The organism is Vibrio cincinnatiensis, assembly GCF_022113815.1.
Classification (GTDB): domain Bacteria; phylum Pseudomonadota; class Gammaproteobacteria; order Enterobacterales; family Vibrionaceae; genus Vibrio; species Vibrio cincinnatiensis_A.
In genome coordinates, this window is the sequence record NZ_SGOM01000003.1 from 1 (window position 1) to 57671 (window position 57671).

Annotated in this window: 38 protein-coding genes and 5 pseudogenes (1 of these 43 running past the window's edge); 26 read left to right on the top strand and 17 right to left on the bottom strand. The window is 43.0% G+C overall.

Translation table 11 applies throughout. From position 1 onward, the window contains the following. The first annotated feature begins 366 nt into the window (after positions 1-366). Positions 367-555 (top strand): YegP family protein, encoded by a 189-nt coding sequence (locus EXA13_RS05030; protein WP_238132202.1) that lies wholly within the window; start codon positions 367-369, stop codon positions 553-555. A gap of 114 nt (positions 556-669) precedes the next feature. Further along, a pseudogene (locus EXA13_RS05035) lies at positions 670-786 on the top strand (helix-turn-helix domain-containing protein); the annotation flags it as partial. Between the two features lie 172 nt (positions 787-958). Here the strand turns inward: EXA13_RS05035 and EXA13_RS05045 are convergent. From EXA13_RS05045 to EXA13_RS05060, 4 genes and pseudogenes are all read right to left on the bottom strand, one after another. Continuing rightward, a pseudogene (locus tag EXA13_RS05045) lies at positions 959-2034 on the bottom strand (IS110 family transposase). 272 nt (positions 2035-2306) lie between these two features. Continuing rightward, a pseudogene (locus EXA13_RS05050) lies at positions 2307-3184 on the bottom strand (IS3 family transposase); the annotation flags it as partial. 343 nt (positions 3185-3527) lie between these two features. Continuing rightward, positions 3528-4370 carry an Ig-like domain-containing protein gene (locus EXA13_RS05055; protein ID WP_238132203.1) on the bottom strand — a complete coding sequence of 281 codons (843 nt, stop codon included), beginning with the start codon at positions 4368-4370 and terminating at the stop codon, positions 3528-3530. An 11-nt stretch (positions 4371-4381) separates the two neighbouring features. After that, positions 4382-5380, bottom strand: a complete 999-nt coding sequence (locus tag EXA13_RS05060) for an OmpA family protein (RefSeq protein ID WP_238132204.1) — start codon at positions 5378-5380, stop codon at positions 4382-4384. A 537-nt stretch (positions 5381-5917) separates the two neighbouring features. Between EXA13_RS05060 and EXA13_RS16960 the strand changes: the two are divergent. Together EXA13_RS16960 and EXA13_RS05065 are read left to right on the top strand one after the other, a co-directional pair. Then, positions 5918-6043 (top strand): annotated as a pseudogene (locus EXA13_RS16960) (hypothetical protein); the annotation flags it as partial. Positions 6044-6185: 142 nt separating this feature from the next. After that, positions 6186-6434 (top strand): DUF3297 family protein, encoded by a 249-nt coding sequence (locus EXA13_RS05065; protein ID WP_238132205.1) that lies wholly within the window; start codon positions 6186-6188, stop codon positions 6432-6434. A 229-nt stretch (positions 6435-6663) separates the two neighbouring features. Here the strand turns inward: EXA13_RS05065 and EXA13_RS05070 are convergent, their stop codons facing one another. Both EXA13_RS05070 and EXA13_RS05075 read right to left on the bottom strand, forming a co-directional pair. Continuing rightward, a complete protein-coding gene (locus EXA13_RS05070; RefSeq protein WP_238132206.1) occupies positions 6664-7083 on the bottom strand; it encodes a universal stress protein in 420 nt (139 codons plus the stop codon). Between the two features lie 87 nt (positions 7084-7170). Further along, positions 7171-7941: pseudogene (locus tag EXA13_RS05075) on the bottom strand (PTS transporter subunit IIC); the annotation flags it as partial. Here EXA13_RS05075 and EXA13_RS05080 point away from each other — a divergent pair. Beyond that, a complete protein-coding gene (locus tag EXA13_RS05080; RefSeq protein WP_238132207.1) occupies positions 7880-8857 on the top strand; it encodes a LacI family DNA-binding transcriptional regulator in 978 nt (325 codons plus the stop codon). The pseudogene EXA13_RS05075 and the gene EXA13_RS05080 overlap by 62 nt on opposite strands. Positions 8858-8872: 15 nt before the next feature. Here EXA13_RS05080 and arsB read toward each other — a convergent pair whose 3' ends face one another. After that, complete coding sequence (arsB, locus tag EXA13_RS05085) at positions 8873-9889, bottom strand: ACR3 family arsenite efflux transporter (RefSeq protein ID WP_238132208.1); 1017 nt, start codon at positions 9887-9889, stop codon at positions 8873-8875. 259 nt (positions 9890-10148) lie between these two features. On the opposite strand from arsB, the gene EXA13_RS05090 reads away from it, so the two are divergent. Further along, a complete protein-coding gene (locus EXA13_RS05090) occupies positions 10149-11138 on the top strand; it encodes a bile acid:sodium symporter family protein (RefSeq protein WP_238132209.1) in 990 nt (329 codons plus the stop codon). Positions 11139-11246: 108 nt separating this feature from the next. On the opposite strand, the gene fruA is transcribed toward EXA13_RS05090, so the two are convergent. The 3 genes from fruA to fruB are packed head-to-tail and all read right to left on the bottom strand — an operon-like array spanning position 11247 to position 15112. After that, the gene (gene fruA, locus EXA13_RS05095) at positions 11247-12983 is read right to left on the bottom strand and encodes a PTS fructose transporter subunit IIBC (protein ID WP_238132210.1); all 1737 of its coding nucleotides are present in this window, start codon (positions 12981-12983) and stop codon (positions 11247-11249) included. An 18-nt stretch (positions 12984-13001) separates the two neighbouring features. Next, complete coding sequence (gene pfkB, locus EXA13_RS05100; protein ID WP_238132212.1) at positions 13002-13955, bottom strand: 1-phosphofructokinase; 954 nt, start codon at positions 13953-13955, stop codon at positions 13002-13004. 11 nt (positions 13956-13966) lie between these two features. Next, on the bottom strand, positions 13967-15112 hold the full coding sequence (fruB, locus tag EXA13_RS05105) for a fused PTS fructose transporter subunit IIA/HPr protein (protein WP_238132213.1): 1146 nt from the start codon (positions 15110-15112) through the stop codon (positions 13967-13969). A 313-nt stretch (positions 15113-15425) separates the two neighbouring features. On the opposite strand from fruB, the gene cra reads away from it, so the two are divergent. From cra to EXA13_RS05125, 4 genes are all read left to right on the top strand, one after another. Continuing rightward, positions 15426-16406, top strand: coding sequence for a catabolite repressor/activator (gene cra, locus EXA13_RS05110; protein WP_238132444.1), 981 nt, complete (start codon positions 15426-15428; stop codon positions 16404-16406). A 169-nt stretch (positions 16407-16575) separates the two neighbouring features. Beyond that, positions 16576-17718 carry an exonuclease SbcCD subunit D gene (locus EXA13_RS05115; protein ID WP_238132214.1) on the top strand — a complete coding sequence of 381 codons (1143 nt, stop codon included), beginning with the start codon at positions 16576-16578 and terminating at the stop codon, positions 17716-17718. A 2-nt stretch (positions 17719-17720) separates the two neighbouring features. Beyond that, positions 17721-20765, top strand: a complete 3045-nt coding sequence (locus EXA13_RS05120; RefSeq protein WP_238132215.1) for an AAA family ATPase — start codon at positions 17721-17723, stop codon at positions 20763-20765. Positions 20766-20801: 36 nt separating this feature from the next. Next, positions 20802-22850: an ATP-binding response regulator gene (locus EXA13_RS05125; protein WP_238132216.1), complete on the top strand. Its 2049-nt coding sequence runs from the start codon at positions 20802-20804 to the stop codon at positions 22848-22850. 61 nt (positions 22851-22911) lie between these two features. On the opposite strand, the gene cqsA is transcribed toward EXA13_RS05125, so the two are convergent. The 5 genes from cqsA to clcA form a co-directional block, all read right to left on the bottom strand. Then, the gene (gene cqsA / locus EXA13_RS05130) at positions 22912-24093 is read right to left on the bottom strand and encodes an alpha-hydroxyketone-type quorum-sensing autoinducer synthase (RefSeq protein WP_238132217.1); all 1182 of its coding nucleotides are present in this window, start codon (positions 24091-24093) and stop codon (positions 22912-22914) included. A gap of 328 nt (positions 24094-24421) precedes the next feature. Further along, the gene (locus tag EXA13_RS05135) at positions 24422-27157 is read right to left on the bottom strand and encodes an EAL domain-containing protein (protein ID WP_238132218.1); all 2736 of its coding nucleotides are present in this window, start codon (positions 27155-27157) and stop codon (positions 24422-24424) included. 50 nt (positions 27158-27207) lie between these two features. Continuing rightward, positions 27208-28191, bottom strand: coding sequence for a tripartite tricarboxylate transporter substrate binding protein (locus tag EXA13_RS05140; RefSeq protein ID WP_238132219.1), 984 nt, complete (start codon positions 28189-28191; stop codon positions 27208-27210). A gap of 125 nt (positions 28192-28316) precedes the next feature. Further along, positions 28317-29285 (bottom strand): TDT family transporter, encoded by a 969-nt coding sequence (locus tag EXA13_RS05145; protein WP_238132220.1) that lies wholly within the window; start codon positions 29283-29285, stop codon positions 28317-28319. A 175-nt stretch (positions 29286-29460) separates the two neighbouring features. Next, complete coding sequence (clcA, locus tag EXA13_RS05150; protein ID WP_238132221.1) at positions 29461-30855, bottom strand: H(+)/Cl(-) exchange transporter ClcA; 1395 nt, start codon at positions 30853-30855, stop codon at positions 29461-29463. Between the two features lie 429 nt (positions 30856-31284). Between clcA and EXA13_RS05155 the strand changes: the two genes are divergently transcribed. Next, on the top strand, positions 31285-32271 hold the full coding sequence (locus EXA13_RS05155; protein ID WP_238132222.1) for a CobW family GTP-binding protein: 987 nt from the start codon (positions 31285-31287) through the stop codon (positions 32269-32271). 36 nt (positions 32272-32307) lie between these two features. Here EXA13_RS05155 and ylqF read toward each other — a convergent pair whose 3' ends face one another. Next, positions 32308-33252, bottom strand: coding sequence for a ribosome biogenesis GTPase YlqF (ylqF, locus tag EXA13_RS05160; RefSeq protein ID WP_238132223.1), 945 nt, complete (start codon positions 33250-33252; stop codon positions 32308-32310). Positions 33253-33667: 415 nt separating this feature from the next. Between ylqF and EXA13_RS05165 the strand changes: the two genes are divergently transcribed. The 13 genes from EXA13_RS05165 to EXA13_RS05225 all read left to right on the top strand — a co-directional run bounded on the left by EXA13_RS05165 (position 33668) and on the right by EXA13_RS05225 (position 52549). Then, the gene (locus EXA13_RS05165) at positions 33668-35008 is read left to right on the top strand and encodes an MATE family efflux transporter (protein ID WP_238132224.1); all 1341 of its coding nucleotides are present in this window, start codon (positions 33668-33670) and stop codon (positions 35006-35008) included. Between the two features lie 157 nt (positions 35009-35165). Beyond that, positions 35166-37160, top strand: coding sequence for a peptidase U32 family protein (locus EXA13_RS05170; protein WP_238130793.1), 1995 nt, complete (start codon positions 35166-35168; stop codon positions 37158-37160). Between the two features lie 145 nt (positions 37161-37305). Next, positions 37306-38901: an ABC-F family ATPase gene (locus tag EXA13_RS05175; protein ID WP_238130794.1), complete on the top strand. Its 1596-nt coding sequence runs from the start codon at positions 37306-37308 to the stop codon at positions 38899-38901. Positions 38902-39430: 529 nt separating this feature from the next. Next, positions 39431-40405 carry an autoinducer 2 ABC transporter substrate-binding protein gene (locus EXA13_RS05180; RefSeq protein ID WP_238132225.1) on the top strand — a complete coding sequence of 325 codons (975 nt, stop codon included), beginning with the start codon at positions 39431-39433 and terminating at the stop codon, positions 40403-40405. A 68-nt stretch (positions 40406-40473) separates the two neighbouring features. Then, positions 40474-41967, top strand: a complete 1494-nt coding sequence (locus tag EXA13_RS05185) for a sugar ABC transporter ATP-binding protein (protein WP_238132226.1) — start codon at positions 40474-40476, stop codon at positions 41965-41967. Then, positions 41960-42958 (top strand): ABC transporter permease, encoded by a 999-nt coding sequence (locus EXA13_RS05190; RefSeq protein WP_238132227.1) that lies wholly within the window; start codon positions 41960-41962, stop codon positions 42956-42958. The genes EXA13_RS05185 and EXA13_RS05190 overlap by 8 nt, the downstream gene beginning before the upstream one ends. After that, on the top strand, positions 42958-43917 hold the full coding sequence (locus EXA13_RS05195) for an ABC transporter permease (protein ID WP_238132228.1): 960 nt from the start codon (positions 42958-42960) through the stop codon (positions 43915-43917). Before EXA13_RS05190 ends, EXA13_RS05195 begins: the two co-directional genes overlap by 1 nt. An 11-nt stretch (positions 43918-43928) precedes the next feature. Beyond that, the gene (locus tag EXA13_RS05200) at positions 43929-45563 is read left to right on the top strand and encodes an FGGY-family carbohydrate kinase (protein ID WP_238132229.1); all 1635 of its coding nucleotides are present in this window, start codon (positions 43929-43931) and stop codon (positions 45561-45563) included. A gap of 497 nt (positions 45564-46060) precedes the next feature. Beyond that, positions 46061-47047 (top strand): inositol 2-dehydrogenase, encoded by a 987-nt coding sequence (iolG, locus tag EXA13_RS05205; RefSeq protein WP_238132230.1) that lies wholly within the window; start codon positions 46061-46063, stop codon positions 47045-47047. 98 nt (positions 47048-47145) lie between these two features. Further along, positions 47146-48852, top strand: coding sequence for a solute:sodium symporter family transporter (locus EXA13_RS05210; protein WP_238132231.1), 1707 nt, complete (start codon positions 47146-47148; stop codon positions 48850-48852). A 103-nt stretch (positions 48853-48955) separates the two neighbouring features. Beyond that, entirely contained in the window at positions 48956-50815 is a 1860-nt protein-coding gene (locus EXA13_RS05215) for a DUF294 nucleotidyltransferase-like domain-containing protein (RefSeq protein WP_238132233.1), read from the top strand. Then, positions 50812-51528: an exonuclease domain-containing protein gene (locus EXA13_RS05220; protein WP_238132234.1), complete on the top strand. Its 717-nt coding sequence runs from the start codon at positions 50812-50814 to the stop codon at positions 51526-51528. Before EXA13_RS05215 ends, EXA13_RS05220 begins: the two co-directional genes overlap by 4 nt. 184 nt (positions 51529-51712) lie before the next feature. Next, positions 51713-52549 (top strand): MurR/RpiR family transcriptional regulator, encoded by an 837-nt coding sequence (locus EXA13_RS05225; protein WP_238132235.1) that lies wholly within the window; start codon positions 51713-51715, stop codon positions 52547-52549. 102 nt (positions 52550-52651) lie between these two features. On the opposite strand, the gene iolB is transcribed toward EXA13_RS05225, so the two are convergent. Further along, positions 52652-53476, bottom strand: coding sequence for a 5-deoxy-glucuronate isomerase (gene iolB / locus EXA13_RS05230; protein WP_238132236.1), 825 nt, complete (start codon positions 53474-53476; stop codon positions 52652-52654). 354 nt (positions 53477-53830) lie between these two features. On the opposite strand from iolB, the gene iolD reads away from it, so the two are divergent. Beyond that, positions 53831-55762 carry a 3D-(3,5/4)-trihydroxycyclohexane-1,2-dione acylhydrolase (decyclizing) gene (iolD, locus tag EXA13_RS05235; RefSeq protein ID WP_238132237.1) on the top strand — a complete coding sequence of 644 codons (1932 nt, stop codon included), beginning with the start codon at positions 53831-53833 and terminating at the stop codon, positions 55760-55762. Positions 55763-56115: 353 nt separating this feature from the next. Then, positions 56116-57671 carry the 5' portion of a bifunctional 5-dehydro-2-deoxygluconokinase/5-dehydro-2-deoxyphosphogluconate aldolase gene (locus EXA13_RS05240; protein WP_238132238.1) on the top strand. 382 nt of this gene lie beyond the right edge of the window, so only the first 1556 of its 1938 coding nucleotides appear in the window; its start codon is at positions 56116-56118; its stop codon lies off the right edge, out of view.

Consider the following 57671-nt stretch of genomic DNA (forward strand, 5'->3'; position numbering starts at 1 on the left):
AACCACATTTAAAGGTGGTATTAAACGCAAACGGATGAACTGCGCAATGGATGAAAACTACTTAAGTAAGGTTCTCGAAAGCCTTACAGGGTTGTGATGTTCATGCGGTTTCCGTGATTTAAGTGGGACAGTCAACGCTTGGCAGTTTTGGTTTGGTTGAGTGTTTGAGGTTACGGCTGGTTAATTTGAGCGTAGTGGTTTGCGTTGCCTGCCCCTTGATGCGGCGTTATGTGCACTGAAACTGCGATAAACCATGATTTGCTCACAAAATACGCAAAATGAACTTGAGTTAATATTCAACAACCTAGATATATCCGTGTGAGGAATCATTCTCATAATTTACATTTACACAAAAGGAATAAACAGATGGGCAAGTATGTAATTAAGAAATCTACAAAGGATACTAATCAACCATACTACTTTGTACTTAAAGCAGACAACGGGCAAGTGATTGCGACCAGTGAAATGTACGCTTCAAAGCAAGGGGCAGAAAATGGTATCGCCTCTGTTAAGAGTAACGCAGACTCAATAACTGTTGACGAGTCTTACACTTAAAATGTACTGTATTAGTTCCGACTAGATCTGACACTTCAATTTGAAAAGTTGAGAGTTACCCACTTTGATTAAAGGTGCTAAATCCGTAATCAAAGACAATAAGAGGTAACTCTCATGCTTCATACTAGCAACCCAATCATCAAACACAAAGCTGGCCTTCTCAATATTGCAGAAGAACTCGGCAATGTATCTAGAGCCTGCAAGGTCATGGGCGTCTCCAGAGACACTTTCATAACCCACAGTTGGCACCCATTCCGTTTTCAGACTTCTAAAGAAGCGCTCCATTGGCGCATTATCCCAACAGTTTCCTTGGCGAGATAAACTCTGTTTTATTTGAAAACACCACAGCAATTAACGGTATTTACGGCTGGTATAGTGACTGCCTTGGATGCCCTTCTAAGAGTCAAGTGGGTATTTGTATACTGTTGACTAAGGCGTTTCTATTTTTCAAAAGGTAATAAATTTCACGTGCTATATACCTCTTTAAGCACCGGATAGCTTCCATTTTTGACAGCCCATTAGCGATTCGTTTTTTGACGTAATCTTTTGAACGTTGCTCGGTTCTAAGCCTACCAATCGCAATAATATGGAGTGCACTGTTGGCCGACCTATCACCGCCTCGATTAAGCCTGTGTCGATTGGTTTTTCCTGAGGATGCAGGTATAGGGCTAACTCCACATAAAGCGGCGAAGCTAGATTCAGAGTTTAAGCGTTCAGGGTTATCACCCAGTGTTATCAGTAATTGTGCGGCGGATTCATACCCAACTGCTTTTTGTTCGATTAATTCAGGGGCAAGTGCGTCAACGATAGAAGAAATCATTTTATCCAAATCCGCAATCTCGTCATGAAGCTCGAGGTATCGACGAGCTAGGGATTTAAATACGATTCTATATGCGCTAGAAATGTTTTATACACAGCTAAATCAGGTCGACTTGATGCTAGGGTGCGAATTAAAGTCATATGAGTCATGTGTCTTAATGTATCCCTTATTTCATCGGGGGCAGATACAATGCTCGTTCTAATCATTTGAAGGGCAACAGTGCGAGCTGCCATTGCTGTTTTACGGCAGCCTTTGAGTATTCTTAACGACTCAACCATCCCATCTCGCGTCTTAGGTGTTACCGTACGTAATTTACAATACGCTGCATGAGCAGCATTTTCCGCATCTATTGTGTCATCCTTGCCTCGTTTTCTTCGATCAACTTTATCTGGGACTGTTACCTCTAATACTTCGATGCCATTGCTTTGCATATAACGAAGTAAGCCTAGACCATACGTCCCAGAACACTCAATTCCCACACGTGATACTTTGCCAAATGAGGACATCCACTTTAGCATTTCCTTATATCCATGACGGGTTGTTGGGAAATATTCACTTGATAGTACTTGGTTTGAGTCATTGACGATTGCAGCTACATGGATATCTTTATGAGTATCCACGCCACCAATAACATAAGATGATGTTCTACTTCGCTTCATTGGCAACTCCTTCACTATGTGATTATGGACAAGAGTCGCAAAACCAAATACTTGGACAAGACAGTAATGAGACAGGCGTCAGGCCCTTCTTGAGTCACAAATATCAGCGAGGCAACCCTCACCAAATAATGATACTAAGCAATCGACAGATCCAAGGAAGGACACATAAGGTCGATCGCTATGTGGGTCAGAAAGCTCAGTACATTATTGGTACCATCTTTCAAGCATGAACCAACTTTCTTAAATAGTGCATGAAGAAATCTAGCCAACACATTATTACTATCGCTATGGAACATGACACCTTTTGGCTTTCCGCGAGATTCATAGGCCATAGACAGCGCTTTACCTGTCAACCGACTATCAGGCGACAAAGACATTGACCAACCGATCACTTTGCGGGCAAAAAGATCGATAACGACCGCTAAATACATCCACCTATTACCTGTCCAAATATACGTAACATCGCCAGCCCAGACTTCATTTGGGGCGGTAACAGCAAACTGACGACCTAAGTGATTTGGAATTTCAATATGTTCTTGTGAAGCCTTTCTGTAACGATGCTTTGGTTCTTGGCAGCTCACTAAACCAAGCGTTCTCATTAGCTTTGTTGCTCGGTATCGGCTCAGCTTTACACCCTGATTTGTGACTATATCTGCAATGGTTCTCGCTCCCGCAGAGCCATTGCTTGCGGCGTGAGCCTCGCTAATCAAGCTGCGCAGTTTTATTGTTTCCGCATTAATTAACGCTGGGCGTTTAAGCCAATAGTGATAACTACTTCGATGAACATTGAAGACTTCGCATAATATTTTTACGCTGTGGCTCTGCTTGAGTTTCTTGATTGTCAAGAATTGTTCAGTGAGTCCGACATCAAGAGAGCCGTGGCTTTTTTTAGTATTTCATTATGCTCTTCAAGGCGAGCCAGTTTCTTTTTCAATTCCCGAATTTCTATTTGCTCAGGGGTCATAGGTGAAGCTTTCGGTGTTTTCCCTTGGCGTTCTTCTCTAAGCTGGCGAACCCATTTATCCATCGTGGACTTGCTCACATTCATGGCTTGGGCTGCTTCAGTCACTGAGTAATTTTGGTCTAAGACTAGCTGCGCTGCTTCTAACTTAAATTCTGCGCTAAATAATCGTCTTGTACGTTTTGTCATAATGTCACCTGTTAACTTATGAGGTGATGATATCACCTCTAACTAAGTGACCAAATTCACTATGCCACTACAGTTATCGAAAGCCTTACGGGGCGGTGATGTTCATGCAGTTTCCGTGGTCTGCCGATGAACTGCTGAATGAAATATGTGCAGCAAAGACCAACAGCTCCTAGTCGGCATATAATTTTTTAAAATTGAAAGTACGGAAGCAGAATAATTCGTTTTGATGTGCTAGAGCTCTTTAACTGATCACATTCCAGCCTAGTGGGGGGATAAAAAGTGCCAGATGCAACTCTGGCACTTTAAAACTAAAATTAAAACGTTAAACTCTAAACGCTCAACGTTAAGGATTTGAGACGCAGGATACGTAGTACCAGGCGCTCGGATCGTAGCTGATGATTCGCTCATCGATGAGGTGCACGGTGAAATAGCGTGAACCATCAGCATAAGGATCAGGATTAGGATTAAGAGTCGCCGTCCAATAGGCGTAGAAGGCCGGCCACTCGCGCTCGGTAAACATATTAATGTATACGTCGAACAGTTCCTCTTTTAGCTCGTCTTTTGTCGCTAAACGCCAGTTCTTTCGCCCGCCGAGACTATGGTCGTTGTACATATCGCACAGTGTCTCTGCGTCAGACCAGGTGAATCGGTAAAAAACACCGACTGGGCCGGACTTTCCATCTTCCTTATACGCATAAGTATCATTTGCACTACCGCCAATGCTGTCTAGGTAAGCCTTTGATGGTGAGTTGGTAAATAACTTACCATTACCCGTATCGAAGATATCAATACATGCTTCTGCGAGGTTGTCACACACATTCACATTCACCGTCTTGCTGGTGATGCCACCCTTACTGGCAGTGAGCTCAGTGTTACCTTTAGAGATACCCGTTACTAAACCAGAAGCGGATACCGTTGCAATTTCTGGGTTTCCTACTATTGTCCACGTTGCAGAACCAGCGACATCACTTTCAGTACCATCATCAAATTTAGCCATCGCAACCAACTGCTGTGTGCGATTTATTAACACCGAAATCGGTGAGGGGGTTACTGTAATGTCAAAAACCACAGCGTCTACTGGTGGCTGAGATTCAGAATTGAAAGCCCCTTCTGAATTACAACCAGTTAATAACGTTAGTAGTGGAAAAACCACTATTAGAAATAAGGTTTTAAAACATTTAATCATAATAATACAACCTACTCTTGGAATTTAAAGCTAGGGATGGTGACTTCAACTCTGCGATTCTGTGCTCTTCCCTCTATGGTTACGTTATCTGCAATTGGATTGGATTCCCCCTCACCCCACGATTCAATCTTCTCTGGATTTACACCTAAATCAATAAGCTGGTTCACCACTGCTTGTGCACGGCGTTCAGATAGTGTTTGGTTATAAGCCTCTGCGCCTGTCGAATCTGTGTGTCCTACAATAACCGCCCGAGCTTGAGGATGAATATTTAGTACAGAAGCCACCTCGGTTAATGATTGAATAAGATTATTACTGAGCTTGATGGCATCAAAATCAAAGCCGCCCTCAATAGTTTTTGCAGAAAAGGTCCACGTTTGAAGTAATGATTCACTATCGATAATTTCCTCTCCAGACTCTGAACTATTTTCAATAACAGGAGCCGTTTCGACTAGCGTTGATTGAGTTGTATGCCCAAAGGTATACGCAAGGCTTATCAAAGCCGCATGGCTATCGTATTTTCCTGTGTTTGATTTGCCTATACTATCAATATATTGGTAGCCTGCTGATAACCGAATACTAGGAGTCAAGTTATAATTTATCCCCACTTCACCAAGAGGAGAGAAGCCAGTCGCATCAAGTTTATCTGACGAAAGCTGTTTTTTTTCCATATCCCAATAGGCAACACCAAGTCGACCGTACAGACTTAGGTTATCTTGTAGATACCAATCGTAACGTAAGGCACTTTCAATCAACCAAGTTTTAACATTGACCGATGTGGCATCCGCTTTTAATTCATCATGATATTGATAGCCCATATCCCAACTCCAAACAGAGGAGAGGTGTACACCGCCATAAACCCCCCAGATAGAACCACTAGGTTCGGAGTGATTATAAGTGTCGTCTGAAGCCCATTGGTATCCCCCTTTAGCACCAATAAAAAATTGAGGGGGTTCAGTTTCTGCCAGTACAGGAATACTTAATAAACTAGCAAGCAAAGTTATTTTTTTCATAAATATCAACCAAATAAATAGATGGGTATGAATTCATAGATATGCATGTATGTGTATATTTATATCTATGCGTGGATGGTAGCATTCTCATAACAATTTATGCTGATAATGTTGGGGGATCGTTTCAAGAGTGGAACTAGTCTCACCTTTAGGTTAGAACGAGGCTTTATTTAGTTTGAGGGTGAATGCTAGTGACGGCTGATTTGGGGATTTTTAAGGTCATTCACGTTCTGTATATCTGTTGCGTCAATATTGGTTATTAGTATGTATTTTTTTATAGTTTACTGATATGTAAGGATAAAGTGTAATATCTAGTGTTCCCTTAATTAGGCGTTAGCGTAATCTGTTAGATATTAAATAATTCGAGGAATAAGCTTTTGGAAAACTTAGGTAATTCGAGTTGTATGAAGAATATGCGTTGATCAGTAAGAAATAACCTAATGTCTCAATTTAAGAGACTGTCTGAGCCATACATGAAATCTCGTCCTCAAAGTAGAATTGAATGGCTAGCTAGTAGAGGCGTAACATTATGGTTTAGACACTCCACTGTTGGACTGTAGTACCAGTCCATTAAAAGCGTTATATTTTGCAGTTGAAAATCCTACCTATGACTTAAAAGAGATGGCGCTGTTTACGCTATTCAGCCATACCGTTTCATCTTAGGAAGTGATTCACCATTTATAACTTATTCGATGGACTGAGCTATACATATGGCATCAAAATAGGTTGTCAACGCTAGGCATTGAGCTACAAGCTTGTATTGTCTACAATGGCGCACTTTTCTTACATATTTTAGGTTACGCATATGAGCGATACTAAGACAAAACCCGCTTTACCTGATCACTTGGCGGGGAATCCTCGCAGTCCACATTATGTTGCTGAGTGCTTTGAATATCCTATCGGTATTCGTCTTAATGGCAAAGAAAGAACAGATGTTGAAGAATATTGCATTAGTGAAGGCTGGGTGAAAATTCCATCACCAAGAGCAAAAGATCGTTTTGGCCAACCAATGTTGATTAAGCTAAAAGGCGAAGTAGAAGCTTTTTACAAATAAGCGATTGATTCGGCCTATAGCGACAGTGTTGGGGGAATGAACCTAACCTGTCGTTTTTGATCTGGATGATCTACGCCGTGTTTAGACAAAATCAGCAAAAGAATACAACCGTTTTCTCTTTCTCTGAATAAGGGTACAAACAAACGGAAGAGATTCAGTTGTATCTTCATTATTGTACATGCTGTTCTTTGTATACGGGAACGGTACAAAGAACAGCTTAAGCGAACTCTTACATCGGAATAACCAATATATCAATCGGAGAATGGTTAATTAGGCTACGAGAATAAGAAAGAAGTCGACTAACAAAATCGTGGTGATGTCCACAAATGAGCAGATCAAAACCATTATCATTGATAGTTTTTTCTAGCTTATTACTTAAATCTCCCGTCCCTACATAAAAATGTCTGATGGGAAAATCTGTATAGTTTTGCAGCTCTCGTAAGCGCTTATTGGAATGCTCAGTCAATGGCCGATGGTCTGGGTTGGCCTGAATATCCACTAAATCTGGATAGATTTCGCCAATAGCACCGTCAATATGGATAAACGAAACGTCGGCATGAACTAGCTTGGCAAAAGAAGTCGCTTTATCGATAAGCAATTTACTATCATCAGACAAGTCCAGTGCAACCAAGATATGTTGGTATGTCATCACTACACTCCTATATTGGGATAATTATTCTTATCATAGTGGTCATCATAAAAAATAGTGTCGAAGTGGTTACAAAACCAAAAAATACAGCGGCATTAGGAACACAGGTAAGAAAGTAATTAATAACCCTTGTGCAAATGCGCCAAGAATGGCTCCGCCTCTTCCCCCGGTTGCATTACCAAATACCCCAGCGGCTGCACCAACAAAGAAGTGAGGCACAACGCCTGGAATAATAATGGTTAAGCCCATGGCATATAACAACACCATGCCGACTAACCCAGCGGCAAAACTGGAAAGAAAGCCGACTAAGACCGCATTGGGTGCCTATGGGAATACAACTGGGCAGTCAAGAGCTGGTTTTGCATTTGGAACCAGCTTGTCAGAGATACCTTTAAAAGCTGGAACAATCTCAGCGATAACCATCCGTACCCCTTGTAAAATCACATACACACCACCTGCAAAGGTGATTGATTGCATCAACGCAAACATAAACCAATGTTTTCCGCCACTGACTTCGCGTACAAAATCACCGCCAGCAAATAAGCAAGTAATAATAAAGATAATACCCATGGTAAATGAAATAGCGACAGGGGTATCACGTAGGAAAAGTAAACTTTTTGGCACATTCATCTCTTCGGTCGAGTGGGCTTTATTACCGAATTTACTGCCAATAAATCCCGCTAATACGTAGGATAAAGTTGAGAAATGCCCGATAGCGACATCATCAGAGCCGGTTACTTGTTTCATGTAGCGATGAGCAATCGCTGGGAAGAAGACCATAACTGAACCTACAACCATGGAACCCAACGCAATTAATGGGACACCTTTCATGCCACTGGATGAAAGAATAGCGGAACTTGTTTCAGAAAAACTCAGAGAAAAAATTCAACAAGTGATCGACGAACTCGGTTACATTCCCAATAAAACAGCAGGAGCGCTGGCTTCTGGTGAAAGTCATTCTATTGCTTTGATCTTGCCTTCACTGGTTGAAAAGTCGAGCGCACTTTTTTTACCTCGATTTCAGCAAACACTCAATAAAGCAGGCTATCAACTTTTACTGGGTTACAGTGATTATTCGACGGAACAAGAAGAAAAATTATTGGCGACTTTTCTGGAAAGTCGCCCTACTGGTGTTGTTGTTTTTGGTTCGATTCATTCATCCAGAACTCAGCAGTTGCTTGATGCGGCGAATACTCAAGTGCTTGAAATCTCTGAGCTTAATGCTAACGTCGGCTACTTAACAATGGCCGTTGACCATTTTAAAATGGGGAAGCAAGCCACCGAGCATTTGATTCAACGTGGTTTTAAAAAGATCGGGTTTATCGGAGCGCGTACACAACACTCGACCTTGCAGCAAAAATTACATGGTTGGCAAAGTGCGATGTTGGAAAATTATCTCACTCCGGATCATTTTTTAACAACCCATGAAGGGCCTTCTGCTCAACTAGGTGTTGAAGGAGTGAGTAAATTATTACTACGAGAGGCGGGTTTAGATGCCTTAATTTGTAGTCATGAAGATATAGCCATAGGAGCACTTTTTGAATGCCATCGTCGAGTGATTAAAGTACCGTGGGATATGGCTATTATCTCGTTAGAAGGGACGTCAATGGGAGCTCATGCTTTTCCTAGCTTAACGTGTTTGGAAGTTGATTATGAAAAAATGGGAGCAAAAGCCGCGGAAATGCTTTTGCACGCCATTAAAAATGAGGCCCCTCCATCAAGGGTAGAAGTTAATTTTACTTTGCAAGTGCGAGCGAGTACTTCAATTAATTAACTTCAGCCGGGGGAGTTAATCGAACCAGTGGCGAGTACGGTTTACAAACCATACTAAGCTGAGCATAACAGGGACTTCGACCAGCACTCCAACCACGGTTGCTAATGCGGATCCGGAATGAAGGCCAAATAATGAAATAGCGACGGCAACTGCAAGTTCAAAGAAGTTTGAAGTACCAATCATACAAGCAGGAGCGGCGATATTGTGAGGAAGATTCATCTTCTTCGCTAAAAAATAGGCAATGGCAAAAATACCATAGGTTTGGATTAATAGTGGAATGGCAATGAGTATGATGGCTTGTGGTTTGGATAAAATGGTTTCTGCTTGAAAGCCAAAGAGCAATACAACAGTGGCAAGGAGGCCAACGATAGACCAAGGTTTCATGCGAGTCAGAAAAACATTGAGTCTAGAGTGGTCATCCGCTTTATCGAGTTTTTGGCGCGTAAATGCACCAGCAAGTAGTGGGATAAGAACATAAAGCACCACAGACAGCAGCAGTGTATCCCAAGGAACCGTGATATCGGTAACGCCAAGAAGGAACCCAGCAATCGGGGCAAAGGCAAAAATCATCACAATATCGTTGACTGAAACTTGCACCAGCGTGTAGTTTGCATCACCTTTGGTGAGTTGGCTCCAGACAAAAACCATCGCGGTACAAGGAGCAACGCCGAGTAGAATCATGCCTGCAATGTATTCTGTCGCTGTTTGTGGATCGACCCAATCAGCAAATAATCCTTTGAAAAATAACCAGCCTAAAAAAGCCATCGTAAACGGTTTAATTAACCAGTTGACAACTAAGGTTAAGATTAAACCTTTGGGTTTTTTACCGACATCTTTGATTGAAGAAAAATCAATTTGAACCATCATTGGATAGATCATCAACCAAATCAACGCTGCAATGGCTAAGTTCACCTGTGCATATTCAAATTGAGCAACAACGGCAAACACGTTGGGAGCAAGGATACCCAGTAAAATACCACCGACAATGGCAAGACCAACCCAAACGGATAAATAGCGTTCAAATAACCCCATAATTGTTCTCCTAAAGAACATGGTTTGATGAAAGACTTCTTAGACTTAGCATCAAAAGTGTGATTGAAAAACATATATGAAATTTCGCATATATCTAATGTTGAGTCAATGACACAAGTACTACTCATGGTATTGTGTTCAGAGACTAAGGGCGGGAAAGGGACGATTTTTTATGGCGATAGGGAAGTAACCCGTTTACTATCCACACCTATCCCTCCAACCGTGAAGCCTGTGGGCAGAATAAATAGAAGAACAGCGAATGAATATTGTCGATAAACTCAAAAAAGAATGGTTTTTACTGGGCATGGTCATTGTAATGGCTTTCGCTACCGTTACATCAGAATTAGGACGATCTGGTGGATGGATCCATCTTGATCAATTGACAGGAGTAGGGATTGCCATCGTCTTTTTTTTGCATGGATTAAATTTATCGCCTCGTGCGATTAAGGCCGGAATTACTAACTGGCGGTTACATATTTATATTCAGATGGCGACCTTTGTGGTTTACCCGCTGTTATGGGTGATTTTTGGTGATGCTTTTCTCACTTATATGCCTGCTGCCTTAGCATTTGGTTTTTGTTATCTGCTGGTGTTACCTAGTACGATCTCTTCTTCTGTCGCGATGACCAGTGTTGGGAAGGGGAATGTGCCGGGGGCGATTTTTAATGCTTCTCTCTCTAGTATTATTGGTGTCTTTATCACTCCTTTGCTTATTCAGTTGTTTATGGGTTTTGAAGGGGTTGAACTCAATTTGTTAGAATCAGTTCTCTCTATTTCTAAACTGCTTCTTTTACCGATGCTGATAGGCCAGCTTTTACGACCTTACTTGATCGCTTGGGCTGAACGAAATCAATCTGTTGTGAATAAAGTGGATAAATACGTCATTTTGATGATTGTCTATAATGCTTTCTGTGACTCGATCGTAAATGGCATTTGGCATGAGTTTTCGCTGGGTTTATTAGCGATGGCGATTGTGATTTGTACGCTTGTTCTACTTTTTATGACTCACCTTATTCAGTGGGGGGCAAAGCAGTTGAAATTTGCTCTGGTTGATGAGGTCGCCGCGGTTTTTTGTGGTACTAAGAAAACCTTAGCCGCGGGTATTCCTATGGCTAAAGTTATTTTTGGTGCAGATCCTTCGCTTGGTATGCTTTTGCTTCCGATCATGCTTTACCATCCTATCCAGATCTTTTACTGCGCTTTATTAGCGAATCGATATGCTCGTCAAAGTGAAGCCAAAAGTGCGTAGTTCACTTTTTCAGTAGGAGCAGGATTTGGGCCTAGAAAAAGGAAAAAGCCAGTGAGAGGAGCGCTCACTGGCAAGACTTCATGTTGTTGCTTCTAATAATAGAGGGATTTAAGCGGTCGCTACGTGTTTATCAGCTGCACGTGATTTTAGGAATGCATAACCTGCTCCTGTTACCACGGTTCCGGCAGCAATAGCGACTAAGTACATCAATACCGGGCTAATTGCATTTGGGATCATCAGCACAAACAAACCACCATGTGGAGCCATTAATTTAGCGCCAAATAACATAGACAAAGCACCGGTTAATGCCCCACCCACCATGCAGGCTGGAATCACACGCATTGGATCTTTTGCAGCAAATGGAATGGCACCTTCAGAAATAAAGCAAAGGCCAAGTACGAACGAGGCTTTTCCGGCTTCACGTTCGCCCGCTTCAAATTTGTCTTTCGCAAGGAAAGTGGCTAAGCCCATTCCTAGTGCAGGAACCATACCCGCAGCCATGATTGCAGCCATCGGCGCATAGGTTTGAGAAGCAAGCAGACCGACACCAAAGGTATAGGCCGCTTTATTCACTGGGCCACCCAAGTCAAAGCACATCATTGCGCCAAGAATGATACCGAGCAAAATAGCGTTGGTGGAACCCATGCTATTTAGGAACTCTGTCATGGCAGACATAATGCCAGAAACCGGACCACCTACGATGTAAATCATCACTAAGCCAGTGATTAAGCTGGCAATAAAAGGAATGATAAGTATCGGTTTTAATGCCTCCATCGATTGTGGAAGAGAGACATGATCAGCAATCCATTTTGCAGAATAACCCGCGATAAAACCTGCGGCGATCCCACCTAAGAAACCAGCACCTGTTGAGCTCGCAAGCATACCGCCAATTAAGCCTGGAGCTAAACCAGGGCGGTCAGCAATGGAGAAAGCAATATAACCAGCTAGAACAGGAATCATTAATGCGAACGCTGAACCGCCACCAATGGACATGAGCGCTGCTGCAAGCGTGCCTTCTTCTTTAAACGCTTCAATACCAAAGACGAAAGAAAGGGCAATGATTAGGCCACCAGCCACGACGACTGGTAACATATGAGATACCCCGGTCATAAGGTGTTTATAGACCCCTTTTTTCTCATCCGTAGCATTATCATTTGCATTGCCAGAGTGCTGATAAACCGTAGCTGTTTCAAAAGCTTTATCCATCTCTTCTGCTGTTTTTTTCAATGCAGGGCCCGTTTTGGTACGGTACATTTTTTTACCATTAAAGCGATCCAACGGTACTTCAATATCGGCCGCGATGATCACAAGGTCTGCTTCAGCGATCTCTTGTGCAGTTAACTGATTTTTTGCACCCACAGAGCCACGTGTTTCTACTTTTATCTGATGGCCTCGACGTTTACCTTCTTCCTCTAAGGCTTCTGCGGCCATAAAGGTATGGGCAACCCCTGTTGGGCAAGCAGTAATTGCAACAATTTTCTTCGCGGCATGGCTGGTTGTCGCCGATGTTTGGAAAGCGGTCGCTTCCGCAGCCGAAAGTTCTTTCGCTTGTTCGACCGCCATGGTGAGATACGTTTTGGGATCGTTAGTACAGGCAGAAATATCACTTTGGTAGACTTTTTTACCAACAAAACGAGTGGTATCGACAGGGGTATTAGTGGCAAGAATAACCACGTCAGCCTGTGCGATTTCGGTTTCTGTTAATGTATGCGTCTCCAATACGGAAGAGTGACACTCTACCGCTGCAGTCCAGTTCAGTGATTTGGCCGCCTGCTCAAGGAGACCTGCGGCAATAATACTATTGGCAACCCCGCTGGGGCATGCGGTAATGATGGCAATATTCATAGTTTCGACCTTCTGTCCTTAATGGTTAGTTTGATGACTAACGGGTTGTAGGTGGATATCTTTTTGTAGGGAAGTTAAGTATTCAACACTGGGTACACCCACGCCAACTTGTGTCACCGCAAGAGCGGAGAGTGCTGTGGCGAAAGTGATCAATGATTCTTTTTCCATGGTTTGCATATGTCCCCAGCACAGGCCAGCGACTAAGGTATCGCCCGCACCAACGGTACTGACAACATTCATTTTGGGTGGTTTTGCGTGTAGCCATTGGCCTTGATTGAGCCACATGGTGCCTTCCGCCCCCATTGAGACAACGATATTATCAATACCTTTGTCGGCTAGCTGTTCCGCGGCTAAGCGACAAGCTTCTGGGCTGTGTAATTCACGGCCGACGAATTGGGCTAGCTCTTCATCGTTGGGTTTAATTAACCAAGGTTTGGCATTGATACCAACAGCTAAGGCTTCTCGACTGCTATCAAACAGTACTTTCTTACCTAGCGATCCCAACTTTTCTATCCAAGCGGCACAACGTTGGGGTGAAACACCGGAAGGTAAACTGCCTGCTAGCACAAAATAGTCGTGATCCTCGGCAAGTTGGAACAAAGTCTGTTCAAAGCGAGCGATGTCTTGCTCATTAACATGAATGCCCGGAAAATTGATATCACTGACTTGACCTGATTTTTCGACCAGTTTGACATTAATACGTGTTGCCCCTTGGATACGGACAAATTTATCTTCCGCTCCCATTTGCTCAAAAAGTTGGCAAAACATTTCTTGATTATCTAGGCCAAGAAAACCAGTAACGGTAACCTTAGCTCCGAGATCGCTCAGCACTTTAGCGACATTAACCCCTTTGCCTGCGGCATGCAGAGATCCTTGCTTAACTAAGCTGACCGAGCCGACCTGTAAGCTATCTAAACTACCAGTTAAATCTAAGGCTGGGTTTAAGGTAATCGTAACAACTTTATTACTCATGACGGGGTTCCTTAATGCTCACCAAGGCCAGATTTAATGGCTAATCCGATAGATTCCAGAGCTTGTGCAGCATCTGGACCTTCTGCGGTAAATTGCAATTGATGGCCGTGTTTCACGCCCAATGCAATCACTTTCATTAAGCTTTTGGCATTGACGGCTTTACCGTCACCATCTAAGTTTGAGACTTTAATGTTGGACTCAAATTTTTTCGCTTCAGCCACCAGCATGGCTCCTGGACGGGCGTGCAAACCGTGAGCATTGGTAATTTTAAAGACAGCACTTTCGCCATTGCCGGTTTCACTGTGTGGGGCACTTTCGGTAGTGGCTTCTTGAGTAAAGAATTCGACCAATTGCTGAGCATCGGCTTGTAATAGTTTTTCTTGTTGTTGAGCAAAAACGAGTTGAATTATCTTATCCAACAAAGTGCGGTGAGAGGCATTACAAGCTGCAATCGCGATTAATGCTTTCACTGCCATCCCTTGATATTCGCAGTGGTTGGCGGTTGAAACAAAAGACATACCACTGCGTTTTACGTGTTTATCACTGCTGATCAACCAAAGGCCTTTACCTAAATGGGTTGGCTGTTTGGTCACAAGCTCGGCAACGAACTCGCTTTCAGTACAACCCGTGTTTTTAAGCAATCCACCTGCAACCACGCTCATCTGAATCATATCGCTTGCTGGAAACAGAAGCTGAATTAAAGAAGCATCAAACTCTGCTTCAAACTGAACATCGCCATTGAGTAGGGCAACAATATCTGAAGCTTGTTTTGCCTGCTTGAGCTTCTCCTCGACACCATCAGCAGACAAGACTTTGGTCAGCTGTTTTAAAATGCCTAAATGTTCATCTGATTTTGCTGCAATCCCAATTGCAACATAAACCGTATTACCGTCACCCCAATCCACACCATGAGGAAAATGATGAACCGCCACACCCGTTTCTTGCACTAAGTCGCGGGTATCGGTTGTACCGTGTGGAATCGCAATACCATTACCTAAGAACGTTGAGTTTTGTGCCTCTCGATTTAGCATGCCTTGGACATAGCCGGATTCGACCAGTTTCTTCTCTGTCAGATCCGCCGCGATAGAACGAATGGCCTCTTGCTTGTTGGACGGCGTTTGTTCTAGTCGAATATCTTTAGGTGAAAGTTGCAGCATGTTTGGCCCCTTAGCCCATCAAAGGCTTTTTGACATAACACCAAATCTTGACGACTTGCTGACTGATGTTATGGTGATTTAAATAAGCTGAATCGTTTCAGCTTTAAGTTCAAAAAAATTTAGCAAAACGGTCACTGATAAAAATGAGCCTGTTTTATTAGGTTTATTCTAAAAAACTCGACTTGGCTACCAATTTAGGTTTTTGCTGAATCCTTTCAGCTTTCATACTGAATCGATTCAGCCTATAATTCAACTCAATTTAGGATCGAAGATTTATTTCTATGATCCCACGCACAGAACCAGAGTAATGGATATGACACTTGATGAAATTGCCAAGTTGGCTGGCGTCTCTAAAACCACGGCAAGCTATGTAATTAATGGTAAAGCGACCAAATACCGAATCAGTGAAAAAACGCAACAGAAAGTGATGGCGGTGGTTGAGCTGCATAATTATCGACCGGATTTAGCGGCTTCTTCGCTTCGAGCAGGCAATAGCCGATCATTTGGTTTGATCATCCCTGATCTGGAAAACACCAGTTATGCCAAATTAGCAAAGTTGCTAGAGCAAAATTCACGACAAGCCGGTTATCAAATCTTAATCGGTTGCTCGGATGATGATGCAGATATTGAAAAAAACGTTGCACAGGCTCTGGTTTCTCGTCGAATTGATGCTTTATTTGTGGCCAGTAGTATGCCCGAGGCCAGTGAATTCTATTGGAAAATGCAGCAGGCGGGGACACCTGTGATTGCGATTGACCGTCCTTTAGATGATGAATATTTTCCTTGTGTGATCAGTGAAGATTTTGGCGCGGCTTTTGAGTTAACCCAATCCGTATTGAGTCAATCGGTGACGACGGTTGGGTTGATTGGAGCCTTGCCAGAACTCAGTATCTCTCAAGAACGCCAGCTCGGTTTTGAATCTGCGTTAAAAGCGGAAAATAAACAAGCCTTACTAGGGTATGGCGAGCACTTTAATCGAAAAGAAGGGCGAAGAATTTTTGAACAGTGGCGAAGAGAAGGGATGATGCCCGATGCTATTGTTGCAACATCATATACCTTATTAGAAGGCATTTTGGATGTGCTCTTAGAATACCCATTATTAATGGAGAAGTTGCGTTTAGCCACCTTTGGTGATAATCGGTTGTTGGATTTTTTACCTATAAAAATTAACTCGTTACCCCAGCAATTTGAACTCATTGCTGATAGCGCTTTAGCACTGGCACTGAATGCTTCGGCTAAACGCTACTCAACAGGAATTGAACTGGTACCAAGAAAGCTCAAAGTTCGTCGTTAGTCTATACCTTTATGTGATTGACTCACCACCGCTGCTATCGACGGTTGGTGAGTTTTTGTATCAGAGAAGCGATGAAATCAGCCCATAGCATGGGTTGATTGTTCCTAGCATCTTGAAGTTAGTTAGGTATATCATAGCGTTATTATCCCTATTGGCTTACAGGCTTGGAATGAAGTTTCTGCACACCTCTGATTGGCATTTAGGTCGTCAATTCCACAATGTGTCACTGCTTGATGATCAACGGCACGTCCTTAATCAAATGATTCAGTATATGGAGCACAATCCTGTTGATGCGTTGATTGTCGCTGGTGATGTGTATGATCGCTCTGTACCACCGACCGCTGCCATTGAATTATTGGATGAGGTAGTCAGCAAAGTTTGTGGGCAATTGGGTATTCCGATGATTATGATTCCGGGTAATCATGACGGTGCCAAGCGTTTGGGCTTTGCCGCCAAACAGATGCAATCATCCGGTTTGTATATCATCAGTAACTTTTCTCAAATGCTAACACCTGTGGTGCTGAACTCTGCTCAAGCGGGGGAAGTGGCGTTTTATGGTATGCCTTATAATGACCCTGAATTGGTGCGAGATGCGTTTCAAAATAAAGTCAGTAGCCATGACGAAGCCCATCAATATCTCTGCGAGCGTATTGTTGAGCAGTTTGACTCGTCACAGCGTCACGTATTGATTAGTCACTGTTTTGTCGATGGTGCGATGGAATCTGAATCTGAACGCCCGCTTTCTATTGGTGGGTCAGACCGAGTTAACCATGAACATTTCCTACCCTTTGATTATGTTGCATTAGGGCATTTGCATCAGCCTCAGCAGAAAGGACAAGACTTTATCCGCTACAGTGGATCTTTGATGAAGTACAGCTTTTCTGAGCAGCATCAGAAGAAAGGGATGACACTGGTTGAGCTAAATAAAGACGGATTTGCGTCGGCACAGCACCTTCCTTTGTCATCCCCCCACGATATGCGCATTGTGGAAGGTGAGTTACAAGCATTAATTACACAAGGGCAGTGCGACCCTCATCATGAAGATTACCTGTTAGTACGCCTGATGGATAAGCACGCGATTCTTGACCCCATGGAAAAGTTACGCAAAGTCTACCCGAATGTTTTGCATTTAGAAAAACCGGGGATGTTGATGGATGCCGATCAAGCCATGGGGCGTGCGCGGCTGGCGCGTGGCGAAATGGACATGTTTCGGGATTTCTTTCTGGAAGCCAAACAAGAGCCGTTATCTGCTCAACAAGAACTTGCCATATCTCAAGTTATTCAATCGCTTAAACATGGGGAGTCTTTGTAATTATGCGTCCGATTCAATTGACTCTACAAGCTTTTGGTCCTTTTGCTGCTCAACAAGTGATTGACTTTAGAGCGTTTGGTCATGCGCCCCTTTTTCTGATTAATGGTCCAACAGGGGCTGGGAAAAGCTCCATTCTAGATGCGATTTGTTATGCCTTATATGGGGAAACCACCGGGAGTGAACGCTCTGGCGATCAAATGCGCTGTGACTATGCCCCCGATTCGATGTTGACGGAAGTTCAGTTTATTTTTGAGCTAGACCAACGCCGTTTTATGCTCACTCGCAGCCCTGATCAAGAAGTGGCGAAACAGCGTGGAGAAGGGACAACCAAGAAAAACCATGCGGCAAGTTTAGTTGAACTACTCGAGTCGGGAGAAGAAAAACTGATTGCGCATCGTCCAACTCCGGTCGGTAAAGCGGTGCTGGAGTTGATTGGGCTTGATGTTAAGCAATTTCGGCAAGTGATGGTGATTCCACAAGGAAAGTTTCGTGAATTGTTAATCGCCAACTCCAAAGAGCGCGAACAAATTTTTGGTCAGCTATTTCAAACTCAGATTTACGTGCAAATTGAGCGAGAATTGCTTGAGCGAGCCGCAGGTATTCGTAAACAGAAAGAGCAGTTTGACCATCAGATCAAAGGGGCGTTAGACGTTACTTCACTGAGTAGTGAAGAAGCATTACAAGCCGAAATATTAGCCATTAAGCCGTTAGTGCAACGCAGTGAGCAAGCGTATCAGGCGTCACAAAAGCAACTCGATGCTTTAAAACGACAATGGAACGATGCGCAAGAGCTACAAAAGCAATTTAGCCAACAAGCGCAGCTTGCAGCAGAAAAAACGGCGATGCTTGCTCAGCAACCCGCAATTGAGGCTTTGCGTAAGAGTTTACAACAAGCCCAGAAAGCGGCTCGTCTCGATTTACCTTATCAACAAAACCGCGAAGCTCAGCGTCAACTTGACTTAGCCAAACAAGCTCAAGTGGCTAAGCAACAAGCGTTCGCCTTGGCTGAAAAGCAGCTAGAAGAGGCAACATTTGCCTATCAACAGGCGGCGAAGTCTGCCGAGCAAGTGGAACCACTGAATCAGCAACTTTATCAATTGGAAGGGATTGGAAAAAAATTTGCGGCTTTAGAAGAGCAGAAAAAGCTTCATCACAATGCAAAGCAGCAGTGGCTTACCGCTCAGCAAGGTGTTGAGCAAGCCTTGCTTAAGGTGCAAATGCTCGAAACTCAACTGCAAGCTCAACGCGAAGAAGTCGAAAAGGTTCACCAGCAAAAAAGTCGTCTGGAAGCTAAGCAGCTTACCCAAGCACAAATGAGCGATCACATAACGCTACGTCTTAAACAACAATCACTGGTTAAGAAAGTCACTGAACTTACTGAGCAATTTAAGCAGGTTGATCGCCGTTACCAAACGGCACAAACGGATGCTCAGCAGGCAAGGCAGCAAGCGGATCAATTAGAATTGCGCTGGCACACCAACCAAGCCGCAGAGTTGGCGCAAAGGTTAAGCGAAGGTGAGGCATGTCCGGTCTGTGGGAGCCATACCCACCCCAATATTGCCCAGTTTTCCAGTGACGTTGTCACTAAAGAGCAAGTGAAACAAGCGAGAGAGGGGCAGAAAAAAGCAGAAGCCAGTGAGATTGAATGGTTAAAGCAACACCAGCAAGTAAAAAGTGAATTGAGCTATTTTGAACAAGAGCAGCAGCAAGTCGCTGAGCTGATAGCACAGAAACAGATCGCCGATTTAGCGACACTGCAAGAGCAGGATAAACAGCTCACTCAAGAGATCGAACAGCTTTCACGACTCAACCCTCAGCAACTTGAGGTAAAAATCGCGCAGTTAGAGCAAGAGCTACGCACAACTCAATCGCAAGCTGAGCAGCAAAAGAGTGCGTTAGAACAAGTGAAGCAGCGGGAAATTGAAGCGCAAACCCAAGTCTCTAGTTTGCAGGCAGAGATCAGCAGCGACTTTACTCATGTCGATGAAGTGAGAGAAAGATACTCTGTGGTGCATAAACAAATTAAAGCGCTACAGCAAGCTGAACAATCGGCAAGAACCCATTTAACGCAAGCCCAGAATCATCGCTCAGCGGCTCAATCTTCATTAACCAGTGCCAATGAGCAGTGTGCAACATGGACAAAAGAGTGGCAACGTATGCAGCAGGTGTGGCAGGCGGCGCTGAGTCAAAGTCCTTTCACGGATCAAGAGCACTATTTGCAGGCTCGAGTTGATGAGGCTTCAATCGTTGAAATGGAGGGAAAAATCCGTCAATTTGAGCAGTTGTGGTCCACGCTACAAGGTAAGCTGGATAATTTGCACCAGACGTTAACCGATAAACAGCCGCCACACTTAGCGGAAATTCAAGCCAGTGTGGAGGCTCAGCAAAGCGATCTTAGCGCCAAGCTTAACGATTTTACTCAACAGCGTTCTCGACTTGATAGCTTACAACAAGTGAGTGAGAAACTGATTCGTTTGCATGAGCATAATGCTGCATTGGAAAAAGAGTACCAAATTTATGGAACCCTCAGTGACATTGCCAGTGGCAAAACTGGCGCAAAAGTGAGCTTACACCGCTTTGTGTTGGGCGTGTTACTTGAAGATGTTCTGATACAAGCTTCGCAGCGTCTACAACGAATGAGCAAAGGGCGCTATTGGCTTAAACGTAAAGAGGATCGCGCGAAAGGGAATGCTGGTTCTGGTCTCGACCTGATGGTGGAAGATGCCTACACCGGAAAATGGCGTGATGTTGCAACCTTGTCGGGAGGAGAATCTTTTATGGCGGCGCTATCGCTCGCCTTGGGTCTATCCGATGTCGTGCAATCATATAGCGGCGGTATTCGCTTAGAAACCTTATTTATTGATGAAGGGTTCGGCAGTTTAGATCCCGAATCACTCGATTTGGCGATTCAAACCTTGATCGATCTACAACAAGGGGGGCGATGCATTGGTATTATTTCTCATGTGGCTGAATTGAAAGAGCAAATTGCATTAAGATTGGATGTTGAGACATCCGTTCGCGGCAGTATCATCAAACTTATTGTATAGTGATGACTACTCCGCTCACTCATACTGGTGAATAATATGGATGCAATAAAAAAAATATACCAATATGCAGAGCCAAATCTCACGTTAGTCGGGTGGATGGGGCTGATCGGGTTTCCTGTCTATTATTATGTCTGGGCTTACCTGTTTCCACAGCCATATGAGTCGCTTGAGCTGAGAGGTTTTTGCTCGTTTCTCTTTGCGGGTATTGCTTTTCGCCATTTTTTACCCAAGGTTTTTCACCGTTATTTGCCGTATTACTACCTTTTCTCTATTGGGTTTTGTCTGCCGTTCTTCTTTTTTTATATGATGTTAATGAACAGCTGGTCCACTGAGTGGGCGATGTCTTTTATGGCATCTATCTTTTTACACATCTTGCTGGTGCATGAAACCAAAGTGATGCTAATACAAGCCTTGATTGCTTCACTTATGGCATATTTTACCGCGTATTATGTGATGAAGGCAGAGCCTAGCCAGCTCATTTCATTAACGTATGTGCCTATTTTTATTTTTACCTATGTATTTGGCAACTTATTCTATTTTCGTAACCAGATCTCTCATGAAAGCAAAGTGTCCATTGCAAAGTCTTTTGGTGCAGGGATTGCCCATGAAATGCGTAACCCGCTAAGTGCATTAAAATCTTCGGTAGATGTGCTACGCGCTCTGTTACCTGCGGCTGAATCGACGAGTGTGAGCTACACATTCACGGCTCAAGAATTGGCTCAGATACAAGAGGTGTTAAATAATGCCGATGAGGTGATTCATTCAGGCAATGAGACGATAGATTTACTCCTTACCTCCATTGATCAGAATCGAGTTTCGACGTCAACATTTAAAAAACATTCAGCGAAAGCCATCGTAAATAATGCGATACGTTCATTTTCCTATCCGAAAGCATTGGATAAATCGATGGTAACGGTGACGATTGAGCATGAGTTTGATTTTTTAGGCAGTGATACCTTGCTTAAGTTTGCCTTATATAACTTGCTGAAAAATGCATTTTATTACCAAAATAGTGACTATTTTCAGATTGATATCAAGCTAAAGCGGCAATTTGATAACAATATTATTGTGGTTAGAGATAATGGTGTGGGAATTGCTCCTGATCAACTTGATGAAGTTTTTAAAGATTTTTATACTTTTGGTAAAAATAATAGCTATGGGCTAGGGTTACCTTTCTGCCGAAAAGTAATGCGTTCATTTGGTGGAAGTATTCACTGTCGTTCTGTTTTTGGTGAGTGGACCGAATTTATCCTAACTTTTCCCGATTATTTTTCTGAACGAGTGAAACACATCAAACTGGATTTAATGAAGTCTAAGTCGGTTCTATATATCGGTGAACAGGAAATTATTTATCATCATTTGAATGAACAGGCGTTTTATCAAGGTTTTTCTATGAATAGCGTCAGCCTTGAACAAGCCATTCAACGAGAAGAATTTGAATTTGAGTTCGATGTTATTTTAATTAATCTGGATAAATTATCATCACAATGGGGTAGACTGAGTGTATTAGAAGATAAGCTCCATTTCACTGAAGCAAAAATTGGATACTTATATGATAAAAACCATCATTATCCGGTTAATATTTCACGGTATTTAACTATTTATCCAATTGAAATGCACCAACTATTACTTGATAGTTCATTAATGATGGAGCAACTATTTTTTGAAATGGAGGAAAATTCGGCCAATAGAAATCAGATTAAATCAGCTGAAGTTTGCTATCAACGGCGTATTTTATTAGTGGATGATAATGAATCATTACGTCTCTTTTCTGCCTTATTGTTGGAAAAACAAGGTTATGAAGTTTTTCAAGCCAATAATGGTAAACAGGCATTAGAGATTCTTTCAAATGAAAGTGTGGATTTAATTATTATGGATCTTGATATGCCGGTAATGAATGGTTTCGATACAACTAAGGCTATCCGTAATTTAGATACAAGCTATCATCATATTCCTATTATTGGATATACTGGCGATGATCGATCAGAAACGGTTTCTGAAATTTATAAAATAGGCATGAATGATTATATTGTAAAACCGGCAGATAAAGAAATTCTTTTAAGAAAAATAGCAAATTGGTTATGATTATTTATAAACAAGTGATCAACAATGTTGCTATTGATCACTTGTTTGCTAGGTTTAATCGTTATTTAAAATATAAATTTGTATTATTGATTGCTAAACTACAAACGTGGATAATTTTATCCAATTGCTCTTGCGTTAGTGAGCTGTTTAAAGATAATCGAATAATATTTTTATTTTTTGCGGTTGCGGGGCGACAGAATACTGCACCAAATACACCATTTTCTTCTAAATAGTCTCTGACTTTTTCTGTATTTTCTTCATCTCCGGTTTCTAAAGCGATAATTTGAGATTGGCTACGTATAGTAAAGCCTAGTTTAATTAATGCTGTTCGTAAGGTTTGCGCATGGTGAAACAGTTGTTCTCGCTTTTCATCTGAGGCTTTTATCACCTCTAATGTTGCACTAAGTGCCTCGACTTCATAGGGAAGAATGGTTGAGCTAAAGATAGCAGGGTAGCCAACAAAGGGAAGGCATTTATCGACATTATTGTTTGCCCATATCGCCCCCGCTCGATAAGCAAAGGTTTTTGCTAGACTGACGGTCATAAAGTCGACGTAGTTAGATAATCCTAGCTCACACAGTAGCCCTGCACCTTGTGGTCCACAAACACCGAATGAATGAGATTCATCCACTAAAATAGCACAATGGTATTGTTTTGCTATGGTGACGAGATCCACCAGTGGGGCTAGGGTTCCTATCGTGCTATAGATGGAGTCCACCGCAATAATACCAGGGCCATACCGCTTGATGAGCTTGATCAGATGATCGCAGTTATTATGCATGAATGGGTGTAACTGAGCATTAGCATAGCGTGCGCCTTCCCACATTGACATATGGGCAAAAAAATCAATATAAACCGGAGTTTCAGGTGAGCAAATTGTCTGCAATAACGCTGTATTTGCATTCCATCCAGATTGCGATAATAGACAAGTATCAAACTGAGCAAAATCAGCCAGTTGCTTTTCAAGTGGTGGTTTAGTTTGAGCATCTTGTAAAAAAATACCAGACATAAAAAGGCTATCATGGCTTTCATCAATAGCATGTTTCAATCGATCTTTAATTAAAGGATGATTGGATAAGCTGAGATAGTCATTACTTTGTAAAATAATATCATTATTTTGGGGTCTTTTCCCTAATACAAGATGTTTACCATTGTGATTACTCTCAATGAGGTCATGGACAAATAAATCTAAACGCGTTTGAATAAACTCAGGTAGACGCGTATTTTTGGCATCGTTTTTCATCGATTATATCCTTTTAATATTTAATAAATGCCAGCTGACAATGGATATTTTGGTCGAAAAAAAACAGTTGTCATTAAGGATATATTATTGTTTTGCTGTCGCTAGAAAACTCTATTATAGTGAATTTATTATCTGTTTATCATTCATACACTCAGAGAGTCTAGTTATAAAGGAATATATGAAAATATCTTTTTAATTAAAGGGTTAAATATAAAATTCATGATTACGTTATGAGTTTTTATGGGATATAAGTTTGATAAAAAAAAGAGGATAGGCGGAATGACTTCAATGATATGATCGATTAAAGTCATTTCAGCTTTCGATGCTTTTATATTACTTCAGCATAATTGAATGGAAACTCTTCAATTGGAACAGGGGCCCCAAATAAATAACCCTGAAAATGGAGGCAGCCATAACTGGCTAATCGCTCTCGTTGCTCTTGGGTTTCAACACCTTCGGCAATAACAGACAATTTCATGCTTTTAGCAAGGGAGACGATAGTGCGTGCAATGTCAGCATCATGTGTATTCGTCAGTAAGTCATGCACAAAGGATTGATCAATTTTCAGTTGATCTAAGGGCAATTGCTTGAGGTAGTTGAGTGATGAATATCCGGTTCCAAAATCATCTAAGGCGAAATGGACACCATGCTGTTTCAATTGTGTAATTTTGGTGACGGTATCTTTTAGGTCTTGGTGCAGCATGCTCTCGGTAATTTCTAGTTTTAATTGTTGAGGATTGGCTCCATGTTGCTGAAGGGCATTAATCACTTGTTCCACGAAATGGGTTTGATGAAATTGCTTTGCACTGATGTTGATGGCTAGCACCAATTCTTCTGTTAGTGGAGTGTGTTGCCAAGTTGCTAGTACTTTACAAGCTTGGTTTAGTACCCATTCCCCCAAGGGTAGAATCAACCCCGTTTCTTCAGCAACGGGAATAAATTGAGCTGGGGAGATCATGCCATGCTTGGGGTGCCTCCAACGAATAAGCGCCTCAGCACCAATTAATTGACCGTTGTGCGTAACTTGAGGCTGATAGTAAAGAATAAATTGGTTATGGCTTAATCCATAGCGAAGATCGCTTGCCATAGCCGCATGAGCTAATACTTTTTTCTGCATCTCGGGGTTGAAGAAACGATGGGTATTTCTTCCTGCCCCTTTTGATTGGTACATGGCTAAATCAGCGTGTTTGAGTAGGTCATCCACACTTTGCTCTTCACCTTGGAAGAGGGTAACTCCAATACTTAAGGTGCTAAAGTGCTCCATTCCATCAATGGTATAAGGTTGAGCCTGAGCATAGAGAATTTTTTGACAAAGCTGGTCGGCGCGTTTAGAGGCCATTTCTTCACTCAATCCCAGTTGTTCAAGCACGATAACAAATTCATCTCCGCCAATTCGGGCAACTGTATCGGTCCGTCTGACGCAATCGCTTAATCGTTGACTGACGAGCGTTAAAAACTTGTCCCCGACATCGTGTCCTCGGGTATCATTGAGAGTTTTAAAATCGTCTAAATCTAGGTATAGCACGGCACCGTAATGGCCATCTCTTGTTGTATTTCGTCGGGCTTGTTCCAAGCGTTCCATTAATAATTGTCGGTTTGGAAGCCCCGTTAATTGGTCGTAGAAAGCCAGTTGTTTGATTTTATTTTCTGCCGCATTGCGTTGAGTAACATCGACTAAAGTGATCACATAGTTGATGACTGATTCGTCATTATCACTCATTACCGCCGTCATATGTGTCCATTGCAGATATTCCTCACCATTTTTGCGGCGGTTCCACATTTCACCTTGCCAAGCACCATATGTGATGAGCTGTTGGTTTAGTTCTTCATAATAGCTTTCACTGTGTTGTGTCGAACGAATGATATCTAAGTGTTGGCCAAGTACATCGTAAGATTGATAGCCAGTAATATCGGTAAAGGCTTGGTTAACTCGCAGAATGTACCGATTAGCGTCAGTCACTATCATTCCTTCTGCGGATTCAAATACGGTGGCGGCAATTTTTAAGTTCTCAACCATACGTTGCATGGCTTCACCTACTTGGTTGTATTCATAAATACCAGTAGAAGAAAAATGCACCCTTAACCCTTGCTGTATACCTTGAATGTAGTTTGTTAATTGACTAATCGCTCGGTTATGACTGAGATGCAATAGCCAAGCCGCAATGGTTAATAAACAGAGAAAACCGCCAGATAAGAGTAGAAAAGAACGCATATAGTGTTCTGTTGTAGAAGGGAAGCGGCTTTTCTCCATTCCTAACTTAAGCGTTATGGGGTAACTTTCTTCATGCAGAACAACGGGTGAATCAAGTAAATAAAATGATTCGTTCTCTGAAAGATCCGTACCTTCAGCAGTAGAAGGTAATATTTGGGACGGTGCGGTTAATGTTTGATACTGGATAAGTGGGTTGTTTTGATAGTGGATAGAGAAGCTATCTAAATCTGCTTTCTCTGCTAATGTTTTGACGAAACTTCGGTTTTGTCCAATGGCTAAGCCAATAAACATATATCCCCTTAAGCGAATGGTGGCGGGATCAAAGATGGGAACCGCTTTAATCACTGCTGTGAGAGGGGCGCTGTGTACCAATACCCATTGGTTAGTATAGTGTAAAGGGGTATTGATTTTCTGTAGCAGTGGCTGGATGTCGTACAGAGGTAAGCCAGCATTTACCAGTAAGTTATTGGATGTATCGACGAGAAAGAATAGGTCTAGAATGGCTCCCATATTTGAATCTTGTAGCATAAAAATCATATCTTCAGCCACAGAATCAAATTCAGTATCTTGTTCGGCTAAAGAAGAAAAAATGCGGTTAGATGCCGTAGTGTGCAAGTAAACTTCCAATAGGTCTAATCGGTTTTCAATTAAACTTTGAACGGTTCGCTGCCGTTGAGTCAGGTTGCTGTCTATTTTGGATTGTAAATAGTTTTCAGCGGTGTGTAGTGAATACAGCATCGAAGCTAGCAGAGCCAGTAAACCGAGAAAGCCAAAAATGAAGGTGACACGTGTGGCAAATTTCAACTCCCACGTCTTTTTCTTAGTATTTTTCGGCGTTGGATTCCGTGACATAGAATCATTACTCCTGTACGGCCTATGCGCTGCTTTCATCTCAGCTTTGATTATGGTTGATTGAATGTCTGTTTTAGCTGCTGAGATTCCGAAATAAGTTTTTTATATTCATCCAGTTGGCTTGTAAACAGTGTCTTTAATTCTTGTTCTTCCATAAAAATAACGGGCATTTTTATTTTCTGTTCAGTGACTTGTTGAAAACGAAGGTCTTGGGTTGCTGCTTTTAGCGCTTGTGTGAGAATGGCAACATGCTTATCTGGAGTATTCGCCGGAACGGCAACGACGCGTATCGCATGGACACTCACCTCATAACCCAACTCCTTTAAGGATGGGGCATCGGGGTAATAGGCCAATCGTTCATCCGCGAGGCTGGCTAAGACATGCATTAATCCAGACTCTGTATAAATACTGTGTGTCCCTCCGCTAAAGGCGATATCCGCATCCCCCGATAAAATAAGAGGGGCCATACCTGCTCCTCCTGTGGTGGGGACGATACGTAAGGAAATCTTCTCTCGTTGCATGACTCGATTGATCACAAATCGATCTTGAGCGTTTTGTGAGGCATAGATTAGCCCCGGATTGACTTTGGCGTATTGAATAAATCCATCCCAAGTTTTAAAGGGCTTATTGGGGCCTGTAATAAAAGCATTTTGATCTAAGGTAACGCCTGCAACATAGCGAAAACTGTTTATTGAGTAGGAGGAGGGGCTGACGAGCGGTGCAAAAGTGTAGGGAAGCGAAAGACCATATTGGAAGGTATAACCTTGATCATGACTATGAGCCAGCATAGCCGCTGCTGCTGCACCGCCAGCACCTGAATGATAGATAATCTTAACTGGCTGATTGAGCTGCTCAGTGAGTATTTTAGCCAGTACTTGCCCTTGCACATCCGTGCTACCCCCTGGATTAAAGCCAATTAACATGGTTAATGGCCGAGTTGGAAAGATATCGTCGGCTAATGTTAGTGATGAAAACATCCCGAAACTAAGCAGTAAGCTGATCATAATATAAGCGTGGATGGAATTTCTTTTCATCGCAGTGACCTATATTGTTGAATTACTCTAAGTTTAGGTGCGCTTTTTGATTCTGTCTATGAGCCGCGAAAACTATAGAATACTCACTAAGTAGTATGAGGGCTGGCTCTCATTATTGAGGGAGATCATGCCGTTTTTTGAGGAGGTTCCGCAGTGATTTCTGGCCAATACATGCGTATATATCCCCAGGTAACCCAAATAACAAGTAATGTTGCAATGGTCAGTTCTAAAAAACCGAAATGATGTAGCCAATCCCATTGAGGATAATAGTGATCAAAGAATACGGCTAAATGGTGCATTGCGATAGCACTGATAACAGAAGGAAAGGTGACGGCGGCAATAGAGGGTTGGAATTTTAAACGGAGCAGTCTGAAGTAACACAAGTAAATGAGCAAAGTCATCGTGATAGCGATGCCCGCCAATGCGCCGGTTAAAATGGGATCTGGAGATGAAAAGTTAACTAAGTAAGTTGCCAATGTCAGGTTGATCGGTGCCGCCATGATCGCCAAGGTAGGTCGAGCTCGTTTCGGGAGCATCCCTTCAAACACTAAGCGATATAATACCAGGGGCAGCATAACAAAATAGATAGCAATACAGATACTTACTAAGGTTTCAGAAAATACCGTATGCCCAAACTGCGTGCCAGCAAGAGAGCTACTGATTAGCCCAACCGGGTACAAAAACCAACTGGGTACGATATGGGCAATATTGAAATGTTGTAGTTGAAAGTGAAAAAATAAGAGCATCATGGTGATGTGTAGCAGGAGTGAGGCCGCCCAAATTGGGTAGGCGATAGCAGGAGAAATTACGGCTAAGTAATCACACAAGATCAGTAAAGCCATACTCATGGGGGCCATCAGGCTTCCTGACAGTGGATGGCGAATATCGTTAATAAATGTTGAGTAACTGGTCAGATATTTTAGAAGCACGGGCAGTAGAAGTATCGCTCCGGCTATGGCCATATATGGACGGATGATTAACCCGACACTCGGCAAGTACAAAGCCCAAGCTTGCCCTAATCCAATCACGCCTAATGCTAAAGCGGCTTGAGCTGGGGGAACGCTCTGCACATGAATCAACCTTTTCCAATTCAATCTCCAACTCCTTGTCTATACCGCCGTACTCAATGAGCGGCGATTCTACCAAGTTTGGATGAATCGGTGAGGATAATTGGGCTGATGGATATCACAAAATGATAAGGTAACAGTGATAAATATCTCATTATTACCTTCGTATCGAGTGTGTATTGACCGTGATCCTACGTAATGATTAAGACTGTGGTAAATCTTGTTGGCGTAATTTTTCGTTCTTTAAGGTTCGATGTAATAGCTGGCTATAGATGGGCTGACCACCAAATAGCTGAGCAAAAATAACGGCACCAAGGCTGGTAATGATTAACGGTAAAATTAAATAGTAGTTATTTGTCATTTCAATAACTAATAAAATGCCGGTGATAGGTGCGCGAACGGTGGCAGCAAAGAGAGCCCCCATACCTGCAATGGCGAACATTCCTGGCTCTATATTCAATTCCGGGAATAAACTTTGGGTGATAAGGCCGAAGGCATAACCAAACAAGGTTCCCAAAGCCAACATAGGGGCAAAAATACCACCAGGTGCACCGGATCCAAAACAGAGTAATGTGGTGAGAATTCGACCAAGAAAAAGTAACAAAAGCAATGCTGCGCCATATTCTCCAGTGGTTACTGCTGGAATCAAGGCAATACCACCACCGGTTAGTTCTGGAATATAAAGCAGAGTCAACCCAAAGCAGCCACCAAGTAGTGAGCCTGTGATGAGGTAGCGTGCTCGAGTATTTTTATGAATCTGGACAAAAAAATCTTGAGCAAGAGTAATCAACTTGTTAAAAAGCACCCCAAAGACGCCAAATAACACACCCAATAACAAAAAAAGCCCCAGAGCAATGAGCTCTGGAGGCTGGTATTGTGGCATAGTTATCACCGCGGCTTGATCGTTAATCATTCTAAAAACGATGTTTGCAGAAACAGAAGAGACAATGACTGCCCGCACTGAGATGAGAGTGTACCGAAACTGAGGGCGCATCTCTTCCATCACAAACATGATTCCTGCCAATGGCGCATTAAATGCGGCCGCCAGCCCACCAGCCGCACCAGCCGCGAGTAAAGAATGACGTGTATCTTCATTTTTTACTTGAAATACATCTGACACCATCCGGCCAATCGCTCCGCCCATTTGAACTGTTGGCCCTTCTCGTCCTAACACCATCCCTGAGCCAAGAGCGCCCATACCACCAAAAAATTTAACCGGTAGAACTCGCCACCAACGTACTGGGCGTATACCATCCATAGCACCTTCTATTTCAGGAATACCCGAGCCGGCGGCTTCTGGCGCAAAACGATGAACGAGATAGTAGCCAATACAAGCAAGGCCTGAGCTGATTAAAAATGCGGCTAACCAGAGCGGGAGAAGATGACCAATCGAGCCTTTTAACCATTCTGTCCTCGTTTCTGAAACCAAATGGACAGCATGTTCGAAATAAGTTCCGACTAAGCCTGCGAGTACGCCAACCACAATGGCCAATAACAATACAGAAATAGAGGTTTTATCTTTGGAGAGAAATTGATTGAGGGTATCTTTCGGAACTTTGGCAAGCAAACTATGAGGAAATTTCTCTCGCTTTGACATTAAGTGGTTAGCCTCGTGACAAGTAACAAAATGTAAATTATACGCGGACAATCTTTTAACTATAGATCCAAAGATGAAATATTGAGTTCCAAAAATGAAGATTTTTGGAATGAGCGGTCAAAAGCGCGATCTACGTTAGAAAATAGGGTAAAAGATTTGAATTTACCAATAAATCAGCCATAGTTAAGGCGTAAGGCAAACAAAGTATTTCAACTGGAGGAAACGAGAGCCTTACCTACAATTTGGATGGATTCAAACATACAACTCCAATAGCCTCGACTTTGATCAGGTTGCAACTATAGACTTCCTGATTTGCAGACTCACGATTGAGTAACGAGGATTAAGGCGTACTTATTACAGTACGCCTTTTGCTATTTTACTCGTTGCCATTTTTCTAGGTATACTCCTTGCTCTAAAAAGGAGTGCGCTATGCCCAAAACGATACCCGCTAATATCATCACCGGCTTTCTTGGCGTTGGTAAAACCACCGCTATTCTTAACTTATTAAAACATAAACCTAGTCATGAAAAGTGGGCTGTACTGGTCAACGAGTTTGGCGAAATTGGCATTGATGGGGCAATGATGTCAGAGCAGGGCGCTTTTATTAAGGAAGTCCCTGGTGGATGTATGTGTTGTACAGCAGGGGTCCCTATGTCTGTCGGTATTAATATCTTGTTACGACAACAGCCAGATCGGCTATTGATTGAACCTACGGGGCTTGGTCACCCGAAACAAGTCGTCGCCACCTTGCTTTCTCCTCAATATCAACCCTATGTGGATTTGAAAGCAACCATTGGTTTAGTTGATCCCCGTCATCTTAGTAATGCTAAACATTTAGGAAATCAAAACTTTAATGATCAACTCGCAACCGCAGATGTAGTGATAGGCAATAAGGTGGATCAATGTTCAGCGGCTGATATTGATGCTTTTAATGACTGGGTGACAAATCAAGTTCCAGCCAAAGTATTCCATAAGCTGGTTTCTCAAGGGCAGTTAGCGATAGAGATTCTGGATATAGAACGTATTCATGGATGCGCTTCTACACAAATTGATGCACATCACCACCACCATGCACAGCTTGAACCACAATTTGCTCTTGACCCAGGGAAGGCATTTATTCGTAAAGAGAATCGAGGCCAAGGCTATTTCAGTTGTGGATGGCTATTTGGGGCAGAACATACCTTTGATTTTGATGCTCTCTTTTCTATGCTTAGTGAGCTTACGGCTGAGCGAGTGAAAGGGGTTCTTAATACGAATAAAGGGTGCTATGCATTTAATGCGACCCATGGAGTATTATCAGTAAACGAATTAACTCTACAGGGATTTGAGTCGCGGTTAGAAGTGATAGATTCCCACTTAATGCCTTGGGATCAACTAGAAGATATCTTATTGAATTTAGCGGGAATATCGAAATAGTCAAAAGAAGGGCATTCCGCCCCTCTTTTGCAATCATTACCGTTTATTTCGTAAATAGCGTTTACGCCTTTCTTCTTTGCGTTTCGCTTTTTCTTCGGTTTTACGTGCTTCTTCACGTTCAACTTCGATCAGCTCTTGAGTAATCATTTCTGGACGTTCAAGCGTAATTTGACCCAAGATACCTTGACGAAGTTCATGCAGCAAAATCTCAGAGGCTTTATGTAGATCAACTCGGCCTCCAGCGCGTAGCGCGCCTCGCTTACGACCAATTTCTTCCATCCACTCCACATCTGATTCAGGTAACGTATTAATTTGATAGCGTTCTTGTAATTTTTCTGGATAGTGTTGCGCTAAATATTCTACGGTATAAAAAGCAACTTCATCGTATTCCATTGCGGTATCTTTTACCGCCCCCGTTGCCGCTAAGCGAAATCCACTGTGTGGGTTTTCAACTTTCGGCCATAAGATTCCCGGAGTATCAGAAAGTACAATACCATTTTGTAGATTAATGCGTTGCTGACGGCGTGTAACCGCAGGTTGGTTCCCCGTCTGTGCAATAGCGCGCCCAGCTAAGGTATTAATAATGGTAGATTTCCCGACATTTGGAATACCCATGATCATGGTACGAATATTTTTACCAATTTCTTCACGGTGGGGGGCGAGTTTACGGCAAAGTTCTAAAATCTTATGCACTTCTTGCGGGTTAGTGGTGGTGATTGCCATTGCCTTTACCCCTTGCTCTTGCTCTAGATGCTCAATCCACAACTGAGTCATTGCTGGGTCGGCTAAATCCCGTTTATTGAGCACTTTTACGCAAGGTTTTTCACCGCGCAGATGAGAAATTAACGGATTTTCACTGCTATAAGGAATGCGAGCATCCAGCACCTCAATAATTACATCAACTTGAGGAATGACTTCTTCAATTTCTTTTCGGGCCTTATGCATATGTCCCGGAAACCATTGAATATTGTTGTTAATCATTTGAATTTTAATAACCTTTGTTTGGTGTTTTTTGTGGAATACTCGGAGGGTACCAAAGCGGAGTATTCGGTGAAAATAGCAGAGGTTCAGAGTATAACTATTGGCTGCTATTATCGCTCTAATGTGATGAGTTTAACACTTAACCGACCAAGCTGAAAATAAGTTGGGATTAAGGCGCTAAACTTTAGCTTTTATCATTGAACGTTACGCCAGTTGAGCCGCAGAAGTAAATTTTTATTGGGCTTGATCTCGCTCTTTGTGCTTCCCTTTCTACCTAGTTAAGAAATTCATCAATTAGGAGTCAATTTCAAGTTAATACTTTATAATAAACGACTCATCATACTCACTTACTATGATTGCTCCACAACTTATTTGTGGGGCTTCTTTTGTTTTAGATTATTTTAAGGTCCACAGAATGCCCAAAGCCTCCGACATTAACCAGCGAATGTCTATCGTTGCTCTCGCTTGGCCAATATTAGTGGAAATTTTGCTCCGGACAGCCCTAGGCACGAGTGATGTTTTTATGCTTTCGGGTTATTCCGATAAAGCCGTTTCCGCAGTAGGAGTCATTACTCAGCTCACTTTTTTTCTGATCATTGTATCCACGTTTGTCAGTAGTGGGACGGGCATTCTGATTGCTCAATATAATGGGGCCGGAAAAGAGCTGTCGTCGACCCATGTTGGGGTTGCCAGTATTGCCCTTTCGATAGTGATTGGCTTCATTCTTAGCCTATTGGCCGTGTTGGGAGCGTTACATTTTCTTCCCTATTATGGACTTGAGCCAGAAGTACAGCGGTATGCTCAAGAGTATTTGCTGATCAGTGGGGCCATGACATTTAACGTCACTATTGGCATTGTGTTTACCACTATTTTACGTAGCCATGGTTACTCTCGTTCTCCTATGACGGTTAACCTCATTAGCGGAGTGCTTAATGTTATCGGGAATTATATTGCGCTTTATCAACCTTTTGGTTTACCCGTCTACGGTGTTCAAGGGGTTGCCATTGCTACGGTCATGAGTCAGGTGATTGGCAGTATCATTCTTGGGGCTATTTTATGGCGTAGCTCCATTGCATTACCTATGTTGACGGTTGCTAAAATACCGGCGGAGATATATCAGCGAATATTAAAAATTGGTGGTATGAATGCTGGAGAAGTGTTGTCTTATAATATGGCACAAATCACGATTGTGTATTTTGTTGTTCAAATGGGCACTTCATCACTGGCGGCGTTTACCTATGCACAAAATATCGCTCGTTTTTCGTTTGCCTTTGCTTTAGCGATTGGTCAGGCGACTCAGATTCAAACTGGGTATTACATCGGTAAAGGTTGGGTAGAAAGTATTCTCAAACGGGTACAACTCTATTTTCTGGTGGGGTTTGCCACCTCCGTTACCGCTGCTAGTCTGATCTATTTTTTCCGTGATTCAATCTTAACGTTATTTACACAGAATCCGGAAGTTTTGGGGCTTACGGGGGCTTTAGTGATGGGGTCCATCCTGCTTGAAGCTGGGCGAGTGTTTAACTTGATTTTTATCTCAGCCTTAAAAGGAGCGGGTGATATCAAATTTCCTGTACAAATAGGCATTTTGAGTATGTGGGGGCTTGGGGTTGTTTTCTCTTATTTGCTGGGTATTCATTGGGGCTATGGTGTTTTTGGTGCTTGGATGGCGATAGCTCTGGATGAGTGGGTTCGCGGTATCATTATGGGAAGGCGTTGGCGATCAGCCGTTTGGGCAAAATATCGACTGCTTTAATCCTCTGTGATCTTCTAGAGTGATAACGCTTAGCCAAGAAGCTCAGCTCGTTATTCTCCAAAAGTAAAATTAGCCCCTCACCTGAGCCATATCAAAGGTTCTGTGATCGAGATCGCTATAATGTGTGGCATAAATGAAATAAGACAGAGTCAACAGTTTGGTTTTTCAAAAAGAACAGTTTGAGTTATTGGCCCCAGGTGGGGATTTGGATTCAATTAAGGCCGCTATTGCCGCTGGGGCAGACGCGATTTACTGTGGCCTAGAAAGGTTTAACGCCCGTAACCGAGCGACCAACATTACTTTAGACGTATTGGATGGGGTTTTAACCTTGGCCCATCAGCATCAATGTAAAATTTTTCTCACCATTAATATTGTGTTGTTGGAAAATGAAATCCCTTCGGTTATTCGTTTGCTTAAACAGTTAGCGGAGTCACAAGTTGATGGTGTGATCGTGCAAGATCTCGGCTTGGCTTACATTATTAAGCATTATTTCCCTGTGCTGGATATGCATGCTTCCACCCAGATGAATACGCATAATGATGGCCAGATTCTACTCTTGAGCAAGTTGGGAGCCAGTCGTGTAAACCTTTCTCGTGAACTGAATATCAATGAAATTACCCATCTAGCTCAATTGGGTCGCCAGCATAATGTTATGACAGAAGTCTTTGTGCATGGCTCATACTGTATTGGTTTTTCTGGTTTGTGCTATTTCAGTTCTGAACGCAGTGGCGCTTCTGGCAACCGAGGCCGGTGCAGTCAACCCTGCCGCGATCAATATCAAACGACGCCTGCGGGAAAAAATTACCCACTTAATTTAAAAGATAACTCGGCGTACTCCGATATTGAAGCTTTGGCCAAAGCGGGGGTGTATTCCTTAAAAATCGAAGGGCGGATCAAAAAGCCACATTATGTTTATACGGTGGTCGATAACTGGCGTAAGCAGATCGATCAATTTTGTGAGTCTGGGACGATTCGGGAAGACATGACAGAGCTATACAGTGTCTTTAACCGTGATTTCACCAATGGCTATTTGCAAGGTGACATTCATCGTGACATGTATATTGATAATCCAAGAAACCATGCTGCTACGCATTTCTCTACCATTTATCAGTGTCATAGTCTCGATGAAGTTAAACAGGTTAAGCAGCGTTTGTATGACAAGACCACTGAAATTATCGATAAGGTCGAAACCCTCACTCGATCTATGCCGATTGAAGCCGAGGCCCAGCGCAGTTTAAAAGGCAATGGAAGAAAAAGTGACATACCGATGCCAAAACAGGCGAATATCGATGACACGGCTTCGCCTAAATTGTCAGTGCTGATTTCAGATTCCAGCGATTTGGAGCTTATTGATTCGTGTCATGATGTTTCCTTTTTCTATCAGCTTCCAGATGCACTGAACGATCAGCTTGAAGCGATGAGTGTGATGTTTAGCCAGCATCCCACCCTGATTCCCTTTTTCCCTGCTGTTCTGATTGGTGAGCATTATCAAGCTGCGATGGAATTCCTGCGACAGCTTAAGCCAGATTGGATTGTTACTGATAATCTTGGCGTTGCTAATCTTGCGCAAACTTTAGGAATAAACTGGGTTGCGGGGCCACAACTTAACATCACTAACTCCTTCGCTCTGCAATGTGTACAGCAGGAATTAAAAGGCGTGGGAGCCTTCATTTCCGATGAAATTAATGCTCTGCAGATGCGACGAATCGTTCGGCCTCAAGGCTTTAGGCTATTTTATACCCTCTATCACCCAATACATTTGATGACGAGCCGCCAGTGCTTTTTTATTCCAACGGTTGGGTGTAAGAAACAGCGGATGAATAAAGGTTGTATGACGCGTTGTGAAAAAACGGCTTCGATCATTTCGCTAAAAGAGAGGCCTTATGTCATTCATAAACAGAAAGGGAGCTATAACCGTTTGTTTAGTGACGTCAATTGCCTCAATCTAGCGGTTTTAGAGGATTTACCACAACTTTATACAGATTTCATGATCGATTTACGTTCTATTCCTACCCTAACTCAAATTCAGATGGGGAAGGCATCTCTTATCGAACACTTTAAGCAAGCTTTACAAGGGGATAGTGCTGCTAAAAAGACGTTATCGACGCACATTCAAGGCATCACAAACAAGCAGTACCAAAAAGGCTTATAACAAGCCCTTTGATGTTTGAAGAGGAAAGTCCATCGACAAACTCGGGTGATATTTATCACAAAAACTGTTAGTATCGGCTCCACTTTTTGAAAGGTTGGTTTTTGCCAACCTTTTGCTTTTACCATCCAACAACTTGGAATTCTCTGTGTTAACGACTGCAAACATCACCATGCAATTTGGCGATAAGCCATTATTTGAAAATATCTCGATTAAATTTGGTAATGGCAACCGTTATGGCCTGATTGGTGCTAACGGTTGTGGTAAATCTACCTTTATGAAAATCCTCAGTGGTGAGCTGGAGCCCTCTGCCGGTTCTGTCTCGACCGATCCTAATGAACGTATGGCCAAATTAGGGCAGGATCAATTTGCTTTCGAGGAATTTACCGTGGTGGATACCGTCATCATGGGCCATAAAGAGTTGTGGAAAGTAAAAGAAGAGCGCGATCGAATTTACGCTCTACCAGAGATGACCGATGAAGATGGTATGCGGGTGGGCGATCTTGAAACCGAATTTGCGGAGATGGATGGCTATTCGGCTGAGGCTCGTGCTGGAGAACTTCTGTTAGGTTTAGGCATTCCAGAAGCGCAACACTTTGGTTTGATGAGCGAAATTGCACCGGGTTTGAAACTTCGAGTCTTATTGGCACAAGTATTGTTTGCTGAACCAGAAATTATGCTGCTTGATGAACCGACCAACAACTTGGATATGCACACTATTGCTTGGTTGGAACAAACCTTATTGGCTCGTAACTGTACCATGATCATCATCTCGCATGACCGCCATTTCTTAAATACCGTCTGTACTCATATGGCGGATCTTGATTATGGTGAATTACGTCTGTTCCACGGAAACTATGATGAATATATGATTGCTGCAGAACAAGCACGTGAGCGTTTACATGCTGATAACGCGAAGAAGAAAGCACAAATTGCTGAATTACAAACGTTCGTAAGCCGATTTTCTGCCAATGCCTCAAAAGCAAAACAGGCAACTTCTCGCCAGAAACAGCTTGATAAAATTCAGCTTGAAGAAGTGAAACCGTCGAGCCGTCAATCTCCGTTTATCCGTTTTGATCAGAAGAAAGAGCTATTTCGTAACGCATTAGAAGTTGAAGGCCTTAAACAAGGTTATGGCGACAACATCTTGTTTAATAACGTAAACTTAATGGTAGAAGTAGGAGAGCGTATTGCTATTATCGGTGAAAACGGTATCGGTAAATCGACCATGCTCAATACGCTTGCGGGCGTAATGGATCCGATGGCTGGCATGATCAAGTGGTCTGAAAATAATAACATCGGCTTTTACGCACAGGATCATGCGCATGATTTTAGCGAAGAGATGACCTTGCTGGACTGGATGAGTCAATGGAAAAACGAAGGGGAAGATGAGCAAACCGTACGAGGCATTTTGGGCCGTATGCTCTTTTCGCAAAATGACATTAAAAAATCAGTAAAAGTCATTTCGGGTGGTGAACAGGGCCGAATGTTGTTTGGTAAACTCATTATGCAAAAACCCAACATTTTATTGATGGATGAACCGACCAACCACATGGATATGGAATCCATTGAAGCGTTGAACTTAGCCTTAGAGAACTATAAAGGCACCTTGATGTTTGTTTCTCATGACCGTCAGTTTGTTTCCTCTATCGCAACGCGCATTATTGAGATCACCAAAGAAGGGGTGAACGATTTCCACGGTACTTATGATGAATACTTGGCTAAACAAGGCCTGATGGGCTAATTGCCAAATCGTGATAAACGTTACAAAGCCATCGCACAGTGCGGTGGCTTTTTGTTTTATTGGACTGAAATCTGAAATTCTAGGACAAAAAACGGTTACTTAATAACGGAAAAACGTTAATCAATAGGTTGTGGTGTTGGTGCTTGAGTCTTTTTACGTTCAATCAAGAGTCGGGATCATGCCTGTATTAAATAATAAAAGTGATCTTATTCATATATTTATCAAAATTTGGCCTTTACCGCTAAGAGCCTGCTCAGAATCCGTATTCTCTTTACTATTGCGCTTCATTTTTGTTTTTATTTTGTTGCCTGTTTGGTTTTTATTTGATCTTTTCTCTGCTTTTTTTGTTCGTAATTTTACACCTCTTTATATTTTTTACTTAAACGGATCTATAGCTTTACCTGCTGTTAACATTATCGTGTGTGAGTCACGTTTTCTTTATCACTCCTCAATATTATCTTGAAATCCGATTTAACATTCCCTCATCGATTCACCTTAACCCTGCATACTACAAAAAGGATTGATGAAGATGAAAAAGATCTTATTAAAAGCCGCAGTATTAACGCTTGCAATTGCTGCTGCCGGCGCACAAGCGAAAGATTACGAGATTGTAAACGTAGTAAAAGTTTCCGGAATTCCTTGGTTTAATCAAATGAACAAAGGGATTGAACAAGCTGCCACCGATTTGGGTGTGAATGCTCGTCAACTTGGCCCTTCTACACCTGATCCCGCCCAACAAGTGAAAATTATAGAAGACTTAATAGCGAAGGGCGTTGATGCGATTACCGTGGTCCCTAATGATGTGACTGTGCTTGAGCCAGTATTTAAGAAAGCTCGAGAGAAGGGCATTATTGTTTTGACCCACGAATCTCCTGATGGTCATAGTGCCGATTGGGATATCGAAACGATCGATAACCAAGCCTATGCGAAAGCGACCATGGATGAACTCGCAAAAAATATGGGAGAGAAAGGTGGCTATGCCGTATATGTGGGTTCATTAACGGTTCCTCTGCATAATAACTGGGCAAATTTAGCCATCGACTACCAGAAAAAAAACTACCCCAATATGTATGAAGTCACTAGCCGTATGCCAGTGGCGGAAAGCATCGATCAATCTTATGCCGCCACCAATGATCTGATGAAAGCTCACTCAGACATGGCAGGCATCGTCTCTTATGGTTCTCTTGGTGGCATTGGTGCTGGTGAGGCGATCAAAAAGAAACGGGCAAAAGATAAGATCAGTGTTGTCGGCATCATGATGCCAAGTCAAGCGGCTCCTTATTTAGCTCGCGGGGAAATTGATAAAGGTTTTTTATGGAACCCAGCGGATGCGGGTTATGCGATGGTTGCGGTGGCGAAGCAAATGCTCGAAGGCAACGATGTCTCGAAAGGCGTAACGGTTGAAGGCTTAGGTGAGGCGGATATTGATACAAAAAACCGTGTCATCAAATTCAATAAAATCTTAGAAGTGGATAAAACTAACGCTCGTCAGCTAGGTTTTTAACAGCTTAACGTTCTACCTCTACACCTTTGGGGCGGTGCAACGCCGCCCTCTGACTTCTGGAGATTCTTATGTCAGGTACTCCTTTTATTACCCTTAAACATGTCTCAAAGCATTTTGGTTCAGTGAAAGCTCTAGATGGTATCAATCTCACTTTTAACCAAGGTGAAGTGCATTGTTTAGCGGGCAAAAATGGCTGCGGTAAAAGTACGTTATTTAAAGTGATCTCCGGTGTTCATGCACCAGAGAAAGGAGCAGAAATCATCCTTGGCGGTAAAAGCTATGCAAGGCTTACTCCACAACAGTCGATTGAATACGGCATCCAAGTGATTTACCAGGATTTGTCATTATTTCCCAACTTAACCGTTGCAGAGAATATCGCTATTCAAGATCACATTGAGTGGTCGAAAGGATTAGTGCAAAAAAAACGAATTCGAGACATTGCACTCACAGCGATGGAAAAAGTCGGTGTGAAGTTGGCGTTAGATAAAAGGGTTGAACAGCTCTCTATTGCCGAATGTCAGCTTGTGGCAATTTGTCGTGCGATGGCATCGGATGCCAAATTAATGATCATGGATGAACCTACTGCATCGTTAACTCGTACTGAAGTTAACCATCTGATTAATGTGGTTGCTGATCTCAAATCTAAAGGCGTCACAGTCGTCTTTGTGAGTCATAAATTGGATGAAGTGATGGAAATTTCTGATCGAATTACTGTCATTCGTGATGGAAAAACGATTGGAACGTATCAAGCCGATGAGGTTGACAGTGACAAACTGGCCTTTTTAATGACGGGGCAGCGTTTTGAATTTACTCCGATGGCACCTTACCACGAGCAAGGTGAGATCAAACTGGAAGCTAAAGGCTTGACGAAAAAAGGGCAATTCAGTGACATTTCTTTCTCTGTTCGAGCGGGTGAAGTGGTTTCTATTACGGGGTTACTGGGGGCTGGCCGAACGGAGTTATGCATGGCTTTGTTTGGTATGACAAAACCAGATAGTGGCCAGATATTGGTCAACGGACAGCCGGTTTTTTTCGAATCCAACCGAGACGCGATTGCTCATGGTATTGGGTATGTATCAGAAGATCGTATGTCGACAGGCCTGGTTATGGAGCAAACCATTCGAGACAACATTACGGCCGCGGTGTTGGATCGACTACAAAAAACGTCAGGTTTTCTCGATCACATCAAAGCGAATAAGTTGGTGGAGCTTTTGATTTCATCGCTCTCGATTAAAGTTGCTGATCCTCAACTACCGGTGACCAGCCTTTCTGGTGGTAACGCACAGCGCATTTCTATCGCAAAGTGGATAGCGGCAGAGCCCGAAGTGTTGATCCTTGATTCCCCGACGGTTGGGGTTGATGTTGCCAATAAAGAGGCGATTTATTCCATCGCCAAAGATCTTGCCGCAAAAGGAATGGCCATCATCATGGTCAGTGATGAGATCCCTGAAGTGTTTTATAACAGTCACCGTGTGATTGTGATGAAAGAAGGACGTTTTACTCATGACTTCTACCCCGCTTACACCACCGAACAAGAGATTATGGAGGCCGTTAATGCTTAATTCATCTCGTTGGTCTCTCGCGTCGTTAACGAAACATCATGAATTTTATCTGTCGATGATGATTGTTCTCATAGTGGGAGCACTAACAGCGACCTCTGAAGATTTTCTGACCTTAGGTAACTTATTTGATATGTCCGTCAGCTCAGCCATTCTTGGCATCATGGCTTGTGGGTTATTTGTTGTTTTGATTGCTGGAGGAATTGATATCTCTTTTCCTGCCACGGCGGCGATAGCGCAGTATGTGATGGCGACTTACCTTTTAACGCTCGGTGGCAATTTTATGCTTGCTTTTGCCATTGCTACCGTTGTGGGGATTTTACTGGGAATGATCAATGCGATCCTTGTTTACAAGTTAAAAGTGCCTGCCATCATTATTACCATTTCCACCTTAAATGTTTTCTTTGGTTTGCTGATTTACGTCAGCAATGGTGAGTGGTTATACGGTTTTCCCGACTGGTTTATGGATGGTATCGAGTTATTCACGTTCACAGGGAGTGATGGCTATGACTATGGTTTATCACTTCCGATCTTGACGCTCATTGTGATGGTTCTCGCCACTTCTTTTTTAATGACGAAAACGCGCCTAGGACGACAAATTTATGCGGTAGGAGGCAATGCTGATGCTGCGAGCAGGATTGGTATTAACCTTTTTGGCATTCATTTATTTGTCTATGGGTATATGGGGGCTCTGGCGGGTATCGCTTCAGTCGTGCAGACCCAAATCACTCAGTCAGTCGCACCGAATTCTCTGATGGGTTTTGAGTTGACCGTTCTTGCTGCTGTTGTGCTAGGGGGAACCAGTATGACAGGAGGAAAGGGAACATTAATGGGGGTGATCCTTGGGGTTATCTTACTGGCAATTGTAAAAAATGGGCTAACGATTTTAGGGGTTCCTTCTTACTGGCACACCGTTGTAACCGGCTTAATTATTGTGTGCAGCATCAGTATGACGGCGATCAACGAGAAAAAACAAGCGGCGCAGGGGGTATAATGGAAGTTATTCTCAATAAACTACAACTACCGACTGATAAAAATATTCGTTATTTGTTGGTGATATTAGTGGGGATCTTACTGGCAATGGGATTTTCAGCAGGTCCATCCTTCTTCTCGTTGGATAACCTACAGTCTATGTCCTCTCAAATGCCATTACTGGGTTTGCTCGCGCTAGCAATGGCTGTGTGTATGTTAACTGGGGGCATTAACTTATCGATTATTGCTACGACCAATGCCTGCGGTTTGGTAATGGCGAGCATTATTACTCAAGCACCAGATAGTGCGGCGATGTTGGTTATTGCCTTGGCTGGGGGCGTGGCAACGGCGGTCATGATTGGGCTGTTTAACGGGGCGTTAATTGCTTATGTTGGTGTTTCTCCCATTCTTGCAACATTGGGGATGATGACATTGATCAATGGGCTAAATGTTCTTATTTCAGGAGGAAGTGTGATCTCTGGCTTCCCCAATACACTGCTGATGTTAGGAAATGGTACCTTTTTTGGGATTCCAATGCCTCTTCTTTTGTTTGCCGTCTTTGCGATTGGGCTTTGGGCTTTACTAGAACATACCCGCTTAGGGCGAACCATTTATTTAATGGGATCGAATGAAAAAGCCACCCGTTTTTCAGGTATTAATACGAAAAAGGCCACCTTATCGGTTTATGTCCTTTCATCCATATTATGTTGGGTGGCGGCATTGGTCATGATGGCAAAATTCAATTCCGCTAAAGCCGGATATGGGGAATCTTATTTACTGATTGCCATTTTAGCATCTGTATTAGGTGGTATTAACCCTGATGGCGGTTTTGGACGAATTATTGGCATTGCGCTTGCCTTGATAGTGCTTCAAACATTAGAAAGCGGTCTTAACTTGCTGGGAGTGAGTAGCTATCTCACTATGGCTCTGTGGGGCGGTATCCTGATTTTATTTATTTTCTTACAAAAGAATAAGGCTTAACGGTGAAATCTATGAGTATTTATTTTATCGGTGTTGATGTCGGCAGTGGTAGCGCACGAGCTGGGGTATTTGATGCGAATGGACGTAAAGTGGGTGAAGCGAAACGCGATACGCTCATGTTTAAGCCACAAGCCGATTTTGTTGAGCAATCTTCTGAAAATATTTGGCAATCGGTCTGCCTAGCAGTAAAAGATGCGGTATCTCAGGCAAATATCGATCCGATTCAAGTCAAAGGGATAGGGTTTGATGCGACCTGTTCTCTGGTAGTGTTGGACCCACATGGTCAACCTTTAACCGTGAGCCCAACTGGGCGTAGTGAACAGAACATTATCATGTGGATGGATCACCGAGCCATCGTTCAAGCCGATCGCATTAATAAAACGGAACATCCCGTGCTGGCTTATGTGGGGAATCGAATTTCACCTGAGATGCAAACCCCAAAGTTACTCTGGCTAAAGCAAAACATGCCGAATACGTGGTCAAAAGCGGGGTATTTTTTTGATTTACCAGACTTTTTGACTTGGAAAGCTACCTTTGATGACAGTCGCTCTTTGTGTTCAACCGTTTGTAAATGGACCTATCTTGGTCATGAAGGTCAATGGGATAAAAGCTTTTTTAAAGAGGTTGGTCTTGAAGATTTACTCGAAAATCATGCAAAACTGATTGGTGAACGTATTTTGCCAATGGGACAGCCCGTGGGAAATGGGTTAACCGCTCATGCGGCTTCAGATCTCGGTTTAATGGCTGGAACCGCCGTTGCGACCTCCATCATTGATGCCCATGCGGGGGGAATTGGTGTCTTAGGTGCGGCAGGAATGACGGGGGATAAAGCGGATTTTAATAAGCGGTTAGCCTTAATTGGTGGAACCTCCTCTTGTCATATGGCCGTTTCAAAAACCGCTCGTTTTATTGATGGGGTATGGGGGGCGTATTACAGCGCAATGATTCCGGAGTACTGGCTAAACGAAGGTGGGCAGTCTGCAACTGGCGCGTTAATTGATCATATGATTACTTCTCATCCACGGTATGACAGCGTCAAGATGCAAGCGGATAAAGTAGGAAAAACGGTCTACCAGCTGTTAAATGATCGCTTGCTGAGTTTAGCTGGAAGCAAAGATAATATTGCCTTTTTGACTAAAGACATTCACGTATTGCCATATTTTCATGGCAATCGCTCACCGCGCGCTAATGCGCACCTAACCGGCACGGTTACTGGGTTAAAAATGTCCAAAACATTGGATGATATGGCATTGCTGTATTTAGCAACCATTCAGGGAATTGCTTTGGGAACCCGCCATATCATTGAAGTAATGAACCGCTCAGGCTATGAAATTGATACCATTATGGCCTGTGGGGGAGGAACCAAAAACAGTATTTTTTTGCAAGAGCATGCTAACGCGACTGGATGTATTTTCTTGTTACCAGAAGAAAGTGAAGCGGTGCTTCTGGGCTCTGCCATGCTCGGAGCTGTGGCTGCTGGGTTTTATAGTGATATTCCCGATGCCATGAATGCCATGAGTCGTATCAGTAAAAGCGTTACGCCACAAACCGAAAAAATTAAGCATTTTTATGAAGTGAAATACGCTATTTTCCATAGAATGTATGAAGATGATACGGAATATAAACGGCTAATGGCGGATTTCTAACCCATCGCGGTTGAGAACAGTTCGTTATGTAGCATGGTTAAATTAAAAGCCACAAAGAGAACATTTCTCTCATATTGTGGCTTTTTGCGTTTTTGATGTAAGGCATTGGAACGATCGTTTGTTTTAATCTAAATAAAATATTTATTTCATTTAGATAACCAGTTATCTGGTGTGGTAATGAAAAGCCTTTGTATATCAATGATGTTTTATTTTATTGAATAGTATCGTTCAGCCCACTCATATTAGCCTTGATGAATAAAGCTAGTATGGCCATTTTGAGCAAAAATGTTGCGATACTCTCAATTTTTAAAAGCAAAATAAAAATTTCATTTCAAATTATTGTGAAATTATTTTTTCGTTGTTATGGTGTCTTTGTCATTAACAAGAACTCATTGTTTCCATTCCGCTCATTAATGAAGTGAGAACATCACCACTCGTTATGCGGTAGAGCTTCAATGAAAAGATCATAAAAACATCCTGTATAAGGAGAGTACCCTATGTATAACATTGCTTTGTTTGGCGCTGGTCGGATTGGACAAGTTCATGCCGTCAATATCGCTGAACATAAAGAAACCAACCTCTACTCTGTCATTGACCCTTATGGTGATGGTGCCGCAAAACTGGCCGACAAGTATGGCGCAAACATTCAGACGACGGAACAAGCGTTAGCCGATCCGAATGTTCACGGGGTGCTGATTGCCTCTGCGACGGATACCCATGCTGAACTGATTGAACTGGCGGCACGAGCAGGGAAAGCCATCTTCTGTGAGAAACCCGTTCATTTGGATATTGAACGAGTCCGTGAATGTTTGGCGATTGTCAAAGAGCATCAGGTTCCTCTCTTTGTCGGATTTAACCGCCGTTATGATCCACAGTTTCGAAAAGTGCGTGAACAGTTGAGTGCTGGTGTGATTGGGAAAGCCGAATCACTGCTGATCACCTCCCGCGATCCTTCACCACCGCCAGCTCAATATGTCAAAGTTTCTGGTGGTATGTTCCGAGATATGACGATCCACGATTTTGATATGGCCCGTTTTATCATGGGAGAAGACCCTGTCTCTATTTATGCTCAAGGCAGTAATCTTGTCGATCCTGAAATCGGCCAAGCGGGGGATATTGATACCGCATTCATCGTGATGAAATTCCCATCAGGGGCGATGGCGACCATTACCAATAGCCGTCGCTCTGGCTACGGTTACGATCAACGTATCGAACTCCATGGTGAAAAAGGTTTACTGCGCGCTAATAATATTCATGAAGATGTGGTGGAAGTTTGGGGAGAGCAAGGCTGTGTGGCCGCAAAACCTGAACATTTCTTCTTACAGCGTTATGAAAAAGCGTATCGTGCAGAGTGGCAACACTTTGTCGATGTGTTATCTGGCCGAGCGAAGCCAGAATGTAGTGGTTATGACGGTGAGCAAGCATTATTGCTGGCTGATAAAGCGCTGGAATCTCTGCATTCGGGACGTGAAATTACACTGTAAATCGTCGTTAACCCATTCTGAATGACAGGGTGGGTTAACTCATCGTTCGGCATGGATGAAAAAGAGTGCTGGGCGTAATAAAAGCTTTTGGAGGAACCATGCTCGCTTTTATTTCATTTATCGGTTTTACGCTGTTCGTTGCGGGTTTTGCTTACTATAAAACGCACAATGCACACCTCACTGATTCAACCGAAGGGTATTTCCTTGGTGGGCGATCGTTAACTGGGGTGTATATTGGTGGCTCTATGCTGCTAATGAACCTTTCCACGGAACACCTCGTTGGGCTAAATGGCTTATCATTTCGCACTGGCTTTATCGTCATGGCATGGGAAGTGATGGCAGCCATGACCATTGTTCTTTTTGCCATTTTCTTTTTACCTCGTTACTTAAAGCTGGGTATTTCTACCATCCCAGAATACCTAGAAAAGCGCTTTGATAAACAAACGCTGACTATCACGTCGATTCTATTTTTAGCTATGTATGTAATTTCATTATTACCTATTGTGCTTTATACCGGCGCGATTGCTTTGGAAAGCCTATTCCAAGTCTCTAATGTTTTTAATGTTGATAAAGATACCGCCTTATGGCTTATGGTTTGGGGAGTGGGGGGGATTGGCGCTATTTATGCTGTCTTTGGTGGAATTAAAGCCATTGCGGTGGCTGATACCATTAATGGCGTAGGGTTAATTACGGGCGGTTTGATGGTCACGCTGTTCGCTCTGGCTTATGTCGGAGAGGGTGATATCTGGGGCGGATTAGTGGAAGTGTATCAAGCTCACCCTGAAAAGTTTAATTCGATTGGCTCTGAAGACTCTATGGTGCCATTTTCCACCTTATTTACTGGGTTGATTGTCTCGAACATGTTTTTCTGGTGTACCAACCAGTCGATTGTACAAAAAGCATTGGGAGCGAAAAACCTAGCAGAAGGGCAAAAAGGGGTGCTGCTTTGTGCTTTCTTTAAACTGATGATCCCAAGCATTATCATTTTACCCGGTATTATTGCATTCCATGTGTTTAATGGACAGATGGCAAACCCAGACCATGCTTATCCGAATTTGGTGCAACTTGTCTTACCCGAAATGTTGGTCGGTTTTTTTGCTGCGGTAGTGGTTGGAGCCGTGTTCTCTACCTTTAGTGGCGGATTAAACTCTTCGGTAACCCTATTTACCGTCAATATTTTCCAAAAATCGCTTAAACCTGATGCAACGGAAGCACAAACTGTCTCTGTTGGTAAATGGTTAGGGCTAAGCTTAGCGTTAATCTCTATGATTGTGGCCCCCTTAGTTGCCAACGCACCAGATGGCTTGTTCTATCTTATCCAGCAGTTACAAGGTTTGTTTAACTCGCCGATTCTGAGTGTGGTACTGGTTGGGTTACTGACTAAACATGTGCCCGCCATTGCCGCTAAACTGGGGCTACTTTTTGGTGTGTCAGCCTATATTCTGTTTAACTTTGTGTTCCAAGTAGACATCCACTTCTTCCACCTCGTTGGGCTATTGTTTGTTGCCAACGTTGCCTTTATGTTGACGGTGGGCCACTTCTATCCTCAGGAAGATCATGAAGATGTTTATACCGAACAAGTGGATATTACGCCTTGGTCTATGACACCTGCGGTGGCAGTGCTGATCACACTTTCTTCTGTGTCTATGTATGTGTTCCTTGCGCACAATGTGCCAACTTGGATCATGGCTGGATACTATTTATTGGCGGTAGGGGCACTGGGGTATGTCTTCTGGGTTATTTTCCGTGAGTTAATGCGCAGTCCACGAGCCAAAATGATCAAAGCTCAGAAAGACGCTCAATAGTGACAAATTTTTACCTTGGCGCTTACTAGAGTGAAATACGTATACCGCTCAATCCTTTCGTAAAAGGATTGAGCGATTTTCGTTGATAGAAATAGGCTTTGCGATGGAAAGTTCACTTTTACCGAATATTGTTAGTTATCTTTCTTCAATTGATCCCTTTGAGCGATTAGGAGAACAAGAGCAAAATGCCCTAGCGGCGGCAGTGGATATTCTCTATTTAAAGCAAGGTAAAACGCTTGCTGGAGAGCATATTGTCGGGCAGGGCTTGTACCTTGTGCGAACAGGTGCGGTAGAGCAATACCATACAGATGGAACCTTGCGTGCTCGACTCGCAGATGGTGATCTGTTCGGTTTTAGTCAGCTGTATCGTACGGGTGAGTGTGATTACCAGTTAGTGGCGTTAGAAAATACTTTACTGTACCGCATTCCGAAAACTGTTTTGTTACAGCTCATGCAAGATAACCCTGCCGTTAGAAATCACTTCTCTTCCAAAGAATCGGTGCGTTTGGCTCATTCCAGTGTGAAATGGACCGGTGAGGATATGCTTTATTTAAAACGAGTGAAAGAAGTCATGAATCGCAGTGTGGCAAAAGTCCATTCGGAGACTTTGGTGCAAGAAGCCGCACAAATCATGGTTAATAGGCATCGTTCCAGTGCGTTAGTGATGGATGATGGTCAATTAGTGGGGGTCGTGACAGACAGGGATATGACCAAGCGAGTCATTGCGGCGGGGTTAGGGTTGGATGCACCGATTAGCCAAATTATGACTCAACATCCTCAAACCATTCAGTCAGATGCATTGTTGCTGGAAGCGATGGAAATGATGATGTTGCATAATGTACGCAGCCTGCCTGTGTTGGACGGTGAACAGGTTGTCGGAGTATTAACCGCTACCAGTTTGACTGAAAAAAGCCATGTTCACGCGGTGTTTCTGATCAGCCGCATTTATCGGCAGGAGTCTCTGACCGAACTGGTGAGCATGGTCCCTCAACGACAAGCCGTATTTGATGCATTACTCTCTGCCAGCGTTGCTCCCGCCATTATCCAACAGATGATGACGTTGATCGCCGATGCGTTTAATAAACGGCTACTGCAACTGGCTGAGCGCAAGTTTGGTCCACCGCCGATGGAATATGCTTGGTTTGCCGCAGGATCTCAGGCGCGCCAAGAAATGCACTTAAATTCTGATCAAGATAACGGCATCATATTGGCCAGAGAAGCCAACCATGATGAGCGAGCTTATTTTCACAAATTAGCACAGTTTGTTTGCCATGGGCTTGATGCCTGTGGTTACCCATTTTGCCCAGGAGAGATGATGGCGAGTCAGGCTCGTTGGTGTGTCTCTTTAGAGCAATGGCAAAAAAACTTCAGGCAATGGGTGGTACTGCCTGAACCTCAGTCATTGCTTGATATCAGCGTATTTCTTGATATGCGTTTTTTATACGGTTCAAAAGATTTGGTTGAGGCACTGAATCAAACCTTGCTCACTTGTGTACGAGAAAATCAGCGCTTTCTTTCTATTATGGTGGCAAATTCTTTGCGTGTTAGTCCTCCACTTGGCCTGTTTCGTCAGTTTGTTTTAACAAAAGATGGGGATAACCGCCAAGTGCTCAACATTAAACAGCAAGCGGTAAATTTAATTGTTGAGTTAGCGAGAATTTATGCCTTAAATGCAGGGTGTTTTGTACCAGAAACACATAAAAGATTAGCATACGCGACAAAGCTTGGGGTGATAAGCCATGCCAGTAAGCAAGAACTACAAGAAGCGTTGAACTTTATCAATCAAGTCCGTTTTCATCATCAAGGTGAACAAATACAGCATGGACAACCACTGAATAATCAGATCGCGCCGAGTGAGTTAACGGCGTTTGAACGTAACCACCTCAAAGATGCATTTCGAATTATTGCTCGTTACCAAGAAGCCGCGAAACAACGGTATCATGCAGGAGGGCGTTTACGGTGATAAAACATTGGTTTCGTCGTCAGCATCCGATTAAAAATGGTGATAAGTTACGATGTCACGCTTTGGCTCAATCTAGAATTCCGACTCATTGCCTGCCACTTTTTAAAAAACCGTACCCTGATCCCAATACCCCGTTATCTGAAGTAAAGTGTGTGGTGTTAGATTTTGAAACCTCGGGTCTGAGCCCAGATCAAGATGCAATTTTATCAGTAGGGATGATCAACATTCATTACCCTGTGATGTCTCTTGCCTCGGCTCAACATTATTACGTCGAATCAGAGCAAAGTATTGAAGCGGAAACGGCGGTCGTTAACCATATCGTACCGGAAACGCTGCTCGGAGGTATTTCACGTCATGAGTTGATTGAATGTTTGGTCGAAAGTTTAAGCGGGAAAGTGGTGATTGCGCATGGCGCTGAAATTGAGAAACAATTTTTACGTCAGATATTACAGCTAGAAGATTCACTGCCTTTACCCCTGATCTTTTTAGATACGATGCGCTTAGAGCGCTCACTCATGAAATATCGAGGGGTCATGTATCCTGATTTACGATTAGCCCACCTTCGAGAGCTGAAACAGTTGCCTCCTTATCTTGCTCATAATGCTTTTGCGGATGTCGTGGCCACGGGGGAGTTGTTTTTAGCGTTGATCGAGGAAATCTGTGCAGACCAAACACCATTGTTGGGGCCTTTGGTATTACGTTCATTATCCTAACGATTTTCGGTTATTCGCTCTGTAGAAAATGGAGCGAATAAGGTGGTGGTGCGCTATCCGATGGTCATTATTTTTCGATCCAATTAGATTTTTTCATTTTATTTTAATAAAAATCCGAAATAAATTTTTATTATTGTTTCATTTTGCATAAAATTATCCATACGGTAAGTAACGGAGTGTTGGAATGGTAACAGCAACAACCTTAAGTGAGTTAGAAGATCAAATTCGAACTCGTTATGGGGAATTAAGCAAAAGATTGCAGCAAGTTGCAGCGTATGTCTTGGATAATAAAAACAGTGTCGCTTTTGAAACGGTGTCAGCTATTGCGGAGCAAGCGAGTGTTCCACCGTCAACCTTGATCCGTTTTGCCAATGCTTTTGGTTATAGTGGCTTCAATGAAATGAAACAACTATTTCGTAGCAATCTATTAGAAGAGACTTCCAGCTACACGGATCGTGTCCGATTATTGAAAGAGATGGAAGGGGATACAACACCACCGGAACGTCCGATGGATATTCTGCAAGAGTTTGCACGGGCAAATAGTAATGCGATGCATCAGCTAGCTGCGCAAACGCCGGTTGAATATTTAGATGGTGCGGTTGAGATCCTTGCTCAGGCGAAAAATATCTATGTGGTGGGTTTAGGGCGTTCATTTTCTGTTTCGTCGTATCTGGTCTATGCATTACGCCATTTAAATAAACGAGCCTTCCTTATTGATGGGTTAGGTGGCATGTTTAAAGAACAACTGAGTACGATCGAAGAGAATGATGTATTGATTGTGATCAGCTTTTCACCGTATGCAAAAGAAACCACGACGATCAGTGAATCATTGGCTGGTTCAGCGATCAAACAAATCATCATCACCGATAGTCAAATTAGCCCATTAGCCTCATCCAGTGATGTGTGCTTTGTCGTGAAAGAGGCGAAAGTGGATGCATTTCGATCGCAAGCCGCATCATTATGCTTAGCTCAAACTCTGGCGGTATCGCTTGCTTTCCATGACTCGCCGAGCAAACACTGATGCGACTCACCGAGTACAAAAATGCCAGCGATTTGTGCTGGCATTTTTATTTCATAAAAACACGATAATTCCAGTTTATAGGGTTAGCATGTGACTTTGAAACTAAGCGTGTTTGGCTTTATAGGCTGGGCCATTGACCCACTCATGGTCGGGTTCCCAGGTGAAACACCATTTTCTTGAAGGGCCAGCCATCACATTTAAGTAATAGTTGTCGTAACCGGCGATGGTCGCTACAGGGTGATAACCTTTTGGGGCCTTGACCACATCTTTATTGTAGACAGCCATCGATTCATCTAAAGAACGATCATCGGTATAGACGCGCTGCAAGCAAAAGCCTTGGCTAGGGTTAAGGCGATGGTAGTAAGTTTCTTCTAAATAAGTTTCATGAGGTTCGTTAGATTGATCGTGCTTATGGCTGGGATAGGAGCTGGTACAACCCTCATCGGTAAACACCTCCACAACCAATAAGCTATCTGCGGGGACGTCATCAGGTAATATATTATGCACATAGCGTTGATTATTTCCCTGACCTCTCGCTTCTGCGTGGATGTCTTGAGGGGTGATTAACCGAGTAGCATAGGTTCCTTTTCCCGGAGCTTTGCAGACAGCTAATTCTAGTGAGGTTAATGCTTCAACCTCACAACCTTCTTGAGCGGAAACATAAACAGCGTATGGTTTTTTACGTTCAAAAGGATTCATCCGTTCGCCGATGTGTTCAAAACTCGCTGTTTCTGTTTTTATGCTTGCTTTGCCCGCGACTAGAACCAAGCAGAGTTCATTACTTGATGCGGGTAGAACCAGCTTTTGTCCTGTTTTCAATTCATAAACTTCAAATCCGACATATTCCCACCCCGCATTTTCAGGGGTTATTTTTTGAGTGCAACCCGTTTTATCCGGTGATTTATACTTTGATAACAGTGTAGACATGCGATGTTCCTCATCGGTTAGCGAACTCATTTCCCCGTCATCAGTCTTTGCTCATTCTTCATGGCTTATTTCTGATTAAAATGAGTTTAAGTTTTCAAATTACCATTTTATGAAATAAATATTTCAATCTCAAGATAAACTTAAGAGAAAAAAGCGGATTACGTGATGAAATAAACCCCTAATTGTCACAATTATACCCAGATCACAAAAGCCAACTTTATTTCAATAATAAATTGAAATGAAATTTATATTTCATATAGTGTTTTTAGGAAAGAACAGGATTGCGGTAAGTCACGAGAGCGGTGATGGAACAGTATCATGCTTCTCTTAGCGAATTTTGGAGATGATCGGGTTATGAATACGATAAGAATGACAACAGCGCAGGCGCTGGTCAAATTTATGAACCAACAATACGTTGAGTTTGATGGTCAGCAGCATAAGTTTATTCATGGTGTACTGACGATTTTTGGTCATGGCAACGTAGTAGGGCTTGGGCAAGCGTTAGAACAAGATTCAGGCGATTTGATTGTTCACCAAGGGTGTAATGAACAAGGGATGGCGCATATTGCAATGGGGTTTGCTAAACAGCATAAACGCAAGAAAATTTATGCCGTGACTTCATCTGTTGGCCCCGGTGCTGCCAATATGATCACGGCAGCAGCAACGGCAACCGCAAACCGAATTCCTATTCTCTTTCTTCCGGGGGATGTTTTTGCTTGTCGACAACCGGATCCCGTTCTTCAACAAGTTGAGCAATATTATGATGCTTCAATCAGCACCAATGATTGCTTTAAACCCGTTTCTCGTTATTGGGATCGTATCAATCGCCCTGAGCAATTGATGTCTGCGATGATTCATGCCATGCGCGTTTTGACCGACCCTGCCGATACTGGTGCGGTCACTATTTGTTTACCCCAAGACGTACAAGGGGAAGCATATGATTTCCCAGAATATTTCTTTAAAAAAAGAGTGCATCGTATTGATCGCCGACCTGCGACTGACGCCATGATCGATGAGGCGGTTCGCTTAATCATGACGAAGAAAAAGCCACTACTTATCTGTGGTGGTGGGGTTCGATATTCTGAAGCTCACGAAGCATTTCGTCAATTTGCAGAAACCTTCCATATTCCTTTTGGTGAAACTCAGGCCGGGAAAAGCGCCATTGTGTATGATCATGCCCTTAATTTAGGTGGTATTGGTACCACGGGCGGTTTGGCTGCTAACCTCATTGCGAAAGACGCCGACTTGGTGATTGGGGTAGGTACCCGATTTACCGATTTTACCACGGCTTCTAAATCTTTATTCCAACATCCAGACGTCGACTTTTTAACCATTAATGTCTCTGAGTTTGATGCCAGTAAACTTGATGCCACTGCGGTGGTAGCGGATGCGAAATCGGCACTTGGGGCAATGGCAAGCCACTTAATTCAGGCTGGCTACACCAGTGGTTACCAAAATGAGATCAAACAAGCGAAAGCATTGTGGCGAGAAGAAGTTGCGCGTTTGTTTGCTACACAAATTGGGCGAGAATACCAACCGGAGGTGGAAGGGCATTTTGATGATGAATTGCGTGAGTATCGAGAAGCTCTCAATACGGAGTTAACACAAACTCGTGTTTTAGGGTTGTTGGATCAACACTTAGAAGATGATGCGATAGTGGTCGGGGCCGCAGGTTCGTTACCGGGTGATTTACAACGGCTATGGCAACCGAAAGTACCTGACACTTACCATATGGAGTATGGTTTCTCCTGTATGGGGTATGAAATTGGGGCTGCCGTAGGGGCGAAAATCGCTTGCCCAGAGCAACCTGTTTATACCTTATTAGGCGATGGCTCTTACATGATGTTGCATTCTGAATTACAAACATCCATTCAAGAAGGGGTGAAGATCAACGTAATCTTGTTTGATAATGCCGCTTTTGGATGTATCAATAATCTACAAATGAGCCAAGGGATGGGTAGCTTTGGAACTGAAAACCGCTTTCGGGATCCGAAAACAAACACGTTAACTGGGCCATTGGTCCCGGTGGATTTTGCTATGAACGCCGAAAGTTATGGATGCCGAGCCTATCGAGTTTATAACGAAGAGCAACTGATCAGCGCACTGGCAGAGGCGAAAAAGCAGACGGTATCGACCCTGATTGATATCAAAGTATTACCTAAAACGATGACGCATGGTTACGAAGCTTGGTGGCGCTGTGGCACTGCTCAAGTGGCAGATAAGCCAGAGATAGAACAAGCCGCGAATGACATAAAACAAGTGTTAACGACTGCTCGTCAGTATTAAACGATAACACGATATCACCCCCGATTTCCCACCACAAAATGTGGTGGGCTTTTTTCTATTTCCACTTTTCTATTTTTATTTCCCATCAAATTAAAATTCTATATTACATTGTTTTTATTGATGTTTTGTTTTTTTGAAGTGTTAATTCTATTTTTTAGCATTTGTAAATAAAAATTCCATTACGATCACATAATGAAATATTGAGATATTTTTTTATTGAAAATGAAATAAATATTCCGTATAAATGGTGTTGTGAAATGGTTGTGCAATAGGATGTAACACGGCAAGAACGGTCTTATCACCTTGAGGGTTAAGAAGGCACGTTTAGCACTGAGGTACTTGAGGAGTGAACGGTGAGTACAGAAAAGAATTTAGATGTGATTTGCATGGGACGAATTGCGGTTGATCTCTATGGACAGCAAATCGGTGCCCGCTTAGAAGATATGGGCTCTTTTAGTAAATATTTGGGTGGTTCATCGGGTAACGTGGCTTATGGTACCGCAGTTCAGGGGTTAAAATCCTCCATGCTGGCACGTGTTGGTGATGAACATATGGGCCGCTTTTTACGTGAAGAGTTACAACGAGTTGGCTGTGACACCAGCCATTTACTGACAGATAAAGATCGGCTAACCGGGCTTGTGATCCTTGGCATCAAAGATGAAGAGACATTCCCACTGATCTTCTACCGTGAAAATTGTGCCGATATGGCGATCAGCAAGGATGATTTCAGTGAAGAATACATTGCTTCTGCTCGTTGTTTGGCGATCACTGGAACGCATCTTTCTCACCCTAAAACGCGAGAAGCCGTGTTGACGGCATTGAAATACGCGCGCCGTAACGGAGTTAAAACCGCATTAGATATTGATTACCGTCCTGTGTTATGGGGGCTAACCTCTTTAGGCGATGGTGAAACTCGTTTTATTGAATCGGAGAAAGTCACCGAGCAACTGCAAGAGGTATTAGGTCTTTTTGACGTGATAGTTGGGACTGAAGAAGAGTTTCATATCTGCGGCGGTTCAACGGATACCATTCAAGCGTTAAAAGCCGTTCGTGAAGTTTCTCAGGCCGAGTTGGTATGTAAACGAGGGGCGGTAGGTTGCTCCGTATTTACGGATGTGATTCCTGAAACTCTTGACCAAGGAATCACCGTTTATGGCGTTCGAGTGGATGTGTTGAATGTTTTGGGGGCGGGTGATGCCTTTATGTCGGGCTTATTGCGTGGCTATTTAAACGGTGAAGGTTGGGAAAAAGCGTGTGCTTATGCCAATGCTTGTGGTGCGTTAGTGGTCTCTCGACATGGTTGCGCTCCGGCGATGCCAACCAAAGATGAGTTAGATAACTATTTGTTACGTGCGCAGCAAGTAAAACGCCCAGATCTAGATAGCGAACTCAATCATCTCCATCGTGTCACCACGCGAAAATCACCAATGCGAGATGAACTTTGTGTCATGGCGTTTGATCATCGAATTCAATTTGTTGATATGGCGCGACAAGTTGGAGCGGACATCGCTCGTATTAAACCGCTGAAAAAGCTGATTTTACAAGCTAGCCAAGAAGTGGCAATTGAAGCTGGGCTGGAAAATGGTCAGGCTGGGCTATTGTGTGATAGCTCCTTTGGGCAAGATGTATTAAACGCCGTCACAGGACAGGGATGGTGGATCGCCCGCCCGATTGAATTACCGGGATCACGACCACTAGAGCTTGAACATGGCAATATTGGTTCACAACTCGTCAGTTGGCCGCTTGAACATATCGTGAAATGTCTGGTGTTCTTTAATCCAGAAGATGATCACACGGTGCGTTTACAGCAAGAACATCAAATTCAAGAAGTGTATCAAGCCTGTTGCCAATCTGGGCATGAGCTGTTACTCGAAGTGATTTTACCCGCAGGTGTCGAAAAAGACGATGC

Excerpts from the sequence above, each read along its gene's own strand:
- EXA13_RS05030 (WP_238132202.1), top strand. The coding sequence starts at position 367 with ATGGGCAAGTATGTAATTAAGAAATCTACAAAGGATACTAATCAACCA.
- EXA13_RS05055 (WP_238132203.1), bottom strand. The coding sequence starts at position 4,370 with ATGATTAAATGTTTTAAAACCTTATTTCTAATAGTGGTTTTTCCACTA.
- EXA13_RS05060 (WP_238132204.1), bottom strand. The coding sequence starts at position 5,380 with ATGAAAAAAATAACTTTGCTTGCTAGTTTATTAAGTATTCCTGTACTG.
- EXA13_RS05065 (WP_238132205.1), top strand. The coding sequence starts at position 6,186 with ATGAGCGATACTAAGACAAAACCCGCTTTACCTGATCACTTGGCGGGG.
- EXA13_RS05070 (WP_238132206.1), bottom strand. The coding sequence starts at position 7,083 with ATGACATACCAACATATCTTGGTTGCACTGGACTTGTCTGATGATAGT.
- EXA13_RS05080 (WP_238132207.1), top strand. The coding sequence starts at position 7,880 with ATGGAACCCAACGCAATTAATGGGACACCTTTCATGCCACTGGATGAA.
- arsB (WP_238132208.1), bottom strand. The coding sequence starts at position 9,889 with ATGGGGTTATTTGAACGCTATTTATCCGTTTGGGTTGGTCTTGCCATT.
- EXA13_RS05090 (WP_238132209.1), top strand. The coding sequence starts at position 10,149 with ATGAATATTGTCGATAAACTCAAAAAAGAATGGTTTTTACTGGGCATG.
- fruA (WP_238132210.1), bottom strand. The coding sequence starts at position 12,983 with ATGAATATTGCCATCATTACCGCATGCCCCAGCGGGGTTGCCAATAGT.
- pfkB (WP_238132212.1), bottom strand. The coding sequence starts at position 13,955 with ATGAGTAATAAAGTTGTTACGATTACCTTAAACCCAGCCTTAGATTTA.
- fruB (WP_238132213.1), bottom strand. The coding sequence starts at position 15,112 with ATGCTGCAACTTTCACCTAAAGATATTCGACTAGAACAAACGCCGTCC.
- cra (WP_238132444.1), top strand. The coding sequence starts at position 15,426 with ATGACACTTGATGAAATTGCCAAGTTGGCTGGCGTCTCTAAAACCACG.
- EXA13_RS05115 (WP_238132214.1), top strand. The coding sequence starts at position 16,576 with ATGAAGTTTCTGCACACCTCTGATTGGCATTTAGGTCGTCAATTCCAC.
- EXA13_RS05120 (WP_238132215.1), top strand. The coding sequence starts at position 17,721 with ATGCGTCCGATTCAATTGACTCTACAAGCTTTTGGTCCTTTTGCTGCT.
- EXA13_RS05125 (WP_238132216.1), top strand. The coding sequence starts at position 20,802 with ATGGATGCAATAAAAAAAATATACCAATATGCAGAGCCAAATCTCACG.
- cqsA (WP_238132217.1), bottom strand. The coding sequence starts at position 24,093 with ATGAAAAACGATGCCAAAAATACGCGTCTACCTGAGTTTATTCAAACG.
- EXA13_RS05135 (WP_238132218.1), bottom strand. The coding sequence starts at position 27,157 with ATGTCACGGAATCCAACGCCGAAAAATACTAAGAAAAAGACGTGGGAG.
- EXA13_RS05140 (WP_238132219.1), bottom strand. The coding sequence starts at position 28,191 with ATGAAAAGAAATTCCATCCACGCTTATATTATGATCAGCTTACTGCTT.
- clcA (WP_238132221.1), bottom strand. The coding sequence starts at position 30,855 with ATGTCAAAGCGAGAGAAATTTCCTCATAGTTTGCTTGCCAAAGTTCCG.
- EXA13_RS05155 (WP_238132222.1), top strand. The coding sequence starts at position 31,285 with ATGCCCAAAACGATACCCGCTAATATCATCACCGGCTTTCTTGGCGTT.
- ylqF (WP_238132223.1), bottom strand. The coding sequence starts at position 33,252 with ATGATTAACAACAATATTCAATGGTTTCCGGGACATATGCATAAGGCC.
- EXA13_RS05165 (WP_238132224.1), top strand. The coding sequence starts at position 33,668 with ATGCCCAAAGCCTCCGACATTAACCAGCGAATGTCTATCGTTGCTCTC.
- EXA13_RS05180 (WP_238132225.1), top strand. The coding sequence starts at position 39,431 with ATGAAAAAGATCTTATTAAAAGCCGCAGTATTAACGCTTGCAATTGCT.
- EXA13_RS05185 (WP_238132226.1), top strand. The coding sequence starts at position 40,474 with ATGTCAGGTACTCCTTTTATTACCCTTAAACATGTCTCAAAGCATTTT.
- EXA13_RS05190 (WP_238132227.1), top strand. The coding sequence starts at position 41,960 with ATGCTTAATTCATCTCGTTGGTCTCTCGCGTCGTTAACGAAACATCAT.
- EXA13_RS05195 (WP_238132228.1), top strand. The coding sequence starts at position 42,958 with ATGGAAGTTATTCTCAATAAACTACAACTACCGACTGATAAAAATATT.
- EXA13_RS05200 (WP_238132229.1), top strand. The coding sequence starts at position 43,929 with ATGAGTATTTATTTTATCGGTGTTGATGTCGGCAGTGGTAGCGCACGA.
- iolG (WP_238132230.1), top strand. The coding sequence starts at position 46,061 with ATGTATAACATTGCTTTGTTTGGCGCTGGTCGGATTGGACAAGTTCAT.
- EXA13_RS05210 (WP_238132231.1), top strand. The coding sequence starts at position 47,146 with ATGCTCGCTTTTATTTCATTTATCGGTTTTACGCTGTTCGTTGCGGGT.
- EXA13_RS05215 (WP_238132233.1), top strand. The coding sequence starts at position 48,956 with ATGGAAAGTTCACTTTTACCGAATATTGTTAGTTATCTTTCTTCAATT.
- EXA13_RS05225 (WP_238132235.1), top strand. The coding sequence starts at position 51,713 with ATGGTAACAGCAACAACCTTAAGTGAGTTAGAAGATCAAATTCGAACT.
- iolB (WP_238132236.1), bottom strand. The coding sequence starts at position 53,476 with ATGTCTACACTGTTATCAAAGTATAAATCACCGGATAAAACGGGTTGC.
- iolD (WP_238132237.1), top strand. The coding sequence starts at position 53,831 with ATGAATACGATAAGAATGACAACAGCGCAGGCGCTGGTCAAATTTATG.